This is a genomic window from Streptomyces sp. SCPE 10 (assembly GCF_051980735.1).
Taxonomy (GTDB): domain Bacteria; phylum Actinomycetota; class Actinomycetes; order Streptomycetales; family Streptomycetaceae; genus Streptomyces; species Streptomyces misionensis.
Genome location: NZ_CP197069.1, coordinates 5284024 through 5339985, shown reverse-complemented (window position 1 = coordinate 5339985; position 55962 = coordinate 5284024). Strand labels below are relative to the sequence as shown.

Sequence of the window (55962 nt, the reverse complement as noted above, 5' to 3'; positions counted from 1 at the left end):
GGCCGCCGCCGGGTTCGGCAGGTGCACATCTCAACACTAGGCCGCGTGGGGCTTTTACGGGCACCGGTCGTCGGCGGTTGCCCGAATGCGCCCGGGCCACCCGTATGCAACTGGTATGCGCCGATCGGGTGGCCTTCAATCGCTACTCCTCGGTCGGAAGCGCCACTTCGGCCGCGGCCTCGGGGCCCTGCTCCAACAGGACGCCGAATCCGTCCTCGTCGAGCACCGGGACCTTCGATTGCACGGCCTTGTCGTACTTCGAGCCCGGGTTGTCACCCACCACGACGAACGAGGTCTTCTTGGACACCGAGCCGGTCACCTTGGCGCCCCGGCTCTGCAACGCCTCCTTGGCGCCGTCCCGGGTGAACTTCTCCAGGGTTCCGGTGACCACGACGGTGAGCCCCTCCAGCGGACGCGGACCCTCCTCCTCCTCGCTGACCTGCTCCTCCAGCGGGACGCCCGCGGCCTTCCACTTGCGCACGATCTCCCGGTGCCACTCCTCCGCGAACCACTCCTTGACCGCGGCGGCGATGATCGGGCCGACGCCGTCGGTGGCCGCCAGCTCCTCTTCGGTGGCCTGTTCGATTCGGTCGACGGAGCGGAACTCGCGGGCGAGGGCCTGCGCGGCGACCGGTCCCACGTGCCGGATGGACAGTCCGTTCAGGAAACGGGCGAGCGGGCGGGACTTGGCCGCCTCGATGTTCTCCAGCAGGGCCAGGGTGTTCTTCTTCGGCTCGCCCTTCTGGTTGGCGAAGACGGTGACGACCTTCTCCTCGCCCGTCCTCGGGTCGCGCTTGGGCAGTCCGCTGTCCTGGTCGAGGACGTAGGCCTTGATGGGGAGCAGCTTCTCCACCGTCAGGTCGAACAGGTCGCCCTCGTCCACCAGCGGCGGGTCGGCCGGCTCCAGCGGGCGGGTGAGCGCGGCGGCGGCCACCTCGCCGAAGTGCTCGATGTCCAGGCACTCCCGGCCCGCCAGATAGGAGACCCGCTCGCGCAACTGGGCTGGACACGTGCGGGCGTTGGGGCAGCGCAGGTCGATGTCGCCCTCCTTCATGGGCCGCAGCGGGGTGCCGCACTCCGGGCACTCGCCCGGCATCACGAACTCCCGCTCGCTGCCGTCCCTGAGGTCGACCACCGGGCCGAGGATCTCCGGGATGACGTCACCGGCCTTGCGGATGACGACCGTGTCCCCGATGAGGACGCCCTTGGCCTTGACGACCTCCTGGTTGTGCAGGGTGGCGAACTCCACCTCGCTGCCCGCCACCGTGACCGGCTCGACCTGGGCGTACGGCGTGACCCGGCCGGTGCGGCCGACGCCCACCTTGATGTCGATGAGCTTGGTGTTGACCTCCTCGGGCGCGTACTTGTACGCGATGGCCCAGCGGGGCGCCCGCGCGGTGGAGCCGAGGCGGCCCTGGAGGCGCAGTTCGTCCAGCTTGACGACGACGCCGTCGATCTCGTGTTCCACCGAGTGACGGTTCTCGCCGTAGTGGGCGATGAACTGCCGTACGCCGTCGAGGCCGTCGACCACCCGGTTGTGCGGGGAGGTGGGCATGCCCCAGCTCTTCAGCAGGTCGTACGCCTGGGAGAGGCGGGTCATGCCGGTGAACCCCTCCAGGGCGCCGATGCCGTGCACCACCATGTGCAGCGGGCGGGTGGCGGTGACGCGGGGGTCCTTCTGGCGCAGCGAACCGGCCGCCGCGTTGCGCGGGTTGGCGAAGGGCTTGTCGCCGGCCGCGACCAGGCGCTCGTTGAGTTCGAGGAACTTCTCCATCGGGAAGTAGACCTCGCCGCGGATCTCCACCAGGTCCGGGACGTCGTCGCCGCGCAGCCGGTCGGGGATCTCCGCGATGGTCCGCACGTTGGGCGTGATGTCCTCGCCGGTGCGGCCGTCGCCGCGGGTGGCGGCGCGGGTGAGGCGGCCGTGCTCGTAGGTGAGGTTGACGGCGAGGCCGTCGACCTTCAGCTCGCACAGGAAGTGGTACTCCTGGTCCCCGAGTTCACGGGCGATGCGGTCGGTCCAGGCGGCCAGCTCCTCGTCGTTGAAGGTGTTGTCGAGGGAGAGCATGCGCTGGCGGTGTTCGACCGCGGTGAACTCCGTCTGGTACGACCCGGCCACCTTCTGGGTGGGCGAGTCGGGGCTGCGCAGCTCCGGGTACTGCTCCTCCAGGGCCTCCAGGGACTTCAGGAGCTGGTCGAACTCCGCGTCGCTGATGACGGGAGCGTCCTTCACGTAGTACCGGAAGCGGTGCTCCTCGACCTGCTCCGCCAGCTGCGCGTGCCTGTCGCGGGCCTCTGCGGGCACCGCCGTCGTCTCCGCCTGCTTGTCGCCGGCCACCGTGTTGTCCTCCCGTTACTCTGGGTTGTCCGCGAGGGATCTCGCCGCCCGGACGCAGTGTGCGAGCGCCTGGCGCGCGTAGGCGGGGGAAGCGCCCGCGAGACCGCACGCCGGGGTGAGGGTGACCGCCTCGGCGAGCAGACCCGGGTGCAGCCCCAGCCTGCGCCACAACGTCCTGACACCCATGACGCTACCGGCAGGGTCCGACAATGGGCCGTCCGTGCCCGGCACGACACCGGCGAACAGGCGGGTGCCGCCCTCCACGGCCTCGCCGATCGCCTCGTCGTCACGCTCGGTGAGGAGCGCGAAGTCGAAGGAGATCGCGTCGGCCCCGGCCCGGCGCAGCAGCGCGAACGGCACGTCGGGGGCGCAGGAGTGGACGGCCACGGGCCCGTCGGGGTGGGCGCCGACGACCTCGCGCAGGGTGGCCTCCACGGTCTGGCGGTCGACGGCGCGGTGGGTGCGGTAGCCGCTGGCGGTGCGGACCTGCCCGCGCAGCACGGCGGTGAGGGAGGGCTCGTCGAGCTGGAGCACGATGCGGGCGCCGGGGACGCGGCGCCGGACCTCCGCGAGGTGCTGGCGCAGTCCCTCGGCGAGGGAGGCGGCGAGGTCCCGGCAGGCGCCGGCGTCCGAGAGGGCGGCCTCGCCGCCGCGCAGTTCCAGGGCGGCGGCGAGCGTCCAGGGCCCGACCGCCTGGACCTTCAGATCGCCCTCGTAGCCCTGGGTGAACTCCTCCAGGGCGTCCAGGTCCTCGCGCAGCCAGGACCAGGCCCGGCGGGTGTCCCGGCCGGGCCGGTCCCCGATGCGCCAGCCGCTGGGTTCCACGCGCGCGTACAGCTCGACCAGCATCCCGGCGGTGCGGCCGATCATGTCGGCGCCGGGACCCCGGGCGGGCAGCTCGGCCAGGAACGGGAAGTCCTCGAAGGACCCGGTGACGGTCTTGGCGGCCTCCCGGGCGTCCCCGCCGGGCATGGACCCGACTCCGGTGGCCCCGGCGAATCTGAACACGCTGTTTTCGCTCACCGGGGAAGCCTACGGAATGCGTAGGCGCCGGTCAGCGGCCCGGGCGCACCGTCAGGTCGTTGACCTCGGCGTCACGGGGCAGGTCGAGGGCCATGAGGATGGTCGTGGCGACCGATTCGGGGTCGATCCACTTGCCGGCGTCGTACTCCTTGCCCTCCTGCTGGTGCACCTTGGCCTGCATGGGGCTGGCGGTGCGGCCGGGGTAGACGGAGGTGACGCGGACGCCGGCGGCGTGCTCCTCCTGGCGCAGCGCGTCGGCGAGGGCCTTGAGACCGTGCTTGGAGGCGGCGTAGGCGCCCCAGCCGGCGTTGGCGTTCAGGCCGGCGCCGGAGTTGACGAAGAGGACGTGGCCGCGGGACGCGCGCAGCTGGGGCAGCAGCAGCCGGGTCAGCTCGGCGGGCGCGACCAGGTTGACGCCGAGCTGGTGGTGCCAGGACTTCGGGGTCAGCTCGCCGATCCCGCCGAGGTCCACCACGCCGGCGACGTGCAGCAGGGAGTCCACCCGGTCGGGCAGGGTCTGGTGGGAGAACGCCCAGGACAGCCGGTCCGGTTCCGCGAGGTCGCCGACCAGGGTGCGGGCGCCGGGGAACTCGGCGGCCAGTTCCTTGGCGCGGCCCGCGTCGCGGGCGTGCAGGACGAGTTCGTCGCCGCGCGCGTGCAGGCGGCGGGCGACGGCCGCGCCGATGCCGGAACCGGCCCCGGTGATCACATGTGTAGCCATACCCGCCATGCTCGCATCAGCGGGTGCCCGTCTGCTCCTCCAGGTAGGCCATCGCCCCGACCGGCTCCTCGGCGAAGAACACCAGGTCGGCCAGGGGGCGGGGCAGGAAGCCCTCGTCCTCCATGCGGCGGAACTGCTCGCGCAGGCCGTCGTAGAACCCGGCGGTGTTCAGCAGCACCACGGGCTTGTGGGTGCGGCCGTGCTTCTTCAGCTCCAGGATCTCGGTGGCCTCGTCCAGGGTGCCGGTGCCGCCCACCATGATGACCACGGCGTCGGCCTTCTCCAGGAGCAGCCTCTTGCGCTCGGCGAGGTCGGGGGCGATCACCATCTCGTCGGCGCCGGGCCGGGTCTTGTTGGCCAGGAACTCCACGGACACGCCCACCAGGCGGCCGCCGGTCTCCTCCACGCCGTCGGCGACGACCTTCATCAGGCCGACGTTGGAGCCGCCCCAGACCAGGGTGTGGCCGCCCTTGCCGATCAGTTCCGCGAACTCGCGGGCGGGACGGGTGTAGCGCTCGTCGAGGTCGGCGGCGGACAGGAAGACGCAGATGTTCATGGCCTCTACCGTACGCGGGAAGAACTCCCGCCCTTGTGGTGCTGTCCCGGTATGGCCGAAGGACACACCATCACCATCGAACCCGGCGAGCGGCACGTGCGCGTGGTGCACGGCGACCAGGTGCTCGCGGAGACCGACCGACCGCTGCTGCTGCGCGAGACGGGCTGCCCGGTGCGGTACTACATCCCGGCCGAGGACGTGCGCCTCGACCTGCTGACCCCCTCGGGGACGCATACGGTCTGCCCGTTCAAGGGCACGGCGTCCTACTGGTCGCTGCCCGACGCGCCCGATCTGGCCTGGGCGTACCCGGACCCGAAGCCGGAGGTGGCGCCGATCAAGGACCATCTCTGCTTCTACGACGTCGACGTGTCGTGACCGCCGTCCCCGCCGTCGTGCGGCAGTCTGCACCGACATGGACAACAAGACGACTTCCCGCGACGGCACCTCTCTCGCGTACCGGGTGACGGGCGAGGGGCCCGTGGTGATCCTGGTGAGCGGCGCGATGTCCACCGGTGGCACGCTGGCCCCCCTGGCCGAGCGGCTCGCGGACCGGGTGACGGCCGTCGTCTACGACCGGCGGGGCCGCGGCGCGAGCGGCGACACGAAGCCGTACGAGGTGGCGCGCGAGGTCGAGGACCTGGCCGCGCTGCTGGCCGCGGTGGGCGGCGAGGCGGCGCTGTTCGGGGTCTCCTCGGGCGGCGCGCTGGTGCTGGAGGCGCTGGCGGACGGCCTGCCGGTCACCCGGGCCGCGGTGTACGAGGTGCCGTACGCGGACCATCTGGCGGGCGGCGCCGAGCGGGAGGCCGTCTACAAGGAGAACCTGAACCGGGCGCTGGCGGAGGGCCGGCGCGGGGACGCGGTGGAGCTGTTCCTGCGGCTCACCGGGCTCGGCGAGGAGGTGATCCGGCGCGCCCGCCAGTCCCCCATGTGGCCCGGCATGGAGGCGGCCGCGCCGAGCCTCGCGTACGACGACGCCGTCATGGCCGACGGCCTGCTCCCCCGCGACCGGCTGGCCGCCGTCCCCGTGCCCCTGCTGGCGCTCGCGGGCGGCGCGAGCCCGGAGTGGATGCTCCGGGCCTGCCGGGACATCGCGGACGCGGTGCCCCGGGGCGAGTACCGGGTCCTGGAGGGCCAGACCCACATGGTCGAGCCGGACGTGCTGGGTCCGGTGCTCGCCGACTACCTCACGGCGTAGCCAGGGGCACGCCGTGGCCCTCGGTCGCCGAACCGCCCGCGCAGCGGCGGGCGGGCGCTACGCCGCCGCCGTCGCCCGGGTGGTGGAGGCGATGGTCGCCGAGCCGACCACGCGCGTGCCGTCGTAAAGGACGATCGCCTGGCCGGGAGCGACGCCGCGGACCGGCTCGGTGAAGGTGACGCGCAGTTCGCCGTCGACCGGTTCGGCGCGCACCTCGGTCTCGCCGCCGTGGGCGCGCAGCTGGGCGGTGTAGGTGCCGGGGCCGGTGGGGGCGGTGCCGCACCAGCGGGGCTTGATCGCGGTCAGGCCCACCACGTCCAGGGCGGCGGCCGGGCCGACGGTGACCGTGTTGGTCACCGGGGAGATGTCGAGGACGTAGCGCGGCTTGCCGTCGGGGGCCGGGGTGCCGATGCGCAGTCCCTTGCGCTGGCCGATCGTGAAGCCGTACGCGCCCTCGTGCGTGCCCAGCCGGGTGCCGGACTCGTCCACGATGTCGCCCTCGGCCTTGCCGAGCCGCCGGGCGAGGAAGCCCTGGGTGTCGCCGTCGGCGATGAAGCAGATGTCGTGCGAGTCGGGCTTCTTGGCGACCGCCAGCCCTCGGCGCTCGGCCTCGGCGCGGATCTCCTCCTTGGTGGTGACCGTGTCGCCGAGCGGGAACATCGCGTGCGCGAGCTGCTTCTCGTCCAGCACGCCGAGGACGTACGACTGGTCCTTGGCCATGTCGGAGGCGCGGTGCAGCTCGCGGGAGCCGTCCTCGCGGACGATCACCTTGGCGTAGTGGCCGGTGCAGACGGCGTCGAAGCCGAGGGCCAGCGCCTTGTCGAGCAGCGCGGCGAACTTGATCTTCTCGTTGCAGCGCAGGCAGGGGTTGGGGGTGCGGCCGGCCTCGTACTCGGCGACGAAGTCCTCCACGACGTCCTCGCGGAAGCGGTCGGCGAGGTCCCAGACGTAGAAGGGGATGCCGATGACGTCGGCGGCGCGGCGGGCGTCGCGGGAGTCCTCGATGGTGCAACAGCCCCGTGCGCCGGTGCGGAAGGACTGGGGGTTCGCGGAGAGCGCGAGATGGACGCCGGTGACGTCATGGCCGGCTTCCGCGGCACGCGCGGCGGCGACGGCGGAGTCGACCCCGCCGGACATGGCGGCGAGGACGCGGAGGGGGCGCTGCGAGGTCTCAGTCATAACGCTTCCAGGGTACGGGGCGGCGGGAACCGGGCCCTGAAAAAATCATGGACTGGGCCCTTTATGTCTGGTATGGGCGGTCTTATTCTGGGTTCAGGCCTACGGGACGAGTGAGGGAGTCCAAGCGGAGTAGCCGACGTCAGCGTGACACCGCAAGGTATCCGCTGGTGCCGACGTCGACGCTCGGGCTGAGAGGCCGGAAGGTCGCGAGACCGGAAGGCGACCCCCAGTACCTGATCCGGACCATGCCGGCGAAGGGAACCCGCCTCGTAGGTCGTTTCGTGCGTCCGGGGCCGGCTCGCGGGGCTCAGGTGAGACCGGCCGCCCGGGCGCGTTCCACCGCCGGGCCGATGGCCTTGGCGACCGCGGCCACGTCCGCCTCGGTGGAGGTGTGGCCCAGCGAGAAGCGCAGGGTGCCGCGCGCCAGGTCCGGGTCCACGCCGGTGGCGAGCAGGACGTGGCTGGGCTGGGCGACGCCCGCGGTGCAGGCGGAGCCGGTGGAGCACTCGATGCCCTGGGCGTCCAGCAGGAGCAGCAGGGAGTCGCCCTCGCAGCCGGGGAAGGTGAAGTGCGCGTTGGCGGGCAGCCGCCCGCCGGGCGCGGGGTCGCCGCCGAGGATCGCGTCCGGCACGGCGGCGCGCACGGCGTCCGCCAACCGGTCGCGCAGGGCGCCGACTTCGCTCGCGAACCGCTCCTGCCGCGCGGCGGCGATCCGGCCGGCGACGGCGAAGGAGGCGATGGCGGGGACGTCGAGGGTGCCGGAGCGCACGTGCCGTTCCTGGCCGCCGCCGTGCAGCACGGGGACGGGGGTGTGCTCGCGGCCGAGCAGCAGGGCGCCGATGCCGTAGGGGCCGCCGATCTTGTGGCCCGAGACGGTCATCGCGGCCAGGCCCGAGGCGCCGAAGTCCAGCGGGACCTGCCCGAAGGCCTGGACCGCGTCGGCGTGCAGCGGGACACCGAACTCGGCGGCGACGTCGGCCAGTTCACGGATCGGCATGATGGTGCCGATCTCGTTGTTGGCCCACATCACGGTGGCCAGGGCGACGTCCTCGGGGTTGCGGGCGATGGCCTCGCGCAGGGCCTCGGGGTGGACGCGGCCGTGGGCGTCGACGGGCAGGTACTCGACGGTGGCGCCCTCGTGCTCGCCGAGCCAGTGCACGGCGTCGAGGACGGCGTGGTGCTCGACGGGGCTGGACAGCACGCGGGTGCGGGCGGGGTCGGCGGCGCGGCGGGACCAGTACAGACCCTTCACGGCGAGGTTGTCGGCCTCGGTGCCACCGGAGGTGAAGACGACCTCGCTGGGGCGGGCGCCGAGCGCTTCCGCGAGGGTTTCGCGGGATTCCTCGACCGTACGGCGGGCCTGGCGGCCGGAGGCGTGCAGGGAGGAGGCGTTGCCCGTGATGCCCAGGTGGACGGTCAGGGCCTCTGCCGCCTCCGGGAGCATGGGGGTGGTCGCGGCGTGGTCGAGGTAAGCCATGGTGTGCAGAGTCTACTTTGACCGGCCGGCACGCCCCGTCGCGGCCGGACGTGGCGGCGCGGCCTCGGCGGCGCTGCGGCCGCCCGCCCGCCGCCGCGTCACAGGCTCCAGGACACCGTGTGGGACAGCTGCATCGCGGCCAGCAGGACCGCGAGGTCGGCCACACCGAGGGCGAGGCCCAGGTAGGCGCGGCCCCGGCGGGCGGTGCCGCGCCACAGGGAGACGGCGGCCAGGACGATGGCGACCGGGCCGAGGAAGAGGTTCAGCACGAGCAGGCCGAGCAGGCCGAGGATGAAGGACGCGACGGCCATGCCGTCGGCGTCGCGGGTGCCGGTGCGGGCCGGGGTGTTCGAGCGGCTCGTGGCCGGTGCGGTGAGTTGCATGGTGCTCAGCTCCCGATGGTGGTCGTCGGACGGTCAGTCGGCCGAGGTGTGGCGGCGGCGGCCGATGCGCTCGCGGACGGCGAAGACGCCGAGCCAGACGGCGATGACGGCGGCCAGCGCGCCGGTGACGGTCAGCGGCGCGTGGGCCACGGTGCCCAGCACCACGCCGAGCAGCATGAATGCGGCGACGAGGAACAGCATGGGAATCGGATCCCCCCTCTGGGATGCCTCGCGTTCCGGTCTCTGTGAAGTCTCGGTGAACAGTTGTAGTAACAGTTGTTCACTGACTTACAGAGTAACCCGTCGGACGGCTTTTCAATTCCAGAGAACAGTTGTTAACTGGATGACATGAGTCACACCCTCGGCATCCGGCAGGCGCAGAAGCAGAAGACCCGGCAGGCGTTCCTCGACGCGGCGCTCGCGCTGCTGGCGGAGCAGAGTCTGAGCAGCCTGGGCCTGCGCGAGGTCACCCGGGCCGTCGGGGTCGCCCCCACCGCCTTCTACCGGCACTTCCGCTCCATCGCCGACCTCGGTGTGGCCCTGGTCGACGAGGCGCTGGGCAGCCTGCACCCGATGGTGCGCGAGACGGTGGCGACGACCGGCGACAGCGAGGAGCGCATCGCCCGCGGCATCGAGCTGATCGCCGACTACGTGGCCGCGCACCCCGCGCACGTACGGTTCATCGCCCGCGAGCGCAACGGCGGGGTGCAGCCGGTGCGCGAGGCCATCGGCGGCCAACTGGACCGGTTCGCCGAGGAGGTGAAGGCCGAGCTGGTCAAGGACCCGCAGACGGACGGCTGGAGCGAGGCGGACGTGCTGATGCTCGCGCACCTCTACGTCGACCAGATGCTGATCACCGCCTCGCTGTTCCTGGAGGCGCTGGAGGGCCCGGCCGAGGAGCGGGAGCGGGTCACCCGGCGGGCCACCCGGCAGCTGCGGCTGATCACCATCGGCCGCGACCACTGGCTGGACTGAACTCCGAGCCCCGTCAAGCCTGTTCGTACAGCGCGCCGACCGCGCGCACCCCGTCGAGCAGTTCCGCGCGCGCCTCGGGCGGGTCCACGATCTCCACCTGGTCGGAGAAGGCGAGGAGTTGGCGCACGGCGCGCAGCACCGGATAGGTCAGCCGGGCGGTGACCCAGTCGCCCTCGCCGTCGTCCTCGGGCAGGTCGGTGAGGTCGGCCGCGGCCATCCGGCGGAACATGTCGAGCCGTTCCCGCCGCACCCGCACCGTGACCTCGATCCCGCCCGGCCGCTCCTCCACCTGGCGGCGCAACTCCTCCCAGATGTCCGCGAGTTCGACGCCGGGGCGGCGCCGCACGGGATCGTCGAGGAGGCGGGCGGAGCGGATCCGGTCGGCGCGGAACAGCCGGGGCCGCGCGCGGGCGTCGGCGACCAGGTACCAGACCCCGGCCTTGGCGACCAGGCCGTACGGGTCCACGGTGTACGCCCGCGGCTCCCGCTGCCCGCTGTGCCGGTAGCGCAGCGCGAGGCGCCGGTCGCTGAACACGGCGTCCTGGAGGGCCTCCAGGTCGACGGCCTGCCGCGGACCGCTCTTCCAGCGGGTGGCGTCGACCAGGATGCGGCGGCTGGTCACCTCGGCGGCGGGCCGGTGCGGCGCCGGCAGCGCGGCCATCACCTTGCGCAGGGCCGAGCCGAGGGCCGCGTCGAGGCCGAGCGCGGCATGGGCGCCCTCGGCGGCCAGCACGAACAGGGCGCGGGACTCGTCGGCGGTCAGCCCCGTGACGTCGGTGCGGAACCCGGCCAGGAGTTCGATGCCGCCGTGCCGACCGCGCTCCGCGTAGACCGGGACGCCGGCGGCGGACAGTGCCTCGATGTCCCGGTAGACGGTGCGCACCGACACCTCCAGCCGCTCGGCGAGTTCACGCGCGGGCACCCGGCCCCGGGTCTGGAGGAGCAGCAGGATCGACAGCAGCCGGTCGGACTTCACGGGGGCCAGCATCGCGCGGTCGCGGAACAGCTCGCAAATGTTGACGGATTCTGTCAGGTTATCGGCGCACCATCCTCGCGTAACGGCTTACGAGAGGAACGTCATGACCACCGGTTTCACCGACCCCCGCCCCGTCTACACCCGCGCCACCGAGCAGGCGGCGGCCGTCATCGCGGCGGTGCGCCCCGAGGACCTCACCCGCCCCACCCCCTGCGCCGAGTTCGACGTGCGGGCGCTGCTCGGCCATGTCGTCGGCGGCACCCGGCGGATCGCGATCGTCGGGGAGGGCGGTGACGGACTCGCCGCGGAACCGGTCGCCGAGGGCGTCCCGGACGACGGCTGGCCGGCCGCCTACGACGAGGTGCGGATCCGGGTGCTGAAGGCGTGGGAGAGCGACGAGCGGATGGCCACGCCGGTGACGGTGCCCTGGGGCGAGTCGATCCCCGGGCACGCGGCCCTGTCCGGTTATGTGATGGAGCTGGTCACCCACACCTGGGACCTCTCCGAGGCGCTCGGCCACCCGCTGCCGCTCGACGAGGAGCTGGCCGGGTTCGCCCTCGCGACGGCCCGCCGGGTGCTGCCGGACTCGCGCCCCCGGGACGAGCGGACGCCGTTCGGCGCCCGCCGCGAGGCTCCCGAGGACACGGGCCCCTACGAGCAGCTGGCGGCCTGGCTGGGCCGTGCCCCGCTCAGCCGAGCCTGACCCGGGCGAGCTGCCGGGACTGGGCGACCAGCCGGTCCGCGCTGTCCCAGACCTCGGCGTCCTCCTCCAGGAAGCCGCCGGCCAGGTTGCGGGTGGTGATCGACACCCGCAGCGGGCCGGGGGCCGGACGGTGCCGGACGTGGACCGTCAGTTCGACCGTGGGCACCCAGCCCGCGAGGCCCATCTCGAAGGCGGTGGGCGGCAGGGCGTCCACCGCGAGCAGCAGGGAGAGCGGGTCGGCGTCGCGGCCGTCGGCGAGGCCGAACCAGCCGCGCATCTCCCCCTTGCCGGAGGGCCGGCCTAGCGCCCAGCCGACGGTCGCGGGGTCCAGCCTGAGCATCAGCCGGCCGGCGATGGCCGAGCCGCCCTGGAGCGGGTCGGGGCCGTCCTCGGGACCCAAGCACCGCTCCAGCGGCGGGACCGGGGGCGGCGTCGCGGTCGTGCGGACGTCGTCGGGGAGGGCGGCGAGGTCGCCGTAGGAGGCGAGGACGCGGATGCGTTCGACCTCGTTGCCCTCCTCGTCGTACTGGAAGAGCGAGGCCTGGCCGGTGGAGAGGGTGCGTCCGGTGCGGACCGTCTGGGTGCGGACGACGGCCTTGCCCGGCCGCGAGGCGGTCAGGTAGTGCGCGGAGATGGTGAACGGGTCCGGGTGCGGGAGGGCGTCCCCGAGGGCCCGGCCGAGCACGGCCAGCAGATAGCCGCCGTTGACGGCGCCGAGGATGGTCCAGCCGGCCGAGAGTTCGAGGTCGTAGACCCCCTCCTCGCGGCGGAAGACGGCGGTGTCGCGGTCGAACTCGCTGTCGCCGATCAGGGCCCGTGCGGCTGCTGCGGAAGCTGCGTCTGACATGGCCTGAACGGTACAACAAGCAATTACTAAGCGGTAGCTTTTCAGGCTCCCGAGTGAGGTTCCGGCAATATCTCGGTAAGTGTCCGGACACGTCCGTAACCCCGGGCCCCTGTTTTCCCTCTATGGGGACATGAGCCTCACCGGGACTCCGTTCCTCTACACGACCGTCGTGCTGGCGGTGGTCGCCCTCATACTGCCGCTTCTGCTCTGGTCGCGCACCCGCGGGCCCAAGCCCCTGCGCGTCGCGACCCGGGTGCTGATGCTGCTGTTCGCCCAGGGCACGGCCGTCACGCTGGTCTTCGTGCTGGTGAACAACCAGAACAACCTGTACGACAACTGGGCCGACCTCTTCGGTACCGGCAACCACGTCCAGCAGGCCGCCGACCTCGGCCGCGACGGCACCGGCGGCATAGCGGTGACACGGCTGCCCAAGGTCAAGCAGACCTTCACGGCGGCCTCCGGCCCCGGCATGCACGCGGCCGGCGGGGTGCGCGTCACCCAGCTCAAGGGCCGCGTCTCCGGTGTGAACGCCGAGGTCTACGTCTGGCTGCCGCCGCAGTACGGCGAACCGGCCTACCGCGACAAGAAGTTCCCGGTGGTCGAGCTGCTGCCCGGCTACCCCGGCTCGGCGAAGGCCTGGTTCGGCTCGATGAAGACCCATGAGCAGCTGCTGCCGCTGATGCGCAGCGGCCAGGTGGCGCCCTTCATCCTGGTCGCCCCGCGCACCAACCTGCTGGCCGGCGTGGACACCGGCTGCGCCAACATCCCGGGGCAGGTCAACGCCGACACCTGGCTCAGCATCGACGTGCCGAAGATGGTCATGGACAACTTCCGTGCCCAGCCGGCGCCGCAGGGCTGGGCCGTGGCCGGCTACTCGGCGGGCGCGCACTGCGCGGTCAAGCTGGCCGTGGCGCACCCCGACCGGTACCGGGCCGCGGTGAGCATGTCCGGCTACAACGACCCGATCGGCGAGCGCAACTCGCTGGCCGCGCAGAACCCCGCGCTGCGCGCCGAGAACAACCCGTTCCTGCTGCTGAAGAAGGCGGCCGTGCCGCCGCCCGTCGCCCTCTACGCCTCCGGCGAGTCCGGCGACGGCTACGAGGCCGGCCTGGGGCTGGAGTCGGTCGCCAAGGCGCCGACCACCGTGCACGTGGTCTTCCTGCCGCGCAGCGCGGGCGGTCACACCATGGCCCTGTGGCGGCCGCAGGTGCCCACGGTGTTCCGCTGGCTGACGCTCCAGATGGGCCAGAACCACGCCCGGGGCACGGACCACTCGCTCGCCGGCCGCGCCGGCTCGGCCCACGGGAAGGCCGGCTCCCCCACCGGCGCGGCCGGCGGCGTCGCGGGAGCGGCCGGGACTACTCCTCGGTCACCGTCGACCGGCGGTTCCACGCGCGCGGCGCTCGCCAGTGGTACCGCATCGCGAGCAGGCGCAGCACAAAGGCCGTGACGGCCGCGAGCCCACTGGTGAGGGGGGTCAGCGCGTCGTAGCGGATGCACAGCACCACCATGCCCGCGCCGACCATCGCCGGGACCGCGTACAGGTCGCGGTCCCAGCGCAGCAGCGAGGGGACCTCGTTGGCGAGGACGTCGCGCAGCACACCGCCGCCGACCGCGGTGGCGAGGCCCAGGGTCGCCGACGCGGTCAGGCCGAGGCCGTAGCCGTACGCCTTCGTCGTGCCGCTGACGCAGAACAGGCCGAGGCCGGCCGCGTCGAAGACCAGGACCGCCGTCTGGATCCGCTCCACGTGCGGGTGCAGGAAGAAGACGACGAGCGTGGCGAGCAGCGGGGTGACGAAGTACCCGAGGTCCGTGAAGGCCGCCGGGGGCACGGCCCCGATGATCACGTCCCGGAAGAGCCCCCCGCCCAGCGCGGTGACCTCGGCGAGCACGGCGATGCCGAAGACGTCGAAGTTCTTCCGGACGGCCAGCAGGGCGCCGGAGATCGCGAAGACGAAGATGCCGATCACGTCAAGCGTGTGCTGGACGGAGGGGCTGAAGAACTGTTGCAGCTGCACCCTGACATTCTCACCTGCCGCCCGGGCTGAACCTTACAAAGCCAGGCTCACAGGGCAGGTTTACCTGTGGTGAACAGCCAGGTGTCGAACAGGTCGTCGAGCTGCTGCCCGCTGACGCGCTCGGCGAGGCGGATGAAGTCGGCGGTGTCCGCGTTGCCGTACCGGTGGAGCTTCGTCCAAGCGGGCAGCAGTGCGAAGAACGCCTTGTCGCCGATCCGCTCGCGGAGCACCTGGAGCGTCATGGCGCCGCGGTCGTAGACGGCCGACGCGAACATGGTGTCGCGCTGCGGGTCGGCGACCTTGGTCCGCCAGAAGGAGGAGCCGGCGGGCGTGGCGTTGTACTCGGCGAGGAAGGAGTCGTGCGCCGAGCGGGTGCCCCGGTGCTCGGACCACAGCCACTGGGCGTAGGTGGCGAAGCCCTCGTTGAGCCAGATGTCCTTCCACTGCGCCACGCTCACCGAGTCGCCGAACCACTGGTGGGCCAGTTCGTGCACGATGGTCGCCTCGTTGCGCACGGCCGAGTACGCGGGCTTGGACTGCACCTCCAGCGAGAACCCGGCCTCGGGCATGTCGTCCACGATGGCGCCGGTCTCCTCGAACGGGTACGGCCCGAAGAGCTTCGACCAGTAGTCGGTGGCCTCGGCGGTGACCGCGTACACGTCGACGCCGTTGCCGTTCCTCAGCACCGGGTCGATGGCGACGTAGACCGGGGTGCCGCCGGGGGTGCGGCCGGTGCGCACGTCGAACCTGCCGATGGTGGCGGTGGCCAGATAGGTCGCCATCGGCCTCGACTCGCGCCAGTGGGTGTACGTCGAGCCGCCCTTGTCGCGGGTCGAGACCAGCACGCCGTTGGAGACGCCGGTCAGGCCCTTGGGCGCCTTGATCCGGATGTCGTAGGTGGCCTTGTCGGACGGGTGGTCGCTGGACGGGAACCAGGTGGAGGCGGCGTTGGGTTCGCAGGCGACGAAGACTCCGTCGGGGGTCTTCATCCAGCCGTACTCGGAGCCGAAGACGATGGGGCCGCTGAGGGGCTGGGGTACGCCGCCGTAGGTGACGGTCACGGTGAAGCGCCGGCCCTTGGCCAGCGCGCCGCGCGGGGTGACGGTGACCTCGTCGCCGTCCCGGCTGAACGCGGCCCGTCTGCCGTTCACCTGGACCCTGGCGACCTCCAGCTGCTGGAGGTCCAGGTCGAAGGAGGAGAGGGCCTCGGTGGCGCGGGCGGTGAGGGTCGTACGGCCGTCCAGGCGGCCGGTGTCGGGGGCGTAGGCGATGTCGAGGTCGTAGTGCAGGGCGTCGAAGCCGCCGTTGCCCAGGTTCGGGAAGTAGGGGTCGCCGATGCCGGGAGCGCCCGGGGTGGGGGCGGGGGCCGCGCCGATCAGGAGGAAGGAGACCGCCGCGGTGGCGACGGCCCCCGCACGTGCCGAACGGGAGAGTGCCATGAGTCGTCCCTTTCGAGCGTGGACCGATCAGGTGTCGGTCACGGACGACTCTGCACTCTCCCGTTCGGGCATGTACATGCCCTTGCGTGGGGCTTCTGGGCTACTTGCCGCGCGGCTTCTTCGACTTGGCCGGCTTCGCGGGCTCCGCCGCGGGCTCGGCGGCGGCCTCGGCCTCCGGCTCGGCGGGAGCCGCGGATTCCGGCCCGGCCCCGGAACCGGACCCGTCGGACGCCTCCGGCTCGGACCCGGGAGCGGCCTCGGAGCCGGACTCCGGCTCGGAAGCGGACTCCGGCTCGGAAGCGGCCGCGGACCCGGCCTCCGCCGAGGTCTCCGGCTCGGCCTCCGTGGAGGTCTCCGACTCGGCCGCGGGCTCCGGCTTCGCCTCGGACGTCGCCTCGGACTTGACGCCCTCCGCCTCGGACTTGGCGTCGGCGTCCGCCTCGGCCTTCGCCTCCGCGTCGGGCTTCTCTTCGGCCTCGGCGTTCGCGGCGGCCTCAGGCTTCTCTTCCGCCTCTGCCTTCGCGTCGGCCTCAGGCTTCTCTTCCGCCTCTGCCTTCGCGCCGGCCTCCGACGCGGTCCGCGTCGCGGACTCCTCGGCGCCGCCGGAGATCACCGCGTCCGGCACCAGTGCCGACGCCTCCTTCGCCGCCGACAGCAGGACCGTGTCCTGCGGGGCCTGGTCGGCGAAGTTCTCCGGGTGGTGGCAGGCGACCCGCTGGCCGGGCTTCAGCTCCAGCAGCTTCGGCTCGGTCGTCCTGCAGATCTCCGTCGCCTTCCAGCACCGCGTGTGGAAGCGGCAGCCCGACGGCGGGGCGATCGGCGAGGGCACGTCGCCGCGCAGCAGGATGCGCTCGCTCTTCTGCCCCCGGCGCTGCGGGTCCGGCACCGGCACCGCCGACATCAGCGCCTTGGTGTACGGGTGCATCGGCGCCTCGTACAGCGCGTTGCGGTCCGCCAGTTCGACGATCTTGCCGAGGTACATCACCGCGATCCGGTCCGAGACGTGCCGGACCACCGAGAGGTCGTGGGCGATGATGACGTAGGTCAGGCCCAGCTCCTCCTGGAGGTCGTCCATCAGGTTGACGACCTGGGCCTGGATCGACACGTCCAGCGCGGAGACCGGCTCGTCGGCCACGACCAGCTTCGGCTTCAGGGCGAGCGCGCGGGCGATGCCGATGCGCTGGCGCTGGCCGCCGGAGAACTCGTGCGGGTAGCGGTTGTAGTGCTCGGGGCTCAGACCGACCAGTTCGAGCAGCCGCTGGACCTCCTTCTTCACCCCGCCCTCGGGCTCGACGCCCTGGAGCCGGAACGGCGCCGAGACGATCGAGCCGATGGTGTGCCGGGGGTTCAGGGAGCCGTACGGGTCCTGGAAGATCATCTGGATGTCGCGGCGCAGCGGGCGCATGTCGCCGGTCGACAGCCGGGTGATGTCCTGGCCCTCGAAGGTGATCTGTCCGCCGGTCGGGTCCTGAAGGCGGGTGATGACCCGGCCCATGGTCGACTTGCCGCAGCCCGACTCGCCGACCACGCCCAGGGTCTCGCCCCGGCGCACCTCGAAGTCGATGCCGTCGACGGCCTTCACCGCGCCGACCTGGCGGCGCAGGATGCCCTTCTTGATCGGGAAGTGCTTGGTCAGGTTCTCGACCTTGAGCAGCACCTCGCGCTCGTCCGGAGCCGACGCCTGCCCGGGAACCGTGGCCTCGGCGACGGAGTCCGTCTTCTTCGTCTCACTCACAGCTTCGGCGCAATCTCTTCGGTCCAGATCCGCTCACGGTCCTCGGCCGACAGGTGGCAGGCGGACCAGTGTCCGGCGCCGACCAGTTCCAGCTCGGGGCGCACCGTGCGGCTGACGTTCCCCTCGGGGATGTCCGCGTACGGGCAGCGCGGGTTGAAGGCACAGCCCGAGGGGACGTTGATGAGGCTCGGCGGCTGGCCCTTGACGGGGATGAGCCGTTCGGAGGTCTCGCGGTCGATGCGGGGCATCGAGCCGAGCAGGCCCCAGGTGTAGGGGTGCTGCGGCTTCTCGAAGACCTGGGCGGCCGGGCCGCGCTCCACGCACCGGCCGCCGTACATCACGAGGACGTCGTCGGCGATCTCGGCGACCACGCCGAGGTCGTGGGTGATCATGACGACCGCGGAGCCGAACTCCTTCTGGAGGTCCCGGATCAGGTCGAGGATCTGCGCCTGGACGGTGACGTCGAGGGCGGTGGTGGGCTCGTCCGCGATGAGCAGTTCGGGGTTGTTCACCAGCGCCATGGCGATCATGGCGCGCTGGCGCATACCGCCGGAGAACTCGTGCGGGTAGCCGTCGACGCGCTTGGCCGGCTCGGGGATGCCGACGCGGTCGAGCATCTCGATGGCGCGCGCCCGGGCGACCTTCTTGCTGACCTTGTGGTGCACCCGGTAGGCCTCGACGATCTGGTCGCCGACCTTGTAGTAGGGGTGCATCGCGGACAGCGGGTCCTGGAAGATCATCGCCATCTCGCGGCCGCGGAGCTTGCGCACCTCGTCCGGGGAGGCGCCGACCAGTTCCTTGCCGTTCAGCCAGATCTCGCCGGACATCCGCACGTTCTTGCCGCGCGCGCCGAGCCGGTGCAGGCCCATGACGGCGAGCGAGGTGACGGACTTGCCGGAGCCGGACTCGCCGACGATGGCGAGGGTCTTGCCCTTCTCCAGCGAGAAGGAGAGCCCGTCGACGGACTTGACGACACCGTCGTCGGTCGGGAAGTGCACCTTGAGGTCGCGGACCTCCAGGAAGGCCGAGGGCGCCTTGTCGCCGGCGGTCTCGTCCTTGGCGGTCTTGGAGAGTTCGGTCACGAGAGCCTCACCCGCGGGTCGGCGGCGGCGTAGAGCACGTCCACCAGGAGATTTGCGATGACGACGAAGGCGGCGGCGAGCAGGGTCACGCCAAGGATCTTCGGCAGGTCGTTGTCGGTGATGCCCTGGACCGCGTACTGGCCGACACCGGGCAGCGAGAACACGGACTCGGTGATCACCGCACCGCCGAGCAGCAGGCCGACGTCCATGCCGAAGACGGTGATGATCGGGGTGAGGGCGGCCCGCAGGCCGTGCCGGACGACGACGGTGCTTTCGGGCAGGCCCTTGGAGCGGGCCGTGCGGATGAAGTCCTCGTTCATCGTCTCCAGCATGCCCGAGCGGGTGAGCCGGGCGTAGATCGCGGAGTACAGCAGGGCGAGCGAACACCACGCCGGGAACAGGGTGTTGGCCCACTGCGCCGGGTTCTCGGTGAACGGGACGTAGGTGCGGCCGAAGATCGGCCACTTGTAGGTGAAGAGCAGGATCGCCAGGTTGCCCGTGAAGAACATGGGCAGCGACACGCCGGCGAGGGCGACGCCCATGAAGGTGCGGTCGAACAGCGAGCGCGGCTTGAGCGCGGAGACGACACCGACCGCGACACCGGAGAGCAGCCACAGCACGGCGGCACCCGCGGCCAGCGAGAGGGTGATCGGGATGCGCGAGGTGAGCTGCGACCAGACCGCGACGTGATCCTTGAAGGAGTAGCCGAAGCAGGGAACGTCGCAGTGCACCGTCTTGGGGCCGAGGTTGTAGTCGGTGCCGACCACGATCCCCTTGATGAAGTGCCAGTACTGGACGTAGACGGGCTGGTCCAGACCAAGGTTGTGCTTGACCGCGGCGATGTCCGCCTTCGACGGGCTCTTTCCGATGTACTGCTGCGCCAGTTGGTCCGCTGTCTGGCCGACGAGCCGTGGCAGCAGGAAGAAGATGGCGAAGGTGACCGCGGTGACGACCAGCAGCAGGATCACTGCCGCGAACGTCCGGCGGAGGATGTACGAGATCACGGGGACCGGCGCTGGTGCCCGCGGGCCGCGAAGCCCGCGGGCACCAATGCCTTCACCTGCCTTCCGGGGCTGCTACTTCTTCGTGGTGCCGAGGTTGAGGTAGTCGTACTGACCGCTGAAGGCGGCCGTGGAGACCACGTTGGTGGCGTACGGCGAGCGGTACAGCAGAACCTTGAAGTAGGTCAGCGGGACCAGCGCGGCGTCGTCCATCGCCTGCTTGTCGATCTGCGCGTACAGGGCGTTGCGCTTGGCCGTGTCCGGCTCGGCGATCGCCTGCGCGAGCAGGTCGTTGACCTTCTTGTTGTCGTACTGCGACAGGTTGGTGTTGCCGGACTGGCTGATCGCCTTGCCGTTGAGGATCTGCTGCAGGAAGCCGTAGCCGGACGGCCAGTCGGCACCCCACTGCATCATCATCAGGCCGATGTTCTGCTTGTCGGTGAAGCTCGGCACACCCGCGTAGTCGGTGAAGTACTTGCCCGCCGGGTACTGCTTGAGGGTGGCGTTGATGCCGACCTTCTTCAGCGAGTTGATGATCGCGGTGGCCGCGTCGACCTCACCCGGGCGGTCCGACCGCGCCGTGATGTTGGTGTTGATGGTCTTCTGGCCGCAGGCCTTCAGCTGGTCCTTGGCCTTGGCGATGTCGCCCTTGGAGCCCGGGGTCGCGTAGACGTCCGCCTTCTGGTAGCCGGTGATGTCCGGCGGCAGGACGGTGGAGGCCACGTCGCCGCGGATCGGGCCGCCCATGGCGGTCTGCACGGAGACCTTGTCGATGGCGTACTCGACGGCCTTGCGGCAGGCGACGTTGTCGAACGGCTTCAGCTTGGTGTTGATCGCCGCGTAGACCAGACGGCCACCGTAGGTGTTGTCCGTGCTGGCCTTGCCGTCCGCGGAGTTGAGCAGGTCCGCCTGGGTGGAGGCCTGGACGCCGGTGCCCACGAGGTCGACGGTGGCGTCGCCGGACTGGAGGTCCTTGTCGATCGTCTCCGGGTTGACCTTCAGGTTGACGACGATCTTGTCGGCCAGCTGCTTGCGCAGCGGGTCGGTCTTCGGGTCCCAGTTCTTGTTCGGGACCAGGACGGCCTGCTTGCCCTCCTGGTAGCTCTGGAACTGGTACGAGCCGGAGGACACGATGTGCTTGACGTAGTCGACGCCGTCGTCCTTGGCCTGCGGCACCGGCGCCGTCTCCGGCGTGGCGACCAGGTAGTCGAACTCCTGGAAGGCACGGTTCAGGTGGAAGACGATCGTGGTGGCGTCCGGCGTCTCGATCGAGGACAGGCCCTTGGCGCTCTTGTCCTTGTAGGGGCCCTTGTACTTGTCGCCGTCCTTCATGAACTGCTGGAAGTAGTTCGGACCGAGCGAGAGCACGTCACGCGCGAAGTTGGACCGCTCGACGGCGTACTTGACGTCCTTCGAGGTGATCGGCGTGCCGTCCTGGTACTTCAGGCCCGCGCGCAGCTTGTACGTCCAGGTCTTGCCGCCGTCGCTGGCGACGCCCTTGCTCGCGGCGAGGTCCGGGACCAGGGTGTTGCCCTTGGAACCGGGGCCGGGCTCGAACGTCATCAGCGGACGCGCGTAGAGACGGCTGAAGTTGTACATGTACGCGTAGTACGTGTTGCCGGGGTCGAAGGAGTCCGGCACGTCCGACATCTCGTAGGTGACCGTGCCACCCTTCTTGTCGGACGCGTTGACGACGCCCTTGGTCGCCGCGTTGGCGCCGGCCGCCTTCGGTGTGTCCTTGTTGTCATCGGCCTTGCTGCAGCCTGCGAGCAGCAAGCTTGCGGAGCCGATGGCCGCGACCGCGGCCAGCGCTGACCTTCGCATGATGGTCTGCTTCCCCTCCATTGATCGGAAACTTGATGGGCTCTCTGGCTGCCTAGCGGCTGCGCGGGTCGAGAGCGTCGCGGAGACCGTCGCCGAGCAGGTTGAACGCGAGGACGGTGATGAAGATGGCCAGGCCCGGCACGATCATGTACTGGGGATCGACCTGGTAGTAGGTGACCGCTTCGCGGAGCATGCCGCCCCAGGAGGCCTGCGGGGGCTGGATGCCGACGCCGAGGAAGCTCAGGGACGCCTCGAACAGGATGTTGGTCGGGATGAGCAGCGTCGAGTAGACGATGATCGGGCCGACCAGGTTCGGCAGCAGCTCGCGGAAGAGGATGTACGGGCCCTTGGCACCCATGCCGCGGGCCGCGTCGACGAACTCGCGCTCGCGCAGGGCCAGCGTCTGGCCGCGCACGATCCGGCCCAGATAGGGCCAGTTGAAGAAGCCGATCACGAAGATGAGCACCGCGAGGTGGAGCGGCAGTCCGTTCAGACCGAAGGCGCCGCCCTGGAGGGTGGCGGAGATCGCGATGGCGAACAGCAGCAACGGGAAGGCGAGGAAGACGTCCATCAGCCGGCTGATGATCGAGTCGACCCGGCCGCCGTAGTAGCCGGCGATCACGCCCATGACCGCGCCGATCACGTTGGACAGGACCGTGGCGCCGAAGGCGACGACCAGGGAGACCCAGGAGCCCTCGATGACGCGGGTGGCGATGTCCCGGCCGAACTTGGGGTCCACGCCGAGCGGGTGGTCCATGCTCATGCCGCCCCAACTGCCCTTGGGCAGCGAGGTGTCGGGGACGATCAGGTCCTGGTGGAAGGCGTTGGGGTCGAGGCCGAAGAGTGCCTGGATGGGGCGCGAGAGGATGGCCAGGAGGATCAGCAGGATCACGATGACCCCGCCGGCCACGGCGACCTTGTCCCGCTTGAACCGGGCCCATGCGATCTGACCCAGGGAACGACCCTCGATCCGCCCCTTGTCGGCTCCCGCGAGCACAGCCTCCGGCTGCGCGTCGGCTGCCGCCCCGGTGGTCTCGATCGGTGCGGTCACGATGTGCGACCCCTCTCGCCGGTGGTGACCGGCCTGCGCTGCCGCGGTTTGCGGCTTTGTCGACTTGCCATCGATCACGAGGCTCGGCCTCGTGTCTGAGTCGGGAGTCTTCAGCGTCGTCGCGATCACTCGCCAGAGCTGACGGTGAAAGTATGCGCAACCGTGATGCACTCCGGAGGATTCCGTTATCCGAACAGTGGGTAACGCCCCCCGGACACGGGGCAGTTGGGACACAACGCCGTAATGCCGCGGTTCGGGAGGTACGGCCGCAGGGGCACCCGTACCGGTGCCGGCTCAGTAACCGCCGTGCACCGGGGGATAGCCGTACCCCGGTGCGTGGGCGCGGAGTTGGAGCTGGGGCGCGGGGGCGGGCGCGACGGCGTGGGCCTCGCGGTCGTAGAAGGGGCGGGCATTGGCCCGCATCCACATCACGACCGGGTCGTGGTCGTCGGTCAGCGCGACCGTGGACACCGGGAGGCCCTCCGGGACGGCGCCGACGGACTGCTGCATCATCGCGCGCACCGAGTCGACGGCGGCCGGCGAGGCGTCGTACAGGTCGAGGCCGATGGCGAGGTACGGCGCGCCGAGCGCGGGCTGGACCCAGGCGCGGCGCAGGGAGCGCAGCGCGGGGGTGCGGTGGGCGTGCTGCGCGAGCAGGGCGTAGAACTGGGGGATCTCGATGCCCGGTTCGGACAGCCGCAGCGGTCCGGCGGGCTGGCGGTCCAGTCCGGTGGCGATGCGGCGCAGGTCCAGCCAGGGGATGCCGACGCCGCCGCCCGGGGCGTGCGGATTGAGCCAGAGGCCGTAGTGGTCGGGGTAGAGGGTGCGGGCGACGTCCAGACCGTCGATCACCTCGTAGGAACGGTTCCAGCCACTGGCCGACAGTTCCTGGGCGGAGGTGACACAGGGGGCGTAGTGGAAGCCGCCGACCTCCATGTTCCCGTACTGGGCGTCCGGGGAGCCGGCCTGGCCGTGCCACAGCAGCATCCAGATCTGGCCGGCGGAGGGGGTGGCGAGGGCGCGGAGGAGGGCCTCGTAGGCGTCGTAGCGTCCGGGCGTGACGTGGCGCAGCGTGTGTTCGACGCTTCCGCTGTGGGTGGCGCTCACCTTGTCATGCCCTTCTTTTTCATCATGCCCCGCGTGTGGGGACAGCTTATGCGCCGATGAGCTCCGGCCCCGTTGTTCGTACGCGGGCGCCCGGCCTACTGAACGTAGAAGGGTCGGACGCTTGACTTCAGCCACTGGGCGACCGGGTCGTCCGTGACGTCCAGGAGGATCAGGTTGACCGGCCACCGCACCGGGACCCGGCCGAGGGCGCGGCCCAGGGCCTCCAGCGGGGCGGCGCGGAAGTCGCCCTCCCACCCGGAGAGTTCGACGCCGACGAACATCACCGGGTCGGCCGTCTCGATGGCGGCCAGGCAGCGGCGGGCGGTGAGCACCACGCCGGTCGCGGCGAACTCGGCGGACGCGGCGGAGAAGAAGTCGACCGGGTCGTCCTGCCAGTCGGGCTCGAAGAGGCGGACGCGACCGCCGGCCGCCGGGCCGTCCAGCGGGGTGTTGCCGGCGCGGCACAGCTCGGCCACGGCCTCGGGCGGCAGCGGGATGCCGACCGTGCCGCCGGGGTTGACCGCGATGCCGGCCTGCGGGGGCAGCCCGCGGGCGAACTCCACGGCCGGGGCGATGGCGTACGCCATGTGGGAGCCGGTCGCCTGGCGCAGTTGCTCCTCGGAGCTGAACACCGGGACGTACGCCTGGCCGTCGAGTTCCAGGCCGGGGAGGTCCAGCGGGCCGCTGCCCGGACCGCCGCCGTTGGGCAGCGGCACCCAGAAGAAGCTGCGGCCGAGGACCTCGATGATCCGGCCGCCCGCCGCGGGTATGCCGAGGGAGGCCGACAGCACCTCCTCCAGTTCGTTGCCGGGCCAACCGCCGTGCGGGTGGGGGTGCGCCTGTGCCGGGAAGTCCGCGGGAATGTCCGCCGGGAAGTCCATCTGCCTACCGCCTGCTGGGAACCACTGCTGGGACCACGAAGGCTATCGGGTGGCGGTGACCAGGCCGCTACCCCGTGAACACGATCCGCTGTACCGCGTCCGCCGCGGGCCGGTCCAGCAGCACCGCGGAGCCGCAGCCCGCGGGCAGCTCGCCGCGCTGCACCGCGCCGAGCAGCCGGGCCGTGGTGCGGCGGTGGCGGGCGAAGGCGTACCGGGAGACGCCGCGGCCGCGCTCGCGCTGGCCCGCGCGGGCCGTCTGCTCCGGCACGTCCAGCAGGACCAGGTGCAGGGTGCCGCCGGCGCGCCGGGCCGAGCGGGCGAGCCAGGCGCGCACCCAGGGCTGGGTGCCGCAGTCGTGCACCACCACCGGCTGCCCCGAGCGCAGGGCGCGGCGCAGCGCGAGGTAGTGGGCGGCGCGCACCAGGGGGCGGTAGAGGGCGTACGGCAGGCACCGGGGCAGCCGGGCGGCGAAGCGCTCGCGGGTGTCCTGGGAGTCGACACGGCGGCCGGTGACCGCGCGGCGCATCAGCGTGGACTTGCCGCTGCCGGGCAGCCCGCTGAGAACCACGAGGTCACGGGGGCCGAAGCAGAGGGTGCGGGGCGTGTGGTCCGCCCGGTCGCGCAGATCCCACGCCCGTGTCCGGTCCGCCATGCCCGCCCCCTGTCCCCTGTTCCGGGTCGGCTCCCCCGCCCCCGGCCGGTCCGCGCCCCGGTCTGGTTTCTGCCCGCCGGAGGTAAAGAGAAGGTAATGGCACCGGTATGACGGACGGGTGCGCGCGCCGCCACGGGCCGGTTACGGATGCGGGCCCTGACGGGCACGGGTGCGACGTGCAATGATGTGGCCGCCAACTGCATACCGGCCGCTTGAATCCGCGCGGGAGAGTCCCCAGCCGTCTGCGCTGGGGCGCCGAAGGAGCAAGTCCCTCCCTTGAATCTCTCAGGCCCCGTTACCGCGCGGGCGAGGCACATCTGAAAAGCGGGTCGCTGTGACAGTGGCTCCACCCAAGGTGCAAGCCGTGATCTCGCCCCCGTGGCGGTCCCGGCGAACCTCTCAGGTTCCGATGACAGATGGGGAGGAACGTTCCTCGCCCCATCCCTGTTGCCCTGGGAGACGACCGACCGATGAGCAGTACCGAACTCCGACACACCGCGCTGGACGCCGTGCACCGCTCGCTCGGTGCGACGATGACCGACTTCGCGGGCTGGGACATGCCCCTGCGCTACGGCTCCGAGCGCGACGAGCACATGGCCGTGCGGACCAGGGCGGGCCTGTTCGACCTGTCCCACATGGGCGAGATCACCGTCACCGGCGCCGAGGCGGCCGCCTTCCTGAACCACGCCCTGGTCGGCAACATCGCCTCCGTCGGCATCGGCCGCGCCCGCTACACCATGATCTGCCGGGCCGACGGCGGCATCCTGGACGACCTGATCGTCTACCGGCTCGCCGAGACCGAGTACATGGTCGTCGCCAACGCCTCCAACGCCCAGGTGGTCCTGGACGCGCTGACCGAGCGCGCGGCGGGCTTCGACGCCGAGGTCCGCGACGACCGGGACGCCTACGCCCTGATCGCCGTGCAGGGCCCCGAGTCCCCCGGCATCCTCGCGTCGCTCACCGACGCCGACCTGGACGGCCTGAAGTACTACGCCGGGCTGCCCGGCACGGTCGCCGGCGTTCCCGCGCTGATCGCCCGCACCGGCTACACCGGCGAGGACGGCTTCGAGCTGTTCGTGAAGCCCGAGCACGCCGTCGAGCTGTGGCAGGCGCTGACCAAGGCCGGCGAGGGCGCCGGTCTGGTGCCGTGCGGCCTGTCCTGCCGGGACACGCTGCGCCTGGAGGCGGGCATGCCGCTGTACGGGCACGAGCTGACCACCGCGCTGACCCCCTTCGACGCCGGGCTCGGCCGCGTGGTCAAGTTCGAGAAGGAGGGCGACTTCGTCGGGCGCGCGGCGCTCGCCGAGGCCGCCGCCCGCGCCGAGCAGAACCCCCCGCGCGTCCTCGTCGGTCTGATCGCCGAGGGCCGGCGCGTCCCGCGCGCCGGGTACGCGGTGGTCGCCGACGGAAAGGTGATCGGCGAGGTCACCTCCGGTGCCCCCTCCCCCACCCTGGGCAAGCCGATCGCCATGGCCTACGTCGACGCGGCGCACGCGGCGCCGGGCACCGAGGGCGTCGGCGTGGACATCCGCGGCAACCACGAGCCCTACGAGGTCGTGGCGCTGCCGTTCTACAAGCGCCGGAAGTAGTCGGCGAGCCCGGTCCCGCCCCCGCCCGGCCCGGGCGGGCACGTGACCCTGCGCACATTCACCCGCCCAGTGGCGGTCCCCGCACTCCCCCCGTCATCAGCACTCCCGCGCATACAGGAGAATTCAGGCCATGAGCAACCCCCAGCAGCTGCGTTACAGCAAGGAGCACGAGTGGCTGTCGGGCGCCGACGAGGACGGCGTCTCGACGATCGGCATCACCGAGTTCGCGGCCAACGCGCTCGGCGATGTGGTCTACGCCCAGCTCCCGGCCGTCGGCGACACCGTGACCGCGGGCGAGACCTGTGGTGAGCTGGAGTCCACCAAGTCGGTCTCCGACCTGTACTCCCCCGTCACCGGCGAGGTCACCGCGATCAACGAGAACGTCGTGGACGACCCGTCGCTCGTGAACTCCGAGCCCTTCGAGGGCGGCTGGCTGTTCAAGGTCCGCGTCTCGCAGGAGCCGCAGGACCTGTTCTCCGCCGCCGAGTACGACGCCCACATCGCCGGCTGAGGAGTCGTAGCCCCATGAGTGTCCTGAACACGCCCCTGCACGAGCTGGACCCCGAGGTCGCGGCCGCGGTCGACGCCGAGCTGCTGCGCCAGCAGTCCACGCTGGAGATGATCGCGTCCGAGAACTTCGCGCCGCTCGCGGTGATGGAGGCGCAGGGCTCGGTCCTCACCAACAAGTACGCCGAGGGCTACCCGGGCCGCCGCTACTACGGCGGCTGCGAGCACGTCGACGTCACCGAGCAGATCGCCATCGACCGGATCAAGGAGCTGTTCGGCGCCGAGTACGCCAATGTGCAGCCCCACTCCGGCGCCTCCGCCAACCAGGCGGCCCTGTTCGCGCTGGCCCAGCCCGGCGACACCATCCTCGGCCTGGACCTGGCGCACGGCGGCCACCTCACCCACGGGATGCGGCTGAACTTCTCCGGCAAGCAGTTCAACGTGGTCGCCTACCACGTGGACGAGGAGACCGGCCTGGTCGACATGGCCGAGGTCGAGAAGCTCGCCAAGGAGCACCGCCCCAAGGTGATCATCGCCGGCTGGTCGGCGTACCCGCGGCAGCTGGACTTCGCCGCGTTCCGCCGGATCGCCGACGAGGTCGAGGCCTACCTGTGGGTCGACATGGCGCACTTCGCGGGCCTGGTCGCGGCCGGTCTGCACGCCAACCCGGTCGAGCACGCGGACGTGGTCACCTCCACGACCCACAAGACCCTGGGCGGCCCGCGCGGCGGCATCATCCTCGCGAAGAAGGAGTTCGCGAAGAAGCTGAACTCCTCCGTCTTCCCGGGCTTCCAGGGCGGCCCCCTGGAGCACGTGATCGCGGCCAAGGCGGTCTCCTTCAAGGTCGCCGCCTCGGAGGACTTCAAGGAGCGCCAGCGCCGTACGGTGGAGGGTGCCCGCATCCTCGCCGAGCGCCTGACGGCCGACGACGCCCGCGCGGCCGGGGTGAACGTGCTGTCCGGCGGCACGGACGTGCACCTGATCCTGGTGGACCTGCGCGCCTCCGAGCTGGACGGGCAGCAAGCGGAGGACCGCCTCCACGAGGTGGGCATCACGGTCAACCGCAACGCCGTCCCGAACGACCCGCGGCCCCCGATGGTCACCTCGGGACTGCGGATCGGCACGCCCGCCCTCGCCACCCGCGGCTTCACGGCCGAGGACTTCGCCGAGGTCGCGGACGTGATCGCCGAGGCGCTCAAGCCGTCCTACGACGCGGAGTCCCTCAAGGCCCGGGTGAAGGCCCTGGCCGACAAGCACCCGCTTTACCCGGGTCTGAGCAAGTAAGTCACCTGGTGGGGCACTCGACGAGGAGTGCCCCGCCACTGCCCCAAGGAGTGACCGTGGCCATCTCGGTCTTCGACCTGTTCTCGATCGGCATCGGTCCGTCCAGTTCCCACACGGTGGGCCCGATGCGCGCGGCGCGGATGTTCGCCCGCCGACTGCGCAACGAGGGACTGCTGGACTCGGTCGCCGCCCTGCGCTGCGAGCTGTACGGCTCGCTCGGCGCGACCGGGCACGGCCACGGCACCCCCAAGGCGGTCCTGCTGGGGCTGGAGGGCGCCTCCCCGCGCACGGTGGACGTGGAGACCGCCGACGAGCGGGTCGAGTCGATCAAGCGGGCCGGCCGGCTCTCCCTGCTCGGCGAGCACGAGATCGTTTTCTCCTTCGACGACGACCTGGTCCTGCACCGCCGCAAGGCCCTGCCCTACCACGCCAACGGCATGACGGTATGGGCGTACGACGCCTCGGGCGCGGAGGTGCTGACCAAGACGTACTACTCGGTCGGCGGCGGCTTCGTCGTGGACGAGGACGCGGTCGGCGCGGACCGGATCGTGCTGGACGACACGGTCCTCAAGTACCCCTTCCGCACCGGCGACGAGCTGCTGCGCCTGACGCAGGAGACCGGTCTGTCGATCTCCTCGCTGATGCTGGAGAACGAGCGCGCCTGGCGCACCGAGGACGAGATCCGCGCGGGCCTGCTGGAGATCTGGCGGGTGATGCGGGCGTGCGTGCAGCGGGGCATGACCCGCGAGGGCATCCTGCCCGGCGGCCTCAAGGTGCGCCGGCGCGCGGCCGTCTCCGCCCGTCAGCTGCGCGCCGACGGCGATCCGCTGGCGCACGCGATGGAGTGGATCACGCTCTACGCGATGGCGGTGAACGAGGAGAACGCGGCCGGCGGCCGGGTGGTGACCGCACCGACCAACGGCGCGGCCGGCATCATCCCCGCCGTTCTGCACTACTACATCAACTTCGTGCCGAACGCGGACGAGGACGGCGTGGTCCGCTTCCTGCTGGCCGCGGGCGCGATCGGCATGCTCTTCAAGGAGAACGCCTCCATCTCCGGCGCCGAGGTCGGCTGCCAGGGCGAGGTGGGCTCCGCGTGCTCCATGGCGGCGGGCGCGCTCGCCGAGGTGCTGGGCGGCACGCCCGAACAGGTGGAGAACGCGGCCGAGATCGGCATGGAGCACAATCTGGGCCTGACCTGCGACCCGGTCGGCGGCCTGGTGCAGATCCCGTGCATCGAGCGCAATGGCATGGCCGCGGTGAAGGCGGTCACGGCCGCCAAGATGGCGATGCGCGGGGACGGTTCGCACAAGGTCTCCCTCGACAAGGTCATCAAGACCATGAAGGAGACCGGCGCGGACATGTCGGTGAAGTACAAGGAGACGGCGCGGGGCGGGCTCGCGGTGAACATCATCGAGTGCTAGGGCGGCTCCGGCCGCCTCGGTGCGGTCCGCCGGCGGTGTTCGGCGGCTGGACGTCACCCGCCGGCGGCGGGCCGCGCCTCCGGGCGGTCGGCCGCCAGGAAAGGGCGGAGCAGGGCGAGCAGCGCCCGCGGCCGGTGCAGCGGAATGATGTGGCCGCAGTCCTCGATGACGTGCCCGGTGAGGTCGTCGGCGATCGGCCGGAGCTGGTGTTCCAGCGCCGCGCCGACGGGCTGCGCGCCCACCGCCATCGTCGGCACCGTCAGCCGCGCGGCTGCCACGGCCCGCTCGATCTGTAGCGCGCTCTGCGGCAGTGCCCGGTAGGAGGAGAACGCGCAGCGCAGCGCCTGGCGGCCGGTGTAGGCGCGGACGAAGGCGTCCCGCAGCGGCGGGCGCACGCCGTCACCGAGGGTGCCCGCGCGGAGGAACCAGTCGACGTAGTGGGCCTCTCGGCCTTCCAGGACCGTCTCGGCCAGGCCCGGAACGGCGTGGAAGCCGAACCACCAGGGAGGGCCGTCGGCGAGGAAGTCCTCGGCGCCGGGCAGCCTGCCCAGCAAGGACTCCATGACGACGAGCCGCCGCACCCGGTCGGGACGGCGCAGGGCGAGGAGGAAGGCCGGCGGGGTACCCGCGTCGATGCCCACCACGGCGGCCGAGGAGACCCCGAGCGCCGTGAGCAGGGCCGCGGCGTCGTCGGCCAGGGACTGCGCGTCGTACCCGGTTTCGGCTCGGCCGCTCGCGCCGAAACCGCGCAGGTCGGGTGCGATGACCCGGTACCGGTCGGACAGGTCCGCCATGACCTCCGTCCACACTTCCCAGGTGTGGGGGAAGCCGTGCAGCAGCAGGACGGCCGGACCCGATCCGTCGACGGCCACGTTCAGCTCGACGCCGTTGACGGACACGGAACGCAACTCGGGCATGCGGAACTCCAGGTGCAGGCTGGTAACCATGGGTGACAACCTCACGCTAGGGAACTAGCCTTGGCCTTCCAAGAAGGCACTTTCCCCACAGGTGGTGAGCTGCGGGTGACCACGGCGAAGCCGGCCCGGCGCGGAGATCTGCTCGATCCCCGGTGTCCGACACGGCAGTTGCTCGACCGCATCGGCACCAAGTGGACCTCGATGGCGGTCAAGGCGCTGGCCGAGGCGGCCCCGGCCGAGGTCCGCTTCGCCGAGCTGCGGCGCCGTATGCCGGGCATCTCGCAGAAGATGCTCTCCGTCACCCTGCGCAGCCTCGTCCGCGACGGTCTGGTGGCCCGTCGCGTGGAACCCACCGTGCCGCCCGGCGTCCACTACCGGCTCACCGACCTCGGTCTCTCGCTCGAAGCCCCGCTGTCCGCGCTGCGCACCTGGGCCGAGACGCACATGGCGGAGATCGAGCGCAACAACCGGCTCGCCGACGACATCGACCGGCCCGCCGGCGAAGCCTGACCGGGGGTCCGCGCCGGCGGGCGCCCCCTGGTCGCGCCGTACCGCGCCGACGGGGTTCACCGGGCTCCGGCGTGAGCGGACGCGCCGCCGGTGGTGGTTCCGTGCGGTCGCGCATCGATGGGATCCGGTATCCGGAACGCCCCGTGACCGGGGCAAGTTTCCGGGGGGCCGTGCGGCGGGCACACACTCTGCATGCTCCACGGCATCGACGTAAGTTCCTTCCAGTCCTCGTCATATGACACGGACGGGCTCTCCTTCGTCTTCATGAAGGCGACGGAGGGCCGTTCGTACGTCAATCCCCGGCTCACCGCCCAGACCAAGACAGGCCGCGACGCCGGACTGGTCGTGGGCTTCTACCATTTCCTGTGGCCCGGCAACCTCGACGCCCAGGCGGACCACTTCCTCCAGCACACCCCGGAGCGCCCCGGCGACATCCTGGCCGTCGACTGGGAGGGCACCAGCGACGGCAGTCACGCCAGCAACGCGGAGAAGGACTCGTTCATCCGCAAGTTGAAGCAACTGCGCCCGCACAACCGGGTCATGCTCTATTGCAATCGCGAGTTCTGGTTGAACGTCGACCGGACGTCCTACGCGGGCGACGGTCTGTGGATCGCCGACTACGTGACGGCGGGCAAGCCCCGCATCAAGGCGAAGTGGCGCATCCACCAGTACTCCAGCCAGCCCCACGACAAGAACGTGGCCGACTTCGCCTCCAAGGACGCGCTGAAGGAGTGGGCGGGCGGCTGACGCGCCCAGGGGTGCCCGCTCCCGTCAGAAGGGGCACCCCCGCGAAGCCGCGTCACTTGTTCAGGTAGGTCCAGAACTCGTCGAACGACAGGACCTTGTCGCCGTTGAGGTCGCGGGAGCCGATGATCGCCTCGGCCACCGTGTCGGTGACGTTCCAGTCGCCCCCCTGGGCCAGGGCGGACTTGAACTCGGCGGCGGTGATGAACCCGTCGCCGTCCGCGTCGATCCGCTGGAATTCCTTGCGTGCTGCCTCGATGTCCGCCACCGATCCGCCCCTTTTCGTTCGTGTTTCTCATGCCGTGCAGGCGTACTGACGCTGGTCAGATTAGCTGTCCGCGTGGGCGCGGAGCGCGGCGACCACCCAGGCGAAGTCCTCGGCGTGCGGCGGCGCCGGGGCGCGGTTGACGAGGGCGATCAGTTCCCGGTAACGGGCGACGCGCTCGTTGAAGCCGACGGTCATGCGGTCCAGGACGTCCGCCCGGTCGGCGTCCCCGAAGAGGTCGCGCAGGACCGCGTCCGCCTCCGGCGACCCGGGGTCGATACCGCGCTCGCGGGCCGGGGCGGCCACCTCCACCAGCCGCTTGGCGAACCAGAGGGAACGGCCGTCGGGCCGGCCCGACGCCCCGTCCGCCGCGTTGAACTCCATCGCCCGGCGCATCTGCGCGCGGAAGTCGGGGTCCTGGATCATCTCCGCCAGCTCCACCCACGCGTCGACCTCCTCGGGGGTGGGGTCGTCCGCCGGCTCGACGGTGATGGCGTGCATGCGTTCGCGCACCTCGGGGTCGACGGCATCGAGGCCGTGCAGGGTCTGCGCCACGAACTCCGTCATGATGCGCTGCCGTTCGCCGGCCGACAGCCGGGCCAGTCTGTTCATCAGGGTCGTCTCCTCCACGGTCGAGTCGCGCCGTGCGATGGTCGACAGCACCGCGCGGGTCACCCTCAGCGACCTGATCTGCGCGTCGAGGGCCGCCACATGGGTGGCCGCCACCTCCGCCACGGTCCGCTCCCCCGCCAGCACCCGGCGCACGTCGTCCAGGCCGAGGCCCAGCTCGCGCAGGGTGCGGACCAGTTCGAGGCGGGCCACCGAGGCCGCGTCGTAGAGGCGGTAGCCGCCCGGGGAGCGGGTCACCGGGGCGAGCACGTCCTCGTCGGACCAGTAGCGGATGGTGCGCACGCTCAGTCCGGTGGCCCTGGCCAGCTCCCCGATGGTGAGAAGTCCGGTCCCGTCGTCGTTCATGTCTGGGAGTCTGGACCTTCCAGTGGGTGGAGACTCAAGGAGCGGTCTTGGAGACCTTGCGGGAGATTCTGGACCACGCCGCGCGGGACGTCTTTCCGGCCGCGGACGGCCGTACGCGCGTCGTGCCGCAGCCCTCGCCCCGGGACGCGGCGGTGCTGGCGTTCACCGCGCACAGCGTGGTGGTCACGGACGAGGACCCCGCCTGGGTGGAGGCGGCGCTGCGCGGCCTGGACTGCGATCCGCTGGCGGGCGCCCTGCACCCGGCGTTCCTCGCCGCGCTGCTGGAGCGGACCGGGCGGCGGGCGGAGACGGTGGACGCGCTGCTGGTGGGCGCCCCGCTGCCGGGTGCCCCCGCGCTCGCGCTGACCGAGATCCGGGACGCCGGCCATCCGCGGATCCGGTACGCGCGCGAGCGCCGTGACGAGGTGCGGGCCTGGCAGGCGGACGGCGGGGTGCTGGTGCTGGGGCGGGGGTTGGGCGGGCGGCTGGAGGTCGCGGTGGAGGTGGACGAGCAGGCGCGGGAGAAGGGCCTGGGACGGTTGCTCGCGGGGGCCGCCCGGCAGCTGGCCGGCGAACCGCTGTGGGCGCAGGTCGCGCCGGGGAACGCCCGGAGTCTGCGGGCGTTCCAGGCGGCCGGTTACCGTGCGGTCGGCGCGGAGCTGCTGCTTCAGCGGAAGATGCCCGTGTGCCCCAGTGAGTAGCGGCCCGGCTGGGGGTAGACGGCGAGGCCGTGCGGGCCGCTGCCGACCGGGATGCGGGCCAGTTCCCTGCCGGTGCGGGTGTCGATGGCGTACACCTCGGCGTCGTACCGGCCGGACAGCCACAGGACCTTGCCGTCGGCGGAGACGCCGCCCATGTCGGGGCTGCCGCCGCCGGGCAGTTCCCACTTCTTGGTGAGCCGGTTCCGGGTGAAGTCGAAGACGGAGATGGTGCCCTCGCCTCGGTTGGAGACGTACATCTCGCGGGAGTCGCGGCTGATGTAGAGGCCGTGGGCGCCCTTGCCGGTGGGCAGGAGCCTGGGCCGGGTGAACTTGTCGCCGTCCAGCACCCACACGCCGTTGGCCATCATGTCGGCGATGTAGAACAGCTTGCCGTCCGGGGAGACCTTGACGTCCTGCGGCATGGAGCCCTGCACGGGCAGCTTCTCCTGGCGGACCACCTCCATCCGCGCGGTGTCGACCTTGAGGATCTCGCCGCTGAACTCGCAGGAGACGATGAAGTAGCGGCCGTCGCGGGAGAAGTCGGCGTGGTTGACGCCGTAGCAGGTGACGGGGACCGCCTTGACGGTCTTCATGGTGTGGGCGTCCCGGAAGACCAGCTGGCGGTCCATGGAGGCCATGACGACGGCGTACTTGCCGTCGGGCGTGAAGTACAGGTTGTACGGGTCGTGCACGTCGACCGGCTTGCCCGCCTTGCCGGTGCGCGGGTCGATGGGGGTCAGGCTGTTGCCGAGGTCGTTGTTGACCCACAGGGTCTTCAGGTCCCAGGAGGGCACGACGTGCTGGGGCTGGCGGCCGACCGGGATGGTCTCGATCACCTTGTAGGTGGCGGGGTCGATGACGGTGACGGTGTCGGAGTTGGTGTTGGGGACGTAGATCCGGGAGGGGAAGTCCTTGACCACCGGGGAGAGGCGGCCCGGCCGGTCGGCCGCGTAGACGTCGTCGGGGTCCTCGACCGGGGGCATGCCGGGCAGCACGTTCACCCGGGCCCGGTCCACCTGCGGCTGGGCGGGCGGCTTGCTGCCGAGCGCCGCGTTCCCGGAGTGCGTGCCGCCGCTGCACGCGGAGACCAGGGCCAGGGCGGTGAGGGCGGCACCGGCTGCCAGCCGGCGGGCGGCTTTCGTGGTTCGCATCAGCTCAGCAGCTCCGTGGTGGTGACGGCGCGCAGGCCGCGGCGGTCGAGTTCCGTCAGGACGTCGGGGAGGGCGGCGACCGTGTCCTCGTACCCGAAATGCAAACTCACCACCGAACCCCCGCGCACCTCCGAGAGGACCTTGCGGGTGACGGCGGCGGCGCCGGGGCCGGTGTAGTCGAGTGAGTCGACGTCGTAGGACAGCACGTGCGGGTATCCGGCCTGCTGGGCCAGGCGGGTGACGAGCGGGGAGGCGGTGGGCGAGCGGGAGGGACGGAACCAGGTGCCGATGGAGCCGGTGAGGCGTACGAGCCGGTCGGCGCAGTCGGTGATCTCCTTGCGGGCCTCGGCCTCGGGGAGGTCGTTGACGGAGATGTGGTGCTGGGTGTGGTTGCCGAGGTCGTGGCCGCCGTCGAGGATGCGGCGGGCGAGGTCGGGGTGTTCGTCCAGCCAGGTGCCGACGGCGAGCACGGTGAGGTGGGCGCCGTGCCGTTCCGCGGTGGTGAGCAGGTCGTGGGCGAGGGCGGGGTCGCCCTGGCCGTGGAAGGTGAGGGCGACCAGGGGGCGGGTGCGCGGGCCGTGGGTGATCTGGGCGGGCTGCCCGGGGTAGGCGCGGGGGGCGGGGGCCGGGTGGGCGGAGGTCTTCGCGGCGGGGGCGGGGGACTTCGGGGACGGGGCGCTGGGGGCGGCGGACCGGGCGGCGGGTTCGGTGCCGCAGCCGGCGGCGAGCGCGCCGCCCGCGACGAGCCCGGCACCCGCGCGCAGCACATCACGACGGTTGGTGGTGGTCACGCGGGCCATTTAAAGCGGGAAAGGTAAGAAAAGCGCGTTTTATCCGAATTGGTCGACCGGCCACGCGTCGCGCCGCCGTGGCACCCCGGTGAACCTCTCGGCACCCGGCTCCCCCGGCGCGCGGCGCCCCGGCGCGTGCCCTCCTACCGGTCGCTCACCCGCATCTCGAACCACGTCGTCTTGCCGCGCGGCAGCAGGTCGACGCCCCAGCGGTCGGAGAGCTTGTCGACCAGGAAGAGGCCGCGGCCGCTGACGTCCAGTTCCTGGACCGGCATCAGACAGGGCAGCCCGCGCGAGGGGTCGCGGACCTCGACCCGCATCCAGCCGGGGCGGCAGCGCATCCGCAGTCCGAAGACCCGGGCGCCGGTGTGCCGTACGGCGTTGCCGACCAGTTCGGAGACGAGCAGGACGGTGTCCTCGGTCAGCTTGGGGCTCAGCCGCCAGGTGCGCAGGACGACGACCTGGGCGAGGCGGCGGGCGGTGGCGGCGGATTCCGGGCGGGACGGCAGCTGCACCTCGCGCTCCGTCGGATTGCCGAACAGTTCGAGCGCCTTGAGCGCCTGTTCGTCCTCGACCGTGGGCGACCAGCGTGCCGCGGACGCGCGGCTGTGTCCCCGCGGCTGTTCGATGCCCTCCAGCCCCGCCATGCCCCCATGATGGCCGTCCGGCGCCGTCTTGGTGGGCGTTCCGGAGGAATACGCCCCCCGCACGCCCCCGTCTCGCACCACCCGACCGGCATATGCCGTTGGCATCTCAATGGCCGGTACACCCCACCTGAGCTGCGATGACGACTCACTTTCGGGCAATCGCCGGGCTCCCTCGACGTGACGGACTTAAGGGTGCCTTAAGGTTCCCATAATCCGCCCCATCGAGGGACGCGAACGAGACGGCGCGTCAACTATGAGTGGACGCGCGGTAGTTCATTCAACTACCACTGGTCGTTGAACACGAACTCCCCGCCGTTCAGAGGAACTTGGCCTTGCCCGGCCCCTCCTCGACGAAGCTGCGCATACCCCGCTCGCGGTCCTCGGTGGCGAACAGGCCCGCGAACCAGTTGCGCTCGACGGCGAGCCCGGTGTCGAGGTCGGTCTCCAGACCGGTGTCGACGGCCTCCTTGGCGGCGCGCAGCGCGATGGCCGGGCCCTGGGCGAGCCGCGCGGCCCAGGCGTGCGCCTGCTCGTAGACCTCGGCGGCCGGGACGACCCGGTCCACCAGGCCGATCGCGAGGGCCTCGTCGGCCTTGACCATGCGGCCGGTGAAGATGAGGTCCTTGGCCTTGGAGGGGCCGACCAGACGGGGCAGGCGCTGGGTGCCGCCGGCGCCCGGGATCAGGCCGAGCAGGATCTCGGGCTGGCCGAGCTTGGCGTTCTCGGCGGCGATGCGGTAGTCGGCGCACAGGGCGAGTTCGCAGCCGCCGCCGAGCGCGTAGCCGGTGACGGCGGCGACGACGGGCTTGGGGATGCGGGCCACGGCGGTGAAGGAGTCCTGGAGGGCGCGGGCACGCAGGACCATCGCGGTGTGGTCCATGTTCTGCATCTCCTTGATGTCCGCGCCCGCCGCGAACACCCGCTCCCCGCCGTAGATCACCACGGCGCGCACGTCCTCGCGGCGCGTGGCCTCCTCGGCGAGTTCCTTCAGCCGGTCCTGGGTGGCGACGTCCAGCGCGTTCATCGGGGGACGGTCCAGGCGCAGGGTGCCGACGCCTTCGGCGACTTCGAGAGTGACGGTCATGCAGGTCAGGTTAACGGCCACTAACGGCGGCGGGCCCGGTGCCGTAGGTCACAGCACCGGGCCCGCACGCGCGGCGGCCTACTTCTTCCAGTCCGCCCAGGACATGTTCCAGCCGTTGAACCCGTTGCCCGGGTCCACGGTGCGCTCGTGGGAGCGCTTGACGACCACCACGTCGCCGATGATCGAGTGGTTGAAGAACCACGCGGCCGGGGTCGAGGAGTCGTAGCCGCCCTTCACGTCGCGCAGGCCGATGCAGCCGTGGCTGGCGTTGTAGTTGCCGAAGGCGCCGCCGCCCCAGTAGTTGCCGTGGGCGAAGGTGCCGGAGGTGGTCAGGCGCATGGCGTGCGGGACGTCCTTGATGTCGTACTCGCCGCCGTAGCCGACCGTCTCGCCGTTCATCCGGGTCACGGTCAGCTTCTCGCTGATGACCATCTGGCCGTTCCAGGTGTCGTAGCCGGGCTTGCCGGTGGTGACCGGGAGGGTCTTGATCGTCTTGCCGTCCCGGGTGACCGTCATCGTGTGCTTGCTCGCGTCCACGACGGAGACCTGGCTGCGGCCGATGGTGAACTTCACGGTCTTGTGCTGCTTGCCGTAGACGCCGTCACGGCCCTCGACGCCGTCCAGGTCGAGGTCGACGGTGACCTTGGTGCCGGCCTTCCAGTAGTGCTCGGGGCGGAAGTCCAGGCGGTCGTTGCCGAACCAGTGGCCCTCGACGTCCACCGGCGGGTCGGTCTTGATCCTGATGGACTTCTCCACGGCGTCCGGGTGGGTGATGCCCCGGGTGAAGTTGACGGAGAACGGCATCCCGACGCCGACGGTGGAGCCGTCGTCCGGGGTGAAGTTGCCGACGAAGGTGCTCTTCGGCGTGAGGGTGGTGAAGCTGGAGTCCTTGGCGGTCGCGCGTCCGTCGGTGTCCTTGGCGACCGCGTGCACGGTGTACTTGGTGTCGGCCGCCAGATGCGACGACGGCGTCCAGGTGGTGCCGCCGCCGGTGATGCCGCCGGCGACCGTCGCGCCCTTGGCGTCCTTGACGGTGACCTCGGTCAGCTTGCCCCGGGCCGCGCTGACCTTGAGCGCTCCGCTGGTGTCGACGTCCGTGGCGCCCGCGGCGGGCGCGATGCTGACGGCGGCGGTGGACGCCCTGCCCTGCTGGGTCGCGGCGGCGCCCTTGTCCTTGCCGGCGTCCTTGCCGCCGCCGCAGGCCGCGAGCGACAGCACCAGCGCGCCGGCTATGAGCCCCCCTGCCGCGCGCCCCCGCCGCCCCGCCACCGACGCCCCCGATATCGGCCGCACGTTCAAGTTGTTCTCCCCTCGCCGGGCCTGCTCGGCCCGCTCCCCACCACATCGGTGCGCGCATATTAACTGCCCGGATTTGAGCGGGGTGTCAGGCGTAGGTCACTGTTCCGTCGCAACTTCCGCCCGGCACCCGCACTTTCCCCCCGCGCGCCGCCTCGTGGCCGTCCCCCGGGGTCACTTCACCGCGGCACCCGCCTTCCAGGCCGCCCAGGTCATGTTCCAGCCGCTCAGGCCGTTGCCCGGGTCGACGGTCTTGTCCCGGCTGTTGACGATCTCGACGACGTCACCGATCAGGCTGCGGTCGAAGAACCACCCGGCGGGCGTGTCCGAGCTGCCGCCCTGGACGTCCCTGAGACCCACGCAGCCGTGGCTGACATTGGACACGCCGGGCGCGGTCGGGTCCCAGTAGTTGCCGTGCAGGAAGGTGCCGGAGTCGGTGAGCCGCATGGCGTGCGGGACGTCGGGGATGTCGTACTCGCCGCCGAAGCCGACCGTCTGACCGTTCATCCGGGTCTCCTCCAGCATGTCCATCACCACCATCTTCCCGTTGTAGGTGGGGGTGTCGGGGGCGCCCGCGGTGATCGGGACGGTGGCGAGCAGCCGGCCGTCGCGCCGCACCTCCATGGTGTGCGCCGCCGCGTCGACCAAGGAGGTCTGGCTGCGCCCGATGGTGAAGGAGAACGACTTGGCCTGGAGCCCGAAGACGCCCTTGGCGGCCTCCACGTCGCGCAGGCCCAGGTCGACGGTGACCTTGGTGCCCGGCTTCCAGTACCGCTCGGGCCGGAAGTCCAGCCGGTTCTTGCCGAACCAGTGCGGGCGGATCTCCACCGGGGGCCGGGCGCTCACGCGCACCGCGCGTTCGACGGCGGCCTTGTTCACGATGTCCGTGCTGAAGGCCAGGGAGACGATCATCCCGGTGCCGACGACGGAGCGGTCCTCGGGGGTGGCGTAGGCGATGAACCGCTTGTCGGGGACGTAGGTGGTGAACCAGGTGTGCCGGGCCGAGCGGTGGCCCGCGGCGTCCAGCGCCACCGCGTCCACCGTGTATCGGGCGGCGAGCGCCAGCCGGTCGTCGTCCGGCCGCCAGGTCAGCCCGTCGGTGCTGAGGTGCCCGGAGACCGGGGTGGCCCGCGCGTCCTGCTCCTTGACGACCCTCACCTTCTCCAGGCGCCCGTCGGGCACCCGCACCCGCAGCCGCCCGCTCCGCGGGACGGCCGTGCTGCCGTCGTCCGGGGTGACGCGGATCGCGTCCCGGGGTGCCGGTGTTCCGCCGGACCCACCGCCGAGGCCCAACGGGCCCGAGCCCGCGGTGCATCCGGCCAGCAGTCCAGCCCATGTCAGTACGGCGGCCAGTGCGCCCGCCGCGCGCCGTGCGCGTCCTTTTACGTGCCTCACGCGGTACCCAACGACGACGCACGCTCCGGGGAAACGTGAGTGCGAGCCATGCGGTGGGCAGAACAGTGGGAAGGACGACACGTCAGGGAAGCCGCGCCCGCACCGAAGCCGCCGGGCCGTGGCCGCACCGGGTGGCCGAAGGGGCCGGCGGCCCGGCGCGGCGGCCCGCGCCGCTCCCGGGCCGAGCCACGGGAAGAGGGGCCGACAGGTGACGAGCGCAGCCGAGCAGCGGGCACCGGCCACGGCGTCCTCCACGAACGGCGTCCGGCGTGCCGCGGTGCCCGCGCCGGTGGTGTGGCCGGGGGCGCCCACCCCGCTGGGGGCCCGCTTCCGGACCGGTCCGGACGGGGTGGCGGGCACCAACTTCGCGCTGTGGGCGGCGGGCGCGGAGGCGGTACGGGTGTGCCTGTTCGACGCGGACGGCCGGGAGACCCGGATCGAGCTGACCGAGCTGACGCACGAGATCTGGCACGGCTTCGTGCCCGGGGTGCTGCCGGGGCAGCGGTACGGCTACCGGGTGGACGGCCGCTGGGACCCGTGGACCGGCGCCCGCTGGAACCCGGCGAAGCTGCTGCTGGACCCGTACGCGCGTGCGGTGGACGGCGAGTTCACGCTGCCGCCGCAGGTGTACGGGCATGTGCGGGACTGGCCGGAGCAGCATGTCGCCGACACCGTGCGCGACGAGCGGGACTCGGCGCCGTACGTCCCCAAGGGGGTCGTCGTCCACGATGACGACGACTGGTCCGACGACCGCCGCCCCAAGACGCCGTGGGCGGACTCGGTCATCTACGAACTGCACGTGCGCGGCTTCACCAAGCTCCACCCGGACATCCCCGAGGAGCTGCGCGGCACCTACGCGGGACTCGCCCATCCGGCCGCCGTCGAGCACCTGGTGAAGCTGGGCGTCACCGCCGTGGAGCTGCTGCCGGTGCACCAGTTCGCGCACGAGGACCACCTGCTCCGCCGGGGCCTGAGCAACTACTGGGGCTACAACAGCATCGGCTACTTCGCCCCGCACGCGGCCTACGCGGCCACCGGTACCACCGGGGCGCAGGTGGGCGAGTTCAAGCGGATGGTGCGCGCGCTGCACGCGGCCGGCATCGAGGTCATCCTCGACGTGGTCTACAACCACACCGCGGAGGCGGGCGAGCTGGGCCCGACGCTGTCCCTGAAGGGCATCGACAACCGCGGCTACTACCGGCTCCAGGGCGACGCCCGCCGCTACGCCGACTACACCGGCTGCGGCAACACCCTGCACGTGGTGCGGCCCCAGGTGCTGCGGCTGATCACCGACTCGCTGCGGTACTGGGTGACCGAGATGGGCGTGGACGGCTTCCGCTTCGACCTGGCGGCGGCGCTGGCCCGCTCCATGCACGACGTGGACATGCTCTCCCCGTTCCTCGCGGTGATCGCCCAGGACCCGGTGCTGCGCCGGGTCAAACTCATCGCCGAGCCCTGGGACATCGGCTCCGGCGGCTACCAGGTGGGCGCCTTCCCGCCGCTGTGGGCGGAGTGGAACGACCGCTACCGCAACGCGGTGCGGGACTTCTGGCGGCACGCGCTGCCCGACGTGCGCGAGATGGGCTACCGGCTGTCCGGCTCCAGCGACCTGTACGCCTGGGGCGGGCGGCGCCCGTACGCCTCGGTCAACTTCATCACCGCGCACGACGGCTTCACGCTGCGCGACCTGGTGTCGTACGAGCGCAAGCACAACGAGGCCAACGGGGAGGACAACCGGGACGGCACCGACGACAACCGGTCCTGGAACTGCGGGGCGGAGGGCGAGACCGACGACGAGGCGGTCCGCGCCCTGCGCCGCCGCCAGCTGCGCAACCTGCTCACGACCCTGCTGCTGTCCACGGGGGTGCCCATGCTGGTGGCCGGTGACGAACTCGGCCGCACCCAGGGCGGTAACAACAACGCCTACTGCCAGGACAACCCGACCGGCTGGCTGGACTGGTCGCTGCTGGCCGAGCCCGGCTGGCGGGCCCTGTACGACCTCACCGTGCGGCTGATCGGGCTGCGCCACCGGCATCCGGTGCTGCGCCGCCGTGCCTTCTTCTCCGGCCGGGCGCAGAGCGCGGACGGGCTGCGGGACCTGGCCTGGTTCACGGCGCGGGGCGCGGAGATGACCGAGGGCGACTGGTACGCGCCCGCCGCCACCCTCGGCATGTACCTCTCCGGACGGGACATCCCGGGCCGCGACGAGCGGGGCGCGCCGGTGACGGACGACAGCTTCCTCGCCGTGCTGCACGCGGGCGAGCGGCCGACGGGCTTCGTGCTGCCGGGCGCGCCGTGGGCCGAACGGTACGAGGTGGTGGTGGACACCTCCCGCGAGGAGCAGGCCGGTGCCCCGGGTACGGTGCTCGCGGCGGGCACGGAACTGACGGTGCCGGGGCGGACGGTGCTGCTGCTGCGGGTGGTCTGACGGCGGGCGCCGGCCGTGCGTGACGCGGATCACGCCTGCCGGGTGCAGCGCGCGAGGGGGTCCAGGGCCTTTCTCCTGGTGTAGAGCGCCGGCGAGAACGGGGACCGTGGGAATGGAGCAGGCTCGGGCCGGTGAGTACGACGCGTTCGTGGCGGCCCGCTGGTCGGTCCTGTGCCACCTGGCCCGTCTGCTCACCGGGGGCGATCGGCACCGTGCCGAGGACCTGTTGCAGGACGCCCTGGTCAAGCTGTGGTTCGCCTGGCCGCGGGTGGCCGACGAGGCGCCGGAGGCGTATGTGCGCACGGTGCTGGCGCGGGCGGCGGCCCGCTCGGCCCGCCGGCGCTGGTGGGGCGAGCGGCCGGTGGAGGAGCTGCCCGAGGTGGCGGCGGCCGGTGATCTGTCGGCGACCGTGGCGGAACGCTCCCGGCTGGAGGCGGCGCTGGCCCGGCTGACGCCGCGGCAGCGGGCGGCCGTCGTGCTGCGCTACTACCAGGACCTGCCGGACCGGCAGGTCGCCCAGACGCTGGGCTGCCCGGTGGGCACCGCCCGGTCCCATGCCGCGCGCGGGGTGGCCCGGCTGCGGCAACTGCTGTCGGACGTCATCGAGCCGGTGGGGTGAGAGGGGTCATGGAGCCCGGGAGTCAGGTGGACGAGATCGACGGCGGGGACGGATTCGAACGGCGGCTGGCGACGCTGATGCACGGCACGCTGGAGCCGGCCCCGTTCGAGCCCCGGCACCGCGAGCGGCTGCGCGCGGGCGTGCGCGCCCGCCGCCGGGTGCGCGCGGTGTACCGGGCCGCGGGCTCGGCGGCGGTGGTGGCGGGGCTCGGGCTCGGGCTGTTCCTGTGGCCGCACGGGCACACCGAGAACCTGCCGGGCGCGCCGGTGCCCGGGCCCGCCACCAGCCCGGCACCCGGACCGTCCGTCTCCCGGACGCCGTCGCCGGCCACGCAGCCCCCGGACCCGCCCGGCACCTCGCCGAGTTCGACACCGACCGACCGGCCGGGTTCGCCGCCGACCACGTCGTACCCGCCGGGTGGCCCCGCGACGAGCGTCGCGCCGCCGCCCACCGCCACCATGTCCGCCCACCGTTGACGGGGAACCACCTGATGAACCTCCGACCGGGCCGGGTCCCGGCCCCGGCGCCCCGGCGCGCCCCGCTGCCCACGCACCACGACGAGCCCGTGCTGGACGTGGCCGTGCCGGTGTTCAACGAGGAGAAGGACCTGGCGCCGAACGTCCGCAGGCTGCACGCCCATCTGCGGGACACGTTCCCGTACCCCTACCGGATCACGATCGCCGACAACGCGAGCACCGACCGCACCCCGCTCATCGCCGCCGCTCTGGCCTCCGACATCGCGGAGGTGACCTCGCTGCGGCTGCCCGAGAAGGGCCGCGGCCGGGCGCTGCGGGCGGCCTGGTCGGGTTCGCGGGCCCCGGTGCTCGCGTATCTGGACGTCGATCTGTCCACCGGTCTCGCGGCGCTGCTGCCGCTGGTCGCCCCGCTGATATCGGGCCACTCCGACCTGGCCATCGGCACCCGGCTGGCGAGCGGCGCCCGGGTGGTGCGCGGCCCCAAGCGCGAGGTCATCTCGCGCTGTTACAACACGCTGCTGCGCTGCACGCTGTCCGTCGGCTTCTCGGACGCGCAGTGCGGGTTCAAGGCGGTGCGGCGCGAGGCCGCCGAGCTGCTGCTGCCGCTGGTGCGGGACGGCGAGTGGTTCTTCGACACCGAGCTGCTGGTGCTGGCCGAGCGGGCCGGGCTCAGGATCCACGAGGTGCCGGTGGACTGGGTGGACGACCCGGACAGCAGCGTCGACATCCTCGCCACGGCGCTGGCCGACCTGCGCGGCATCGTCCGGATGCGGCGCACCCTGGCCGCGGCCGGCCGCCGTCCGGGTGCGGGCGTATGACCGCGATCCTGCCGCGCCCGCGGCCCCTCGCCCCGGTCACCGGGCCCGGCCTCCGGTTCCGGGCGGCGGCCCGCCGGCACGGCCCGGTGCTGGCCCTGTTCGGGGCGCTGAAGCTGACCGGTTTCTGCTCGTTCATGTACCTGCTGTCCTCCGCCGGGGACTACCGCGCCAAGGACCCCCGGTTCGGCGGCGGCGCGCACGCCTGGGACGTGCTGGCCACCTGGGACGGCTGGTGGTACCAGCAGATCGCGCTGCACGGCTACGACCCGAAGCTGGTCCCGGTGCCCGGCGCCACCGGTCTGATCACGCTGGAGGGCAACTCGGCGGCGTTCTTCCCGCTGTACCCGGCGCTGATGCGGCTGACCTCCGCGGTGACCGGACTCGGCTCGTACGGCGCCGGAATCCTGGTGTCGGTCCTCGCGTCCTTCGCGGCGGCGCTCGGCGTCTACGCGGTGGCGGAACGCTTCGGCGGCCGGCGCGCCGGGCTGGCGGCGGCCGGGCTGTGGGCGGTGTGGCCGGGCTCGGGCGTGGAGTGGGCGGTCTACTCCGACTCCCTCTACGTGGCCCTGGCCGCCTGGGCCTGCCATGCCGTGCTGACCCGGCGCTGGCTCACCGCCGGGGTGCTCACCTTCGCGGCCGGCCTGAACCGGCCCACGGCCGGCGCGCTGATCGCCGCGCTCGCCGTGGCCGCGCTGCTGGCGCTGCGCCGCCGCGAGGACGGGGCGCTGCGCCCGCTGCTCGCGCTGGCCGTCGCCCCGCTCGGGCTGCTCGGCTATCTGCTGTGGGTCGGCGACCGGATGGGCGACCTCGGCGGCTACTTCAAGCTCCAGTCGGGCGCGTGGGCGCACAGCTTCGACTTCGGCAGCCAGACCCTGGACGTGCTGACCTCGGTGCCGGTGGGCCACTTCGGCGGCTATCTGTTCGCGTACCCGTTCGCGGACATGATCGGGGTCGCCGTCGTGGTGCTCGCCCTCGCGCTGCTGCCGCTGCTGCTGCGGCTGCGCCCGCCGGCGGTGCTGGTCGTGTACACGGTGCTGACCCTCGCGCTGGTCCTCGGCAGCCAGCAGATCTTCGCCAACGTCTCGCGCTATCTGCTGCCCTGCTTCCCCCTGTTCCTGCCGCTCGCGGCGGCCCTGCGCCGGCTGTCCCTGCCCGTGCTGTGCACCCTGCTCACGGTGGCGGCGCTGGCCTCCGGCTCGTACGCGGGGTACGCGCTGTTCGAGCTGGGAGTGCCGTGACCGGGCCCCGCCACAGCACCTCGCCCTCGTCCACCCGGTCCGTCGGGCGCAGCCCGAGCGCCCGGGCGATGCCGGCCGACGCCCGGTGCCCGGGGTGGATGTGTGCGGTCAGTGCGGCCACTCCGTGGTCGCGCAGCCGGCCGGCCATGGCCAGGGCTCCTTCGCCGCCGTAGCCCCGGCCCTGGTGGGGGACGCCGATCACCCAGGCGAGTTCGGCCTCGAGGCCGCCCCATTCGGGGCGGGAGAGGGTGGCCTGGACGGTGCCGACGAGCCGCCCGTCGGCGAGCCGCCGCAGCATCCAGTTCAGCCAGCCGTGCCGGCCGTCCGGGGACCGCCCGGCCGACTGCCGCCGGTACTTCGCCGCCAGCTCGTCGAGGGTGCACGGCGTTCCGCCGGTCCACTCGTGCAGGCGTACGTCGTCGAGGACGGCGACGGCCTCGCGGGCGTGCCCCACCCGCAGCGGTTCGAGGCACAGGCGGGCCGTCGGTACGGGGGTGGCGCTCGGCCAGAGCGGGGTGTCGGTCACGGGGTTCCGCTCAGGCCAGGCTGTCCCGCCAGGCCTTGTGCAGGCCCGCGAAGTTCCCGGTGCCCGCGACGAGTTCGGCGGGGCGGCCGTCCTCGATGATCCGGCCCTCGGCCATCACCAGGACGCGGTCGGCGATCTCGACGGTGGACAGGCGGTGCGCGATGACGACGGCGGTACGGCCGCGCAGCACCGTGGACATCGCGCGCTGCACGGCCCGTTCCCCGGGGATGTCGAGGGAGCTGGTGGCCTCGTCCAGGATCAGCACGGCCGGGTCGGCGAGCAACGCGCGGGCGAACGCGACCAGTTGGCGCTGGCCGGCGGAGATGCGGCCGCCGCGCTTGCGGACGTCGGTGTCGTAGCCGTCGGGCAGGGCGCTGATGAACTCGTGGGCGCCGATGACCTTCGCGGCCCGCTCGATCTCCGCACGGCTCGCGTCCGGGCGGCCGATCGCGATGTTGTCGGCGACCGTGCCGGAGAACAGGAACGCCTCCTGGGTCACCATCACCACCCCGCGCCGCAGCTCGGCCGTGGGCAGGTCGCGCAGGTCCACCCCGTCCAGCAGCACCCGCCCCTCGGTGGGGTCGTAGAAGCGGGCGAGCAGCTTGGCCAGCGTGGACTTGCCCGCGCCCGTGGAGCCGACGACGGCCACCGTCTGCCCGGCCGGGAGGGTCAGGTCGAAGCGGGGCAGCACCTCGCCGCCGGTGCGGTAGGCGAAGCGGACCCCCTCGAAGACCACCTCGCGGCCCGGGAAGTCCCGCGCCACCGCCGGGAGTTCGCGCGGCTCGCGGGGCTCGGGCACCGACGGCGTCTGCGCCAGCAGGCCCGCGATCTTCTCCAGGGAGGCGGCGGCCGACTGGTAGGAGTTCAGGAACATCCCGAGCCGGTCGATCGGGTCGTACAGCCGGCGCAGGTACAGCACGGCCGCCGCCAGCACGCCCAGCTCCAGCGTGCCGTCGGCCACCCGGTAGGCGCCCCAGAGCACGATCCCCGCGACCGCCGTGTTGGCCACCAGCCGGGAGCCCACCACATAGCGGGCCATCTCCAGCAGCGAGTCGCCGTTGGCCCGTTCGTGCCGGCGGTTGAGCACCGCGAACTCGGCGTCGTTGGCCGCCTCCCGGCGGAACGCGCGCACCGGCCGGATGCCGTTCATCGTCTCCACGAACTTCACGATCACCGCCGCGATCGCCGTGGAGCGCACCCGGAACACCCGCCCCGCGCGCCGCTGGTAGAGCCGGACCAGGAAGTACAGCGGCACGAAGGAGGCCACCGCGACCGCGCCGAGCCCGAGGTCCAGCCAGAGCAGCGTGGCCGCGATGTAGACGAACGACAGCACCACCGTGACCAGTTCCTGGAGCCCCTCCTCCAGGAGTTCGCGCAGGGACTCGACGTCCGTGGTGGAGCGGGAGATCAGCCGCCCGGAGGTGTACCGCTCGTGGAAGTCGACGCTCAGCGCCTGCGCGTGCCGGAAGATGCGTCCGCGCAGGTCGAGCAGCACGTCCTGGCTGACCCGGGCGGAGGTCTGGACGAACGCGACCTGGAGTCCGCCGGAGACCAGGGCGCACAGCAGATAGCCGGCGCCCACCGCGATCAGCGGCCCGTGCCGGTGGTCGCGGAACGCCGGTACGGCGCGGTCGATGGCGTACGCCACCAGCAGCGGGCCCGCCTGCACCGCCGCCTGCTGGAGCAGCAGGAGGGCGCAGGTGAGGGCGACGCGGGCCCGCATCGGGGCGAGCAGGGAGCGCAGCAGGGCGGCCGTGGCGCCGGGCGGGGTGGGCAGGACGTCCCGGTCGAAGGGGTCGTCGCCGTCCCGGCCGTCGGGGGGCGCGGTGGTGTTCGCGGGGGTGGGGGCGGTCAACGGGAGTCCTCCTGTTCCCCGGACATGAGGTGGGCGTACTCGGCGTTGCCGCGCAGCAGTTCCTGGTGGGTGCCGACGGCGGCGATGCGGCCGCCGGACAGCAGGGCGACCCGGTCGGCGAGCAGCACGGTGGAGGGGCGGTGGGCCACGATCAGCGCGGTGGTGTCGGCGAGCACCCGGCGCAGCGCGGCCTCCACGGCGGCCTCGGTGTGCACGTCCAGGGCGGACAGCGGGTCGTCCAGCACCAGGAACTCGGGCCGGCCGACGACCGCGCGGGCCAGCGCGAGCCGCTGGCGCTGGCCGCCGGACAGGCTCAGGCCCTGCTCGCCGACCCGGGTGCCGGTGCCCTGCGGGAGGGCGTGCGCGAAGTCGGCCTGCGCGATGGCGAGGGCACGGTCGAGCTCGGCCTCGCCGGTGCCCTCCGGGGCGCCCATCAGGACGTTCTCGCCGACGGTCGTGGAGAACAGGGTCGGTTCCTCGAAGGCCACGGCGACCTTCTTCCGCAGCTCCTCGCGGGGCATCTCGGTGATGTCGACGCCGTTCAGGGTGATCCGGCCCGAGGTGATCTCGTGCAGGCGGGGGACGAGGGAGGTGAGCGTGGTCTTGCCGCTGCCGGTGGCGCCGACCAGGGCCATGGACTCGCCGGGGCGGATGTGGAGGTCGATGCCGGTCAGCAGGGGCGGGGAGTCGGGGGGCGCGTCGGGGTAGCGGAACCGGACGCCCTCGAAGCGCAGCCCGTCGCCCGGCCGGCCCCGGCCACTGGTCTCGGCCGGGGCCGGCCGGTCCTCGGGTTCCTCGTCCATCGCCTCGAAGTACCGCTCGGTGGCGGTCGCGGCCTCCTGGCTCATCGCCAGCAGGAACCCGATGGAGTCGACCGGCCAGCGCAGCGCGAGCGCCGTGCTGAGGAACGCCACCAGCGTCCCCGCCGACAGTCCCCCGTCGGCGACCCGGACCACGCCCAGCACCAGTGCCGCCCCGATCGCCAGCTCGGGCAGCGTGACGATGACCCCCCAGATCGTGGCCAGCAGCCGCGCCTTGTGCAGTTCGGTCCCGCGCAGTTCGCCGGAGAGGGCGGAGAACGCCCGGGTCTGGGCGCGGTGCCGCCCGAACCCCTTGACGATGCGGATGCCGAGCACGCTCTCCTCGACCAGCGTGGTCAGGTCGCCCACCTGGTCCTGCGCCCGTCTGGCCGCCCGCGCGTACCGCCCCTCGAAGACCACGCACGTCCACAGCACCGGCACGGCGGGCCCGAGCACGACCAGCCCGAGCACCCAGTCCTGGGCGAGCATGATGGCCACGCCGACGAGGATCGTGACGCCGTTGACCAGCAGGAAGGTCAGCGGGAAGGCGAGGAACATGCGCAGCAGCATCAGGTCGGTGGTGCCGCGCGACAGCAACTGGCCGGAGGCCCAGCGGTCGTGGAAGGCGACCGGCAGCCGTTGCAGGTGCCGGTAGAGCGAGGAGCGCATGTCCGCCTCGACCCGCGACAGCGGCCGGGCCACCAGCCAGCGCCGGACACCGAACAGCACGGCCTCGGCGATCCCGAGCAGCAGCAGGTACAGCGCGCCGAGCCAGACCCCGGCCGGGTCCCGGTCGGCCACCGGGCCGTCCACCATCCACTTGAGGACGAGCGGGATCACCAGCCCCGTACAGGAGGCGACGACCGCCACGAAGGCGGCCGTGCACAGCCGGGCGCGCACGGGCCGCACATACGGCCACAGCCGCAGCAGGGTGCGGACGGCGGAGCGGTCCTGGGTGGTTGAACGTGTCGTGGGCATCACAGGCGAGCGTACGGACCGGCCCCGGCCTCGCCCACCGAGTTTTGGCCGGACCCGGCTCGGCCGCTGGTCCTAAGACCGCGCCGGGGCCCGCGAGCCCGGCCTGATCCGAACGAGATGCCCAAGGGGTCGTAGGCCGCATCATCCGATCGGCCGATGCCGGTTCCAGCGGGCCGGCCGATGCCGCGCACACGGGCCGCGCGGGAGCCTCGGAGCATGCCATCCGTCATCGAAGTCACCGATCTGCGCAAGTCGTACGCCGGCCGCGCCGTGGTCGACGGGGTCTCCTTCGCCGTCGAGGAGGGCGAGATCTTCGGGATCCTCGGCCCGAACGGCGCGGGCAAGACCACCACCGTCGAGTGCGTGGAGGGGCTGCGAGAGCCCGACGCCGGCCGGGTCCGGGTCGCCGGGTTCGATCCCATGGCGGACCACGAGCGGGTCGCCCGCCTGCTCGGCGCCCAGCTCCAGCAGAGCGAGCTGCAACCGAAGCTGACCGTGCGCGAGGCGCTGGAGCTGTACGCGTCGTTCTACCCGGACCCGGCCGACTGGCGGCCGCTCGCCGAACGCCTCGGGCTCACCGCCCGGCTCGGCACCCGGTTCGCCAAGCTGTCCGGCGGTCAGCGCCAGCGCCTGTTCATCGCGCTGGCGCTCATCGGGAACCCGCGGGTCGTCGTGCTGGACGAGCTGACCACCGGCCTCGACCCGCGCGCCCGCCGGGACACCTGGCAGCTGATCGAGGACGTCCGCGCGAGCGGGGTCACCGTGCTGCTCGTCACCCATTTCATGGAGGAGGCGCAGCGGCTGTGCGACCGGATCGCGGTGCTCGACAAGGGGCGGGTCGCCGCGCTGGACACCCCGGCCGGGCTCATCCGCCGCTCGGCGGGCGCCACCGTCATCAGCTTCACCCCCTCGGCCCCGCTGGACGACCACGACCTCGCCGCCCTGCCGGCCGTCGCCTCGATCGCCCGCAAGGACGGCCGGATCACCCTGTCGGGCACGGACGAGACCGTGAACGCGGTCGTCACCCTGCTCGTCCGCCACCACGTCACCGCCCACGAGCTGCGCGTCACCGACGCCACGCTCGACGACGCGTTCCTCGACCTGACCAAGGAGGCCACGGCATGAACACCGCCGTCCTGCGCACGGAGTTCCGGCTGTTTCGCCGGGAGCCCGGTGCCGTGTTCTGGATCTTCCTGTTCCCGACGCTGCTGCTGGTGATCCTCGGCTCGATCCCCTCCTTCCGGGAGGCGGACACGTCCCTGGGCGGGCTGCGGCCGGTCGACGCCTACGTGCCGATCGCGGTGCTGATCGCCCTGATCATGTCCGGGGTGCAGTCGCTGCCGCAGGTGCTGACCGGCCACCGGGAGCGGGGGATCCTGCGCCGGATGCGGCTCACCCCGGTGCGGCCCGCCGTGCTGCTGTCCGCGCAGATGGTCATGACGGGCACGGTGGCGCTGGCCTCGGCGCTGCTCGCACTGGTCGTCGGCCGGCTCGCCTTCGACGTGCGGCTGCCCGCCCGGCCGGCCGGGTATCTGCTGGCCCTGCTGCTGGCGACCGCGTCGGCGCTCGCCCTCGGCTCCGTCGTCTCGGCGCTGTCCCGGACCACGAAGATCGCGGGCGCGATCGGCACGGCGGTGTTCTTCCCGATGATGTTCTGCGCGGGCGTGTGGCTGCCGGTGCAGGAGATGCCGCGCACACTGGCGCGCGTGGTGGAACTCACCCCGTTCGGGGCGGCGGCCCGTGCGCTGGGCGAGGCGGCGGCCGGGGACTGGCCCGGCTGGGGGCACCTCGGTGTGCTCGCGGCCTGGGCGGTGCTGCTGACGGCGGCCGCGGCCCGCTGGTTCCGCTGGGAGTGAACGTGGGGTGGCCGACACTGTGGACATGACGAACACCGCTCGACAGCAGCCACGGGTCTCCTTCAACAACTGGGGGCCCTGGGCGCTGCTGGGCGTCAGCGTCGTCGCGGCGGCCATGTCCGCCCGGGTGACCGGCATGGACCGCACCGGGGCGATCGTGTCGGTGGTGCTGGTGCCCGCGGCCGTCGTGCTCCAGGGGTGCTGGGCGTGGGTGAGGCGAAAACAGCCGGCCCCGAGCCGGACGGGCGTGTGCCTCTACGCCCTGCGCTGGGCCATCGGCTTTCTGCTGACCTGGGCCAACCCGTTCTTCGCCTTCTACGCGGTGACCGGCTACTACACCGCCGGCCTCGACCTGCCCCGCCGCCTGGTGCTGCCCGGCCTGTTCCTGACCGCCGTCACCATGTCGGGCAGCGAGATCGGCGGCTGGCCGCCGCACGGGCTGGTCCTGTGGCTCGGCTTCTTCCTCGTCCTCGCCGTCAACATGGGCATGGTCAGCGTGTTCACCCGGTACGCCCGGCAGGAGCAGGAGCATGCCATGGTGCAGGCCGACACCATCGGCGAGCTGGAGCGCACCAACGCGGCGTTGCAGCGGGCGCTGGACGAGAACGCCGCACTGCACGCCCAGTTGCTGGTGCAGGCCCGGGAGGCGGGCGTCGCGGACGAGCGGCGGCGGCTCGCCGCCGAGATCCACGACACCATCGCGCAGGGCCTGACCGGCATCATCGCCCAGCTCCAAGTGGTGGCCGGGGCCCCCGACCTGGCCACCGCCCGCACCCATCTGGAGAGCGCCGCCGCGCTGGCCCGGCACAGCCTGGGCGAGGCCCGGCGCTCGGTGCACAATCTGGCCCCGGTCGAGCTGGCCGCCGCCGGGCTGCCCGAGGCGCTGCACAAGACGGTCGCCGAGTGGGGCGAACGCACCGGTGTGCGGGCCGAGTTCACCGTCACCGGCACCGCCGAGACGCTGCACGAGGAGGTCTCGGCGACGCTGCTGCGGATCGCGCAGGAGGCACTGTCCAACGCGGCCCGGCACGCCCGCGCGAGCCGTCTCGGCCTCACCCTGTCGTTCATGGGCGACGAGGTCAGCCTGGACATCCGCGACGACGGCATCGGCTTCGACCCGGCCGCCGTCCCCGCCCGCACCCGGGCCGGCGGCTTCGGCCTGGACGGCATGCGGGCGCGCGCCGAGCGGATCGCGGGCACGCTCACCGTGGAGTCGGAACCGGGGCACGGCACGGCGGTGTCGGCTCGCGTACCGTTGGTCCGCGATGACCAGTGAATCCCTCATCACGCTGCTGATCGTCGACGACCACCCGGTGGTCCGCGACGGGCTGCGGGGCATGTTCGAGTCGGCGCCCGGCTTCCGGGTGCTCGGCGAGGCCGCGAGCGGCCCGGAGGGGGTGGCCCGGGCGGCGGAACTGGACCCCGACGTCGTCTTGATGGACCTGCGCATGCCGGGCGGCTCCGGCGTGGCCGCGATCCGCGAGCTGACCCGGCGCGGCGCCCGCGCCAAGGTGCTGGTCCTCACCACGTACGACACCGATTCCGACACCCTGCCCGCGATCGAGGCGGGCGCCACCGGCTACCTCCTCAAGGACGCCCCGCGCGAGGAGCTGTTCACCGCGGTGCGCGCCGCCGCCGAGGGCCGTACGGTGCTCTCCCCCGCCATCGCCTCCCGGCTGGTGCGGGCGGTCCGCGCCCCCGCCCCCGGCAACGAGCCGCTGTCCGCCCGCGAGCGCGAGGTCCTCGCCCTGGTCGCCAAGGGCACCGCCAACCGCGAGATCGCCCGCGAGCTCTTCATCAGCGAGGCCACGGTCAAGACCCACCTGACCCACCTGTACGCCAAGCTGGGCGTCAACGACCGCGCGGCGGCGGTGGCGGTGGCGTACGACCGGGGGATCCTCGGCTAGGGCCTCTCGTTTGGGCCAGGGCCCGCAAGCGGCGCGCTTATTCGATGGATCCGCCGCCGTCGCCCCCACTACCGTCGGCATCTCCCGGAAGGTCCCAGGCGAGCGGGGGGTCGGATGGTCGACGCGTACGAGGATCCGGGGACGCCCGACACGCGCGGTGGCTGGTGGTACCTGTGGTGGCTGGTGGCGCGGCAGCCGGGGCGGGCGGCGGCCGGGGCGGTCCTCGGCATCGTGTGGATGACGCTGCTGGCCGCGCAGCCGTACCTGATGCAACGGGCGGTGGACGGCGCTCTGGTGCCCGGGCGGCTGGGGGCGCTGGCCGGGTGGGCCGGGGTGATGCTCGCGGTGGGGGCGGTGACCGCCTGGCTGAGCATCCTGCGGCACCGGACGATGACCCGGCTGCGCATGGACGCCGGTTTCCGTACGGCGAAGGTGGTCGTGGGGCATGTGGTGCGGCTGGGCGCCGCGCTGTCCGACCGGACCGGGGCCGGCGAGGTGGTGACGATCGGCGTCGGCGACGTGAAGTCCGTCTCGGACGCGCTGACCATGGTCGGGCCGGGCGTCGGCTCGCTCGTCTTCTACGGGGTGGTGGCCGGGCTGCTGGTGACGGTGTCCCCGCTGCTCGCCCTGGTGGTGCTGCTCGGTCTGCCGGTGCTCGCCCTGGTCACCGGCCCGCTCACGCGCCGGTTGCAGGGCGTGGAGAGCGAGTACCGGGAGCGGCAGGCCGTGCTCACCGCCCGGATCGCCGATCTCGCGGGCGGGCTGCGGGTGCTGGGCGGCCTCGGCGGCAAGGGGCTGGTCGCGGACGCCTTCCGCGCGGACTCGCGGCGGCTGCTCGACCAGGGCTACCGGGTGGGCGCGGTGGCCAGCTGGGTACAGGCGCTCGCCGTGGGCCTGCCCACCCTGTTCCTCGCCGTCGTCGCCTGGCTGGCGGCCCGGATGACGGCCCAGGGCGAGCTGAGCGTGGGCCAGCTGGTCGCCGTGTACGGCTATGTCGCGGTGCTGGTGGGTCCGGTGACGTTCTTCGTGGAGATGGCCTACGACCTCAACCGGGGCGTGGTCGCCGCGCGTCGTGTCGTGGGGCTGCTGCGGCTGGCACCCGACCCGGACGAGGGCACGCTGCCCGCGCCCGCGGGACCGGCCGAACTGTACGACCCCGCCTCCGGGTTGCGGGTGGCGCCGGGCCGGCTGACCGCACTGGCCGCCGCCCGCCCCGCCGACGCCACCGCCGTCGTCGACCGGCTCGGCCGCTACGGCCCGACCGACGCCACCTGGGGCGGGGTCCGGCTGGACGCGATCCCACTGGCCGAGGTGCGTCATCGCATCCTGGTCGCGGACCACGAGGCGTACCTCTTCGCCGGACCGCTGCGCGACATGCTGGCCACGGGGCGCCTGGCCGGCGAGGGCGGGGAGGTGACCGGTGACGGCCTGCGCCGGGCGGTGCACACGGCCGCCGCGGAGGATGTCGTGCGCGCGCTGCCCGACGGTCTGGACTCGGTGGTCTCCGGGCAGGGCCGCAGCCTGTCCGGCGGGCAGCGGCAACGGCTGCGGCTGGTGCGGGCGCTGCTGGCCGATCCCGAGGTGCTGCTGGCCGTCGAGCCGACCTCCGCGCTGGACGCGCACACCGAGGCGACGGTGGCCGGGCGCCTGCGCGCGGCCCGGGACGGCCGCACCACCCTGGTCACCAGCACCTCCCCACTCGTACTCGACCAGGCGGACACCGTGGTGTTCCTGGCCGACGGCAAGGTCGTCGCGAGCGGCCCGCACCGGCGGCTGCTGGCCGAAGAACCGGGCTACCGCGCCCTGGTGGCCCGCGACACAGGCATCACCGGCACGGAGGCGACCACCCCATGACCACGGACGAGACGCTGCTGCCGGTCGCCGGGCGGGCGCAGGTGCGGCGGGCGGTGGCGCGGTTGGTGCGGGCCGATCGGGGGGCGTTCGCCGGGACGCTGTCACTGAACGTGCTCGCCGCGGCCGCGGGGCTCGCCGGGCCGTGGCTGGTCGGCCGGATCGTC

At 72.3% G+C, this 55962-nt stretch carries 55 protein-coding genes and 2 riboswitches (1 of these 57 only partly in view); of the genes, 23 read left to right on the top strand and 32 right to left on the bottom strand.

Annotated elements, in window-relative coordinates:
- Positions 1-142 precede the first annotated feature (142 nt).
- Genes ligA through ACSP97_RS24815 form a run of 4 tightly spaced genes read right to left on the bottom strand, consistent with a single transcriptional unit; the run spans position 143 to position 4638 of the window.
- A complete protein-coding gene (ligA, locus tag ACSP97_RS24830; RefSeq protein WP_355151695.1) occupies positions 143-2338 on the bottom strand; it encodes an NAD-dependent DNA ligase LigA in 2196 nt (731 codons plus the stop codon).
- A 15-nt stretch (positions 2339-2353) separates the two neighbouring features.
- Positions 2354-3361, bottom strand: coding sequence for a methionine synthase (locus tag ACSP97_RS24825; RefSeq protein WP_355532575.1), 1008 nt, complete (start codon positions 3359-3361; stop codon positions 2354-2356).
- 31 nt (positions 3362-3392) lie between these two features.
- The gene (locus ACSP97_RS24820; protein WP_391869639.1) at positions 3393-4091 is read right to left on the bottom strand and encodes an SDR family oxidoreductase; all 699 of its coding nucleotides are present in this window, start codon (positions 4089-4091) and stop codon (positions 3393-3395) included.
- A gap of 7 nt (positions 4092-4098) precedes the next feature.
- Positions 4099-4638 (bottom strand): TIGR00730 family Rossman fold protein, encoded by a 540-nt coding sequence (locus ACSP97_RS24815; RefSeq protein ID WP_355151697.1) that lies wholly within the window; start codon positions 4636-4638, stop codon positions 4099-4101.
- A gap of 51 nt (positions 4639-4689) precedes the next feature.
- Between ACSP97_RS24815 and ACSP97_RS24810 the strand changes: the two genes are divergently transcribed.
- On the top strand, positions 4690-5013 hold the full coding sequence (locus ACSP97_RS24810; protein WP_180329307.1) for a DUF427 domain-containing protein: 324 nt from the start codon (positions 4690-4692) through the stop codon (positions 5011-5013).
- Between the two features lie 37 nt (positions 5014-5050).
- Positions 5051-5833 (top strand): alpha/beta fold hydrolase, encoded by a 783-nt coding sequence (locus ACSP97_RS24805; RefSeq protein WP_440554314.1) that lies wholly within the window; start codon positions 5051-5053, stop codon positions 5831-5833.
- Between the two features lie 57 nt (positions 5834-5890).
- On the opposite strand, the gene mnmA is transcribed toward ACSP97_RS24805, so the two are convergent.
- The 4 genes from mnmA to ACSP97_RS24785 form a co-directional block, all read right to left on the bottom strand.
- Positions 5891-7012, bottom strand: coding sequence for a tRNA 2-thiouridine(34) synthase MnmA (gene mnmA / locus ACSP97_RS24800; protein ID WP_074993406.1), 1122 nt, complete (start codon positions 7010-7012; stop codon positions 5891-5893).
- A 307-nt stretch (positions 7013-7319) separates the two neighbouring features.
- Positions 7320-8489, bottom strand: coding sequence for a cysteine desulfurase family protein (locus ACSP97_RS24795; RefSeq protein WP_355532571.1), 1170 nt, complete (start codon positions 8487-8489; stop codon positions 7320-7322).
- A gap of 98 nt (positions 8490-8587) precedes the next feature.
- Positions 8588-8872, bottom strand: a complete 285-nt coding sequence (locus tag ACSP97_RS24790; protein ID WP_355325425.1) for a DUF4190 domain-containing protein — start codon at positions 8870-8872, stop codon at positions 8588-8590.
- Positions 8873-8905: 33 nt separating this feature from the next.
- Positions 8906-9073 (bottom strand): hypothetical protein, encoded by a 168-nt coding sequence (locus tag ACSP97_RS24785; RefSeq protein WP_107409190.1) that lies wholly within the window; start codon positions 9071-9073, stop codon positions 8906-8908.
- A gap of 147 nt (positions 9074-9220) precedes the next feature.
- Here ACSP97_RS24785 and ACSP97_RS24780 point away from each other — a divergent pair, with 147 nt between their 5' ends.
- Positions 9221-9847, top strand: coding sequence for a TetR family transcriptional regulator (locus ACSP97_RS24780; protein ID WP_070023079.1), 627 nt, complete (start codon positions 9221-9223; stop codon positions 9845-9847).
- A gap of 13 nt (positions 9848-9860) precedes the next feature.
- Here ACSP97_RS24780 and ACSP97_RS24775 read toward each other — a convergent pair whose 3' ends face one another.
- Complete coding sequence (locus tag ACSP97_RS24775; RefSeq protein ID WP_440554310.1) at positions 9861-10823, bottom strand: helix-turn-helix transcriptional regulator; 963 nt, start codon at positions 10821-10823, stop codon at positions 9861-9863.
- A 103-nt stretch (positions 10824-10926) separates the two neighbouring features.
- Here ACSP97_RS24775 and ACSP97_RS24770 point away from each other — a divergent pair, with 103 nt between their 5' ends.
- On the top strand, positions 10927-11526 hold the full coding sequence (locus ACSP97_RS24770; RefSeq protein WP_355532567.1) for a TIGR03086 family metal-binding protein: 600 nt from the start codon (positions 10927-10929) through the stop codon (positions 11524-11526).
- On the opposite strand, the gene ACSP97_RS24765 is transcribed toward ACSP97_RS24770, so the two are convergent.
- The gene (locus ACSP97_RS24765; protein ID WP_440554308.1) at positions 11513-12373 is read right to left on the bottom strand and encodes a thioesterase family protein; all 861 of its coding nucleotides are present in this window, start codon (positions 12371-12373) and stop codon (positions 11513-11515) included. The genes ACSP97_RS24770 and ACSP97_RS24765 overlap by 14 nt on opposite strands.
- 130 nt (positions 12374-12503) lie before the next feature.
- On the opposite strand from ACSP97_RS24765, the gene ACSP97_RS24760 reads away from it, so the two are divergent.
- Positions 12504-13823: an alpha/beta hydrolase gene (locus ACSP97_RS24760; protein WP_355151704.1), complete on the top strand. Its 1320-nt coding sequence runs from the start codon at positions 12504-12506 to the stop codon at positions 13821-13823.
- On the opposite strand, the gene ACSP97_RS24755 is transcribed toward ACSP97_RS24760, so the two are convergent.
- From ACSP97_RS24755 to ACSP97_RS24710, 10 genes are all read right to left on the bottom strand, one after another.
- Entirely contained in the window at positions 13732-14391 is a 660-nt protein-coding gene (locus tag ACSP97_RS24755; RefSeq protein WP_355151705.1) for a trimeric intracellular cation channel family protein, read from the bottom strand. The two genes, ACSP97_RS24760 and ACSP97_RS24755, sit on opposite strands and share 92 nt — an antisense overlap.
- 47 nt (positions 14392-14438) lie before the next feature.
- Positions 14439-15830 (bottom strand): M1 family metallopeptidase, encoded by a 1392-nt coding sequence (locus ACSP97_RS24750; protein ID WP_355532561.1) that lies wholly within the window; start codon positions 15828-15830, stop codon positions 14439-14441.
- Between the two features lie 100 nt (positions 15831-15930).
- Positions 15931-17565 (bottom strand): dipeptide ABC transporter ATP-binding protein, encoded by a 1635-nt coding sequence (locus ACSP97_RS24745; RefSeq protein WP_440554305.1) that lies wholly within the window; start codon positions 17563-17565, stop codon positions 15931-15933.
- Positions 17562-18647 (bottom strand): ABC transporter ATP-binding protein, encoded by a 1086-nt coding sequence (locus ACSP97_RS24740; protein WP_364733859.1) that lies wholly within the window; start codon positions 18645-18647, stop codon positions 17562-17564. The genes ACSP97_RS24745 and ACSP97_RS24740 overlap by 4 nt, the downstream gene beginning before the upstream one ends.
- Positions 18644-19651 (bottom strand): ABC transporter permease, encoded by a 1008-nt coding sequence (locus ACSP97_RS24735; RefSeq protein WP_070023087.1) that lies wholly within the window; start codon positions 19649-19651, stop codon positions 18644-18646. The genes ACSP97_RS24740 and ACSP97_RS24735 overlap by 4 nt, the downstream gene beginning before the upstream one ends.
- A gap of 72 nt (positions 19652-19723) precedes the next feature.
- The gene (locus ACSP97_RS24730; RefSeq protein WP_440554302.1) at positions 19724-21472 is read right to left on the bottom strand and encodes an ABC transporter substrate-binding protein; all 1749 of its coding nucleotides are present in this window, start codon (positions 21470-21472) and stop codon (positions 19724-19726) included.
- Between the two features lie 52 nt (positions 21473-21524).
- Entirely contained in the window at positions 21525-22523 is a 999-nt protein-coding gene (locus tag ACSP97_RS24725; protein ID WP_355151710.1) for an ABC transporter permease, read from the bottom strand.
- A gap of 294 nt (positions 22524-22817) precedes the next feature.
- Entirely contained in the window at positions 22818-23630 is an 813-nt protein-coding gene (locus ACSP97_RS24720; protein ID WP_440554300.1) for an enhanced serine sensitivity protein SseB C-terminal domain-containing protein, read from the bottom strand.
- A 95-nt stretch (positions 23631-23725) separates the two neighbouring features.
- The gene (locus ACSP97_RS24715; RefSeq protein ID WP_440554298.1) at positions 23726-24511 is read right to left on the bottom strand and encodes an enhanced serine sensitivity protein SseB; all 786 of its coding nucleotides are present in this window, start codon (positions 24509-24511) and stop codon (positions 23726-23728) included.
- Between the two features lie 67 nt (positions 24512-24578).
- A complete protein-coding gene (locus tag ACSP97_RS24710) occupies positions 24579-25163 on the bottom strand; it encodes an AAA family ATPase (protein WP_440554297.1) in 585 nt (194 codons plus the stop codon).
- Between the two features lie 213 nt (positions 25164-25376).
- Positions 25377-25474: riboswitch (glycine riboswitch) on the top strand.
- Positions 25475-25589, top strand: a riboswitch (glycine riboswitch).
- Between the two features lie 44 nt (positions 25590-25633).
- On the opposite strand from ACSP97_RS24710, the gene gcvT reads away from it, so the two are divergent.
- From gcvT to ACSP97_RS24690, 4 genes are all read left to right on the top strand, one after another.
- On the top strand, positions 25634-26752 hold the full coding sequence (gene gcvT / locus ACSP97_RS24705) for a glycine cleavage system aminomethyltransferase GcvT (RefSeq protein ID WP_382011311.1): 1119 nt from the start codon (positions 25634-25636) through the stop codon (positions 26750-26752).
- A 130-nt stretch (positions 26753-26882) separates the two neighbouring features.
- On the top strand, positions 26883-27263 hold the full coding sequence (gene gcvH, locus ACSP97_RS24700; protein ID WP_074993390.1) for a glycine cleavage system protein GcvH: 381 nt from the start codon (positions 26883-26885) through the stop codon (positions 27261-27263).
- A 14-nt stretch (positions 27264-27277) separates the two neighbouring features.
- Complete coding sequence (glyA, locus tag ACSP97_RS24695) at positions 27278-28543, top strand: serine hydroxymethyltransferase (RefSeq protein ID WP_355532551.1); 1266 nt, start codon at positions 27278-27280, stop codon at positions 28541-28543.
- Positions 28544-28599: 56 nt separating this feature from the next.
- A complete protein-coding gene (locus ACSP97_RS24690) occupies positions 28600-29967 on the top strand; it encodes an L-serine ammonia-lyase (protein WP_440554294.1) in 1368 nt (455 codons plus the stop codon).
- A gap of 53 nt (positions 29968-30020) precedes the next feature.
- Here the strand turns inward: ACSP97_RS24690 and ACSP97_RS24685 are convergent, their stop codons facing one another.
- On the bottom strand, positions 30021-30884 hold the full coding sequence (locus tag ACSP97_RS24685; protein ID WP_382011318.1) for an alpha/beta fold hydrolase: 864 nt from the start codon (positions 30882-30884) through the stop codon (positions 30021-30023).
- Between the two features lie 105 nt (positions 30885-30989).
- Here ACSP97_RS24685 and ACSP97_RS24680 point away from each other — a divergent pair, with 105 nt between their 5' ends.
- Positions 30990-31394, top strand: coding sequence for a winged helix-turn-helix transcriptional regulator (locus ACSP97_RS24680; protein ID WP_388291344.1), 405 nt, complete (start codon positions 30990-30992; stop codon positions 31392-31394).
- Positions 31395-31586: 192 nt separating this feature from the next.
- Positions 31587-32141 (top strand): glycoside hydrolase family 25 protein, encoded by a 555-nt coding sequence (locus ACSP97_RS24675; RefSeq protein WP_364733843.1) that lies wholly within the window; start codon positions 31587-31589, stop codon positions 32139-32141.
- A 52-nt stretch (positions 32142-32193) separates the two neighbouring features.
- Here ACSP97_RS24675 and ACSP97_RS24670 read toward each other — a convergent pair whose 3' ends face one another.
- Together ACSP97_RS24670 and ACSP97_RS24665 are read right to left on the bottom strand one after the other, a co-directional pair.
- Positions 32194-32406, bottom strand: coding sequence for an EF-hand domain-containing protein (locus ACSP97_RS24670; protein ID WP_070023098.1), 213 nt, complete (start codon positions 32404-32406; stop codon positions 32194-32196).
- Between the two features lie 60 nt (positions 32407-32466).
- On the bottom strand, positions 32467-33378 hold the full coding sequence (locus tag ACSP97_RS24665) for a helix-turn-helix domain-containing protein (protein ID WP_440554291.1): 912 nt from the start codon (positions 33376-33378) through the stop codon (positions 32467-32469).
- Between the two features lie 47 nt (positions 33379-33425).
- Between ACSP97_RS24665 and ACSP97_RS24660 the strand changes: the two genes are divergently transcribed.
- On the top strand, positions 33426-34079 hold the full coding sequence (locus ACSP97_RS24660; RefSeq protein ID WP_440554289.1) for a GNAT family N-acetyltransferase: 654 nt from the start codon (positions 33426-33428) through the stop codon (positions 34077-34079).
- Here the strand turns inward: ACSP97_RS24660 and ACSP97_RS24655 are convergent.
- The 6 genes from ACSP97_RS24655 to ACSP97_RS24630 form a co-directional block, all read right to left on the bottom strand.
- Positions 34046-35230 carry a YVTN family beta-propeller repeat protein gene (locus tag ACSP97_RS24655; protein ID WP_388291349.1) on the bottom strand — a complete coding sequence of 395 codons (1185 nt, stop codon included), beginning with the start codon at positions 35228-35230 and terminating at the stop codon, positions 34046-34048. The two genes, ACSP97_RS24660 and ACSP97_RS24655, sit on opposite strands and share 34 nt — an antisense overlap.
- Complete coding sequence (locus ACSP97_RS24650; RefSeq protein ID WP_422127818.1) at positions 35230-36030, bottom strand: polysaccharide deacetylase family protein; 801 nt, start codon at positions 36028-36030, stop codon at positions 35230-35232. Before ACSP97_RS24650 ends, ACSP97_RS24655 begins: the two co-directional genes overlap by 1 nt.
- Before the next feature lie 134 nt (positions 36031-36164).
- Positions 36165-36773: an ATP-binding protein gene (locus ACSP97_RS24645; RefSeq protein WP_382011300.1), complete on the bottom strand. Its 609-nt coding sequence runs from the start codon at positions 36771-36773 to the stop codon at positions 36165-36167.
- 211 nt (positions 36774-36984) lie between these two features.
- Positions 36985-37752 carry an enoyl-CoA hydratase/isomerase family protein gene (locus ACSP97_RS24640; RefSeq protein WP_355151724.1) on the bottom strand — a complete coding sequence of 256 codons (768 nt, stop codon included), beginning with the start codon at positions 37750-37752 and terminating at the stop codon, positions 36985-36987.
- Between the two features lie 78 nt (positions 37753-37830).
- The gene (locus ACSP97_RS24635) at positions 37831-39051 is read right to left on the bottom strand and encodes a L,D-transpeptidase (RefSeq protein WP_358273531.1); all 1221 of its coding nucleotides are present in this window, start codon (positions 39049-39051) and stop codon (positions 37831-37833) included.
- 171 nt (positions 39052-39222) lie between these two features.
- On the bottom strand, positions 39223-40443 hold the full coding sequence (locus ACSP97_RS24630) for a L,D-transpeptidase (protein ID WP_355151725.1): 1221 nt from the start codon (positions 40441-40443) through the stop codon (positions 39223-39225).
- A gap of 208 nt (positions 40444-40651) precedes the next feature.
- Here ACSP97_RS24630 and glgX point away from each other — a divergent pair, with 208 nt between their 5' ends.
- From glgX to ACSP97_RS24605, 5 genes are all read left to right on the top strand, one after another.
- On the top strand, positions 40652-42871 hold the full coding sequence (gene glgX / locus ACSP97_RS24625) for a glycogen debranching protein GlgX (protein WP_355325457.1): 2220 nt from the start codon (positions 40652-40654) through the stop codon (positions 42869-42871).
- A gap of 112 nt (positions 42872-42983) precedes the next feature.
- Positions 42984-43490, top strand: a complete 507-nt coding sequence (locus ACSP97_RS24620) for a SigE family RNA polymerase sigma factor (RefSeq protein WP_358677789.1) — start codon at positions 42984-42986, stop codon at positions 43488-43490.
- A gap of 8 nt (positions 43491-43498) precedes the next feature.
- Entirely contained in the window at positions 43499-43966 is a 468-nt protein-coding gene (locus ACSP97_RS24615) for a hypothetical protein (protein WP_355151728.1), read from the top strand.
- A 14-nt stretch (positions 43967-43980) separates the two neighbouring features.
- The gene (locus ACSP97_RS24610; RefSeq protein WP_382011292.1) at positions 43981-44784 is read left to right on the top strand and encodes a dolichyl-phosphate beta-glucosyltransferase; all 804 of its coding nucleotides are present in this window, start codon (positions 43981-43983) and stop codon (positions 44782-44784) included.
- Complete coding sequence (locus tag ACSP97_RS24605; protein WP_355151729.1) at positions 44781-46022, top strand: glycosyltransferase family 39 protein; 1242 nt, start codon at positions 44781-44783, stop codon at positions 46020-46022. Before ACSP97_RS24610 ends, ACSP97_RS24605 begins: the two co-directional genes overlap by 4 nt.
- On the opposite strand, the gene ACSP97_RS24600 is transcribed toward ACSP97_RS24605, so the two are convergent.
- Genes ACSP97_RS24600 through ACSP97_RS24590 form a run of 3 tightly spaced genes read right to left on the bottom strand, consistent with a single transcriptional unit; the run spans position 45955 to position 50181 of the window.
- Complete coding sequence (locus ACSP97_RS24600) at positions 45955-46548, bottom strand: GNAT family N-acetyltransferase (protein ID WP_355151730.1); 594 nt, start codon at positions 46546-46548, stop codon at positions 45955-45957. The genes ACSP97_RS24605 and ACSP97_RS24600 overlap by 68 nt on opposite strands.
- A 10-nt stretch (positions 46549-46558) precedes the next feature.
- The gene (locus ACSP97_RS24595; RefSeq protein WP_355325463.1) at positions 46559-48403 is read right to left on the bottom strand and encodes an ABC transporter ATP-binding protein; all 1845 of its coding nucleotides are present in this window, start codon (positions 48401-48403) and stop codon (positions 46559-46561) included.
- Positions 48400-50181, bottom strand: a complete 1782-nt coding sequence (locus ACSP97_RS24590) for an ABC transporter ATP-binding protein (RefSeq protein WP_440554283.1) — start codon at positions 50179-50181, stop codon at positions 48400-48402. Before ACSP97_RS24590 ends, ACSP97_RS24595 begins: the two co-directional genes overlap by 4 nt.
- Before the next feature lie 216 nt (positions 50182-50397).
- Here ACSP97_RS24590 and ACSP97_RS24585 point away from each other — a divergent pair, with 216 nt between their 5' ends.
- The 6 genes from ACSP97_RS24585 to ACSP97_RS24560 form a co-directional block, all read left to right on the top strand.
- The gene (locus ACSP97_RS24585; RefSeq protein WP_440554282.1) at positions 50398-51306 is read left to right on the top strand and encodes an ABC transporter ATP-binding protein; all 909 of its coding nucleotides are present in this window, start codon (positions 50398-50400) and stop codon (positions 51304-51306) included.
- A complete protein-coding gene (locus ACSP97_RS24580; protein WP_355151734.1) occupies positions 51303-52037 on the top strand; it encodes an ABC transporter permease in 735 nt (244 codons plus the stop codon). Before ACSP97_RS24585 ends, ACSP97_RS24580 begins: the two co-directional genes overlap by 4 nt.
- A 25-nt stretch (positions 52038-52062) precedes the next feature.
- Positions 52063-53313: a sensor histidine kinase gene (locus ACSP97_RS24575; RefSeq protein WP_440554280.1), complete on the top strand. Its 1251-nt coding sequence runs from the start codon at positions 52063-52065 to the stop codon at positions 53311-53313.
- Positions 53303-53944 carry a response regulator transcription factor gene (locus tag ACSP97_RS24570; protein WP_355151736.1) on the top strand — a complete coding sequence of 214 codons (642 nt, stop codon included), beginning with the start codon at positions 53303-53305 and terminating at the stop codon, positions 53942-53944. The genes ACSP97_RS24575 and ACSP97_RS24570 overlap by 11 nt, the downstream gene beginning before the upstream one ends.
- A 114-nt stretch (positions 53945-54058) precedes the next feature.
- Complete coding sequence (locus ACSP97_RS24565; protein WP_440554278.1) at positions 54059-55798, top strand: ABC transporter ATP-binding protein; 1740 nt, start codon at positions 54059-54061, stop codon at positions 55796-55798.
- On the top strand, positions 55795-55962 hold the beginning of the coding sequence (locus ACSP97_RS24560) for an ABC transporter ATP-binding protein (protein ID WP_358273527.1). Its footprint extends 1596 nt past the window's final position; only the first 168 of its 1764 coding nucleotides appear in the window; its start codon is at positions 55795-55797; its stop codon lies beyond the right edge, outside the window. The genes ACSP97_RS24565 and ACSP97_RS24560 overlap by 4 nt, the downstream gene beginning before the upstream one ends.

Excerpts from the sequence above, each read along its gene's own strand:
- ACSP97_RS24715 (WP_440554298.1), bottom strand. The coding sequence starts at position 24,511 with ATGGACTTCCCGGCGGACATTCCCGCGGACTTCCCGGCACAGGCGCAC.
- ACSP97_RS24605 (WP_355151729.1), top strand. The coding sequence starts at position 44,781 with ATGACCGCGATCCTGCCGCGCCCGCGGCCCCTCGCCCCGGTCACCGGG.
- ACSP97_RS24585 (WP_440554282.1), top strand. The coding sequence starts at position 50,398 with ATGCCATCCGTCATCGAAGTCACCGATCTGCGCAAGTCGTACGCCGGC.
- ACSP97_RS24615 (WP_355151728.1), top strand. The coding sequence starts at position 43,499 with ATGGAGCCCGGGAGTCAGGTGGACGAGATCGACGGCGGGGACGGATTC.
- ACSP97_RS24610 (WP_382011292.1), top strand. The coding sequence starts at position 43,981 with ATGAACCTCCGACCGGGCCGGGTCCCGGCCCCGGCGCCCCGGCGCGCC.
- ACSP97_RS24765 (WP_440554308.1), bottom strand. The coding sequence starts at position 12,373 with ATGTCAGACGCAGCTTCCGCAGCAGCCGCACGGGCCCTGATCGGCGAC.
- ACSP97_RS24645 (WP_382011300.1), bottom strand. The coding sequence starts at position 36,773 with ATGCCAACGGCATATGCCGGTCGGGTGGTGCGAGACGGGGGCGTGCGG.
- gcvT (WP_382011311.1), top strand. The coding sequence starts at position 25,634 with ATGAGCAGTACCGAACTCCGACACACCGCGCTGGACGCCGTGCACCGC.
- ACSP97_RS24675 (WP_364733843.1), top strand. The coding sequence starts at position 31,587 with ATGCTCCACGGCATCGACGTAAGTTCCTTCCAGTCCTCGTCATATGAC.
- ACSP97_RS24815 (WP_355151697.1), bottom strand. The coding sequence starts at position 4,638 with ATGAACATCTGCGTCTTCCTGTCCGCCGCCGACCTCGACGAGCGCTAC.
- ACSP97_RS24810 (WP_180329307.1), top strand. The coding sequence starts at position 4,690 with ATGGCCGAAGGACACACCATCACCATCGAACCCGGCGAGCGGCACGTG.
- ACSP97_RS24685 (WP_382011318.1), bottom strand. The coding sequence starts at position 30,884 with ATGCCCGAGTTGCGTTCCGTGTCCGTCAACGGCGTCGAGCTGAACGTG.
- ACSP97_RS24590 (WP_440554283.1), bottom strand. The coding sequence starts at position 50,181 with ATGCCCACGACACGTTCAACCACCCAGGACCGCTCCGCCGTCCGCACC.
- ACSP97_RS24750 (WP_355532561.1), bottom strand. The coding sequence starts at position 15,830 with ATGGCACTCTCCCGTTCGGCACGTGCGGGGGCCGTCGCCACCGCGGCG.
- ACSP97_RS24565 (WP_440554278.1), top strand. The coding sequence starts at position 54,059 with ATGGTCGACGCGTACGAGGATCCGGGGACGCCCGACACGCGCGGTGGC.
- ACSP97_RS24805 (WP_440554314.1), top strand. The coding sequence starts at position 5,051 with ATGGACAACAAGACGACTTCCCGCGACGGCACCTCTCTCGCGTACCGG.
- ACSP97_RS24650 (WP_422127818.1), bottom strand. The coding sequence starts at position 36,030 with ATGGCCCGCGTGACCACCACCAACCGTCGTGATGTGCTGCGCGCGGGT.
- ACSP97_RS24655 (WP_388291349.1), bottom strand. The coding sequence starts at position 35,230 with ATGCGAACCACGAAAGCCGCCCGCCGGCTGGCAGCCGGTGCCGCCCTC.
- gcvH (WP_074993390.1), top strand. The coding sequence starts at position 26,883 with ATGAGCAACCCCCAGCAGCTGCGTTACAGCAAGGAGCACGAGTGGCTG.
- ACSP97_RS24770 (WP_355532567.1), top strand. The coding sequence starts at position 10,927 with ATGACCACCGGTTTCACCGACCCCCGCCCCGTCTACACCCGCGCCACC.
- ACSP97_RS24575 (WP_440554280.1), top strand. The coding sequence starts at position 52,063 with ATGACGAACACCGCTCGACAGCAGCCACGGGTCTCCTTCAACAACTGG.
- mnmA (WP_074993406.1), bottom strand. The coding sequence starts at position 7,012 with ATGACTGAGACCTCGCAGCGCCCCCTCCGCGTCCTCGCCGCCATGTCC.
- ACSP97_RS24710 (WP_440554297.1), bottom strand. The coding sequence starts at position 25,163 with ATGGCGGACCGGACACGGGCGTGGGATCTGCGCGACCGGGCGGACCAC.
- ACSP97_RS24785 (WP_107409190.1), bottom strand. The coding sequence starts at position 9,073 with ATGCTGTTCCTCGTCGCCGCATTCATGCTGCTCGGCGTGGTGCTGGGC.
- ACSP97_RS24665 (WP_440554291.1), bottom strand. The coding sequence starts at position 33,378 with ATGAACGACGACGGGACCGGACTTCTCACCATCGGGGAGCTGGCCAGG.
- ACSP97_RS24780 (WP_070023079.1), top strand. The coding sequence starts at position 9,221 with ATGAGTCACACCCTCGGCATCCGGCAGGCGCAGAAGCAGAAGACCCGG.
- ACSP97_RS24620 (WP_358677789.1), top strand. The coding sequence starts at position 42,984 with ATGGAGCAGGCTCGGGCCGGTGAGTACGACGCGTTCGTGGCGGCCCGC.
- ACSP97_RS24640 (WP_355151724.1), bottom strand. The coding sequence starts at position 37,752 with ATGACCGTCACTCTCGAAGTCGCCGAAGGCGTCGGCACCCTGCGCCTG.
- ACSP97_RS24570 (WP_355151736.1), top strand. The coding sequence starts at position 53,303 with ATGACCAGTGAATCCCTCATCACGCTGCTGATCGTCGACGACCACCCG.
- ACSP97_RS24580 (WP_355151734.1), top strand. The coding sequence starts at position 51,303 with ATGAACACCGCCGTCCTGCGCACGGAGTTCCGGCTGTTTCGCCGGGAG.
- ACSP97_RS24795 (WP_355532571.1), bottom strand. The coding sequence starts at position 8,489 with ATGGCTTACCTCGACCACGCCGCGACCACCCCCATGCTCCCGGAGGCG.
- ACSP97_RS24820 (WP_391869639.1), bottom strand. The coding sequence starts at position 4,091 with ATGGCGGGTATGGCTACACATGTGATCACCGGGGCCGGTTCCGGCATC.
- ACSP97_RS24760 (WP_355151704.1), top strand. The coding sequence starts at position 12,504 with ATGAGCCTCACCGGGACTCCGTTCCTCTACACGACCGTCGTGCTGGCG.
- ACSP97_RS24790 (WP_355325425.1), bottom strand. The coding sequence starts at position 8,872 with ATGCAACTCACCGCACCGGCCACGAGCCGCTCGAACACCCCGGCCCGC.
- glyA (WP_355532551.1), top strand. The coding sequence starts at position 27,278 with ATGAGTGTCCTGAACACGCCCCTGCACGAGCTGGACCCCGAGGTCGCG.
- ACSP97_RS24730 (WP_440554302.1), bottom strand. The coding sequence starts at position 21,472 with ATGCGAAGGTCAGCGCTGGCCGCGGTCGCGGCCATCGGCTCCGCAAGC.